We start from the raw sequence: 46774 nt of genomic DNA on the forward strand, positions 1-46774 counted from the left end.
CTGGAGGGGCAGGCGGGCAGCGGAGCGGGCCCCCTGTCATCCAGGGACAGGTGCCTAGCTTTGTCGGCATGAGCGAGCCCAAGGCCCAGGCGAAGAAGACGGACGAAATCGTCCCTGGCGTGCACCACTGGACCGTCTCCGACGACCGGCTCGGCGGTGGCCGCAGTGACGCCTACGCGGTGGTGGATGACGATGGCACCGTCACCCTCATCGACCCGCTGCCCATCGACGAGAAGGTCCTGCGCAAGCTGGGTGACATCAACGCCATCGTGCTCACCGCGGGCAACCACCAGCGCTCCGCGTGGCGTCTGCGCAAGGCGTTCGGCGTGCCCGTCTGGGCGCCGGAGGGCGCGCAGGGCCTGGAGGAGAAACCGGACTTCGAATACGTGAACGGCACCACGCTGCCGGGCGGCCTCAACACCTTCCAGACGCCGGGGCCCACGGAGGCCATGTACACGCTCTGGCTGCAGAAGAGCCCGCACGCGGTGGTCTTCATCTCCGACCTGCTGTCACACGAAGGCCGGCGCACGCCCACCTTCGTCCCCGGCGAGTATCAGGACGAACCGCTGCGCACGCGCTCCAGCATCCAGCGCATCCTGGACCACCTGCCCATCCAGACCGTCTGCTTCGCGCACGGCGCGCCCATCCTCAAGGACGGCGCCAGCGCCCTGCGCAAGGCCCTGGAACAGGACGACGAGTTCCCGCACGCCCCCGCGCCCTGAGTCTTCAGCCCGGGGGCAGCTCGCGCACCAGCACGTGGCCCGCGTCCTGGCCGGGAGGCACCAGCTCCAACCGTGCCCCCGCCTCCGCGCGGTCCAGCAGCGCGCCCAATGACACCAGGTCGGTGACGGGGATGCGCGTGGCGGGCGCGGGCGCGTCGCCCCGGAGCATCGCCTGGGCCACGCGGGCCTCGTCGCGCAGGTCCGTCTCGTAGACGAAGGTGCGCTCGTCGTAGTCGTGTCCGCCGGGGACGCGCCCCACCAGCCGCATGGGCCCCAGCCGCGAGTGCACGCGCACGGCGGGGTTGTCCCACTGGGTGACGCCGCGCAGCCGCTTCGCGCGCACCATGCCCAGCGTGAGCAGCTTCACCCACGCGGACGCGCCCCGCCCCGGCAGGAAGCTGAACAGCGACACGCCCACGAACAGGCCCGGCGTCAGCGACGGCGCCACGTAGCAGGCCGCGCCAATGGCCGACTCCTCGTCCGCCAGCAGCAGCCGCTCACGCGCGGGCGCCTTCAACAGCCGCGCGGGACAGCGCAACAGTCCAATCGCGCCGGGCAACAGGTACAGGTCCGACAGCACCCAACGCGGCACGCCGATGCCGCCGAACGCGAGCTGGTTGAGCGTGAGGTATTGCCGCGCGAGCTCCGCGTTGTGCTCGGCCAGCAGGTGCGTCACCGGGATGCCGTACGGCGCCAGGTCCAGCGACGGGACATGCACGCCGGAGCCCAGCGCCTGCAACGACAGCTCCGGCGCGGAGGCGAAGAACGCCTGGGCCAACGGCGCGAGCTCACCCGCCATCGGCTTCGATGTCCTTCGCCACGACGTCCAACCGGTACTCCGGCGGAAGCGAAACGCGCGAGGCGTCCACCGGCGCGCGCGACACGAGGCAGCGCGACGAACCGCCGCCCTTCTCCGTCAGCTCCGGCATCGGCATGGGCACCACGCGCATGCCCAGGCGCTCGAACGTCTCCACGATGTGCGCGGGCATCACCGTGGGCGCGAGCAGGTCCTTTCCCAAAGGCAGACCATTCGTCGCATAGCGGCGGATGTCCGCCTCCGTCACCCGCAACAACCGGTTCGCGCCGAAGCGCTGCTCCAGGAGCGCCACCGACTCCGGCGCCATCACGTCCGGGCACACCACCAGCCGGTCCACCGCCGGCAGGGGCAGCACCGCCATGTTCCCGTGGAACGCGGGCTCGCGCACCTGCAGGCGCAGCACCTCGCCGGGGAAGTACTTCTGGGCCGCCTCCAGCCCGTCGAGCGTGGTGCGCCCGCCCCAGAACAGCAGCGTCACGCCGTCGAACGTCGCCACGTCGCCGTGCGCTTCCCAGATGCCCACGCCCGGATCCACGACCTCCAGGCCCAGGCGCCGGGCCAGCGGCGTCCAGTGGTCGCGCTCCGTGAAGCGATGCGCGCTCATCATCTTGGGCAGGAGGAACAGGGGCGCCTGGCCCTCGCGCGCCACCACCTGGCCGCACTCGGCCGCGTAGGGCATGCCCGTCAGCGCGTCCGACGGCGAGGGCAACGCCACCACCGTGCCGCCTCGCGACTCGATGTGCCGGGCCAGCGTCAGCCACTCCCGCCGCGCGCCGCGCGCATCCGCCGGAGCGGCTTCACGGCTGCGGAAGTTCGAGCGGCCTCGCAGCGCCCAGCCCCGGCCCGGGGGCGACATCAGGAAGAGGTCCATCCCTCGCTTCTAGCCGCCGTCCGGAGGCGTCACAATGCATCCGGTCCGCCCCACCCGCCCGCCTGAAGCCCGGCCGTCCACCGCCCCACAGTGCGGAGGCCCGGGAACCAGGAACGGAGAGCCACCGCGTATCCAGGGGGCACGGGAGGATTCATGCGATTGATTCCACGATGGCGCACGGGCGGACGGCTGCTGCTTCTCACGGGATGGCTCACCGCCTGCTCGGATCCAGAGCCCACGCCGCCCGACGCGGGGACACAGGACGCAGGGACGCAGGACGCGGGCACGGGCGACGCGGGCCCCAGGGAAATCACCGACGCGTGCAACAGCCGCGAGGAAGCGCTCACCCTACCCGAGTGCGCGCTCCCGCTGGACAACACGCCGCGCCAGGCCTGGCTGGGCGCCACCTTCGACTCCGACTGGTACCGCGTGGAGGCCGTCGCTCCCGTGACCGCGCCATCCATCGTGCGGCTGCGCGCGGGCTACACCGTGCCCCAGACGCCCGTGAGCCTGTGGCTGGGGGCCTACGTCCCCTTCACGCCCTACCGCCCGACCTCGCGCGTCGACCGCCACGACCCGGCGAAGGCGCCCTCCACCCTGGAGCTGCTGATTCCCTACGCGGGGGAGGCGGCCTTCCGGCTCCTGACACTGCGGGATGACACGAGCGCCTTCGACACGCAGTCGCCGTACACCGTCCAGGCGGAGCTGATCCCCGACCCGGATGGCCACGAACCCAACAACCTCTCCCCCTCCGCCACCGCCATCCCCCTGACCGCGACGGCGGACGGCGCGAGCGGCACCACCACGGGCGTCCTCGCCACCGAGGGGGACGTGGACTGCTTCCGGTTCGACGTGCCCGCCTCCACGAAGCGCATCTCCCTCCACCTGACGACGGAGGCGTTCTCACCGGAGCTGCCCTTCCGCTTCTCCTATCTCCTCCTCACGCCGGAAGGGGGCATCCCCGCGCGCCAGACAGCCTTGGACCCCGCCGCCGCCACCGACCTGCGCAGCACGACCCCCGCGTCGTCCGCGGGCAGGTGGGTCATCTGGGTCCAGGCCTCCAAGGCCCTGGATCAGGACTTCGTCATGCCCGGCGACCTGCGCTCCCGGTACACGCTCCAGGTGAACCTCTCCGACACGGAAGCGCCCGGCGACTCGGGCACGCCGCCCATCCCCTGACGCGGATCCATCTCCAGACTTGAGAAACCAGTCTGGCAAAATGCCACGGTCGCCCGCCCCCTCTCATTTCTCCTCGAAAGGGGGTCCTCAACCTCCCCGCGCGCATGGCATCCTCGCGCCCTTTTTGAGCACAAACGGGGTTGGGGATTCATGCACTTCGAGCTGGCCTTCGTGCTGCTCTTCTCCATCGCGACGGCGGTGGCGATCGCGGCGCGCTACTTCAAGTTTCCGTACACGGTGGCGTTGGTATTGGCGGGCCTGGGCCTGGGCATCGTGCATGCCTTTGAACCGCCGCACCTGACGAAGGAGCTGCTGTTCGCGGTCATCCTGCCGGGCCTGCTGTTCGAGGCGGCCTTCCACGTGGACTTCCGCAAGTTCTGGAAGAACAAGCTGGCCATCACCTCCATGGCGATTCCGGGCGTGGTGGCGTCCATGGCGCTCACGGCGCTGCTGCTGTCCCCGGCCATGCGCGGGATGAACGCGCTGGAGGGCTTCGGCCTCATCCACGCGATGGTGTTCGCGTCGCTCATCGTGTCCACGGACCCCATCGCGGTGGTGGGCCTGTTCAAGGCGCTGGGCGCGCCCAAGCGGCTGGCCATCCTGGTGGAGGGCGAGAGCCTGCTCAACGACGGCACCTCCGTGGTGCTGTTCACGCTGGTGGTGGGCGTGGCCGGAGGCCAGGAGTTCACCGCGGGCAGCGCTGTGATGGACTTCATCAGGGTCGCCGGCATGGGCGGCGTCATTGGCGCGGCGGTGGGCTTCGCGGTGGGCAAGGTCATCCTGCGCGTGGAGGACGCCATGGTGGAGATCACCTGCACGGTCATCGCCGCGTACGGGTCCTTCGTGGTGGCGGAGCACTTCCACTACTCGGGCGTCATCGCCACGGTGGTGGCCGGCATGGTGTGCGGCAACTGGGCGGCCCAGGAGGGCATGGGCCCCACGGTGCGCATCGCGGTGGAGAGCTTCTGGGAGTACCTGGCGTTCGCGCTCAACTCGGTGGTGTTCCTGCTCATCGGCCTGGAGGTGCAGCTGTCGTCGCTGCTCGCGTCGTGGCTGCCCATCCTGCTGGCGTACGCGGCGGTGCTGCTGGGCCGCGCGGTGGTCGTCTATGGCGTGTCCGGCCTGCTGCGGTTCACGCCGGAGAAGCTGCCGTGGAAGTGGAGCGCGGTGCTCACCTGGAGCGGCCTGCGCGGCGCGGTGTCCATGGTGCTGGTGCTGGGCCTCCCGGACGACTTCGCCCACCGCGAGCTGCTGGTGAACATGACGTTCGGCGTGGTGGTGCTGTCCATCATCTTCCAGGGGCTCACCATGGCGCCGGTGCTCAAGGCGCTGGGCATCACCGGACTCAAGGACGTCTACCAGGAGCAGTACGAGCTGGCCCGGGGCCGGCTGGGCGCCATCCACGCGGCGCTCGCGTCGCTGGAGGCCATGCGCCGCGGCCGGGAGATTCCGGTGGACGTGCTGGAACCCCTGGAGCGCGACTACCAGCAGAAGGCCCAAGCGGTGGAGCAGGAGCTCACCACGCTCAAGCAGCAGTCCAACCGCTTCCAGGACGAGGAGCAGCAGGAGGCCATCCGCCGCGTCCTCATCGTGGAGAAGGACGCCCTCTTCAGCGCCTACCAGCAGGGCACGCTCAACAAGGAGGTCTTCGAGCACCTCACCGCGGAGCTGGACGAACGCATCGCGAAGGCGAAGGACGCGGAGGCCCATAACCCGTCGGAGGATGCGCACCCCCCTCCGCCGCGGGCCCTGGCCTCCTGAGCGCCAGGGGAGGGCGGCCGCCTCAGCTCGCGCCGCCCTCCACCCGCGACTGGAGCACCGCGCCCAGCACGTCCGCGGTGTCCTCGCGCAGCCGCGACAGGTGCGTGTAGAGCACGTCCTCCACCTGGGCCACCGCCTCCTTCGGCGCGCCCGCCTCGCGCAGCCCCGCCAGCACCGCGTAGGCCGCCACCGCCAGCGGCCCCACGTAGCCGCGCGACTCCTCCCAGAACTCCTCGAAGCAGGGCACCGCCTCCCCCGCCACCACGCGCGTGAGCCGCCCCAGGCACGCCTCCCAGTAGTCGCGGTGCGCGTCACGGGCCGCGTCGTCCGCGAACGGCCCCTGGCGCAATTCCAGCCGCGTACCCTCTTCAGTGGCGTGGAAGGTCAGCTCCGCCCGGGTGCGCCCCGCCGGCATGGGCCCGCCCTCCCAGTCCATCTCCAGCGCCAGGAACCGCCCCGGCTCCACCTCCACGATGCAGCCCACCTGCGAGAACGCACGACCCGCCGCGTCCCTCAAGCCCACCCGGTAGGGCTGGCCCAGCGCGCCTGGATCCGGCGCGTGCGTGCGGTGGCAACCCGGCGGCGCGCCGAACCAACGGCGGATGAGCGCGGGCTGCCCGAAGGCGGGGAACACCGCGTCCGGCGGCGCGGGCAGCTTCCACTCCAGCTTCAGGTCGCTCACGCCCGGGCCCCCGAGCGCGTGCGCAGTTCGAAGCGGGGCACGTTCGCCAGCAGCTCCTCCGGCGCGCGGTACTGCTCCACCACCAGGCTGATCCGCGAGTCCTCCAGCGCCTGCCCACCGGAGGTGATGGCCTCCACCTCATGCAGCAGGTCACCCCGGAACATCACCAGCGCGTTCTGCTGGGGCTTGAGCTCCGCCACCTGACCTCCCCGGTGGTACAGCCGCAGCGCCCCGCCCCGGAGTTCCTTCGGAACCTGGACATAGAGCACGCTCACCGCCACCGGGCAGCCGATACTCGGGCCGTAGAATTCAAGACTCCGGTCGATGTGTGCCGCGACGCTCCGGCCCTGCCCCACCAGCAGCGGGTTGAGCAGGAAGGCGTTGCACTCCGGCAGCAGCGTCTTCGCCAGGTACGGCGCGAAGGCCGGGAAGCGCCGGTGCACGTCCGGCAGCGCATCCCGGCGGAACGTCAGTGAGAAGCCGTACGTCCCGGAGAACTGCCCGGACAGGTTCGACTCCCCCAGGAGCGACGAGCCCAGGATGGCCGAACGGATGGAGGCCGTCGTCTCCTCGGGGAGGGCGTCCGGGGTGCGGTGGAAGAAGGTGTCGAGCCGGAAGGCTCCACCCCATGGTGGCTGGAAGCGCATGGCCCGGCAGTCTACCCAGCCACGCCGCGCTGCCCCATCCCCCGCCGCCCCTCTCACGGAAGCCCCTCCAGGGCCCTTGCGCAACACAATGCGTCAATCCCTGACAACACGGCGCGTCAGGGATGATATCAATTTCGCTTATTTATCATTTATCACGCCTAAGTCGAATTCTCCGTCATCCCACCTTGCGGCTTCCGGCCGTTCCGACTTTCTTCGGACAAGCTACGAAGTCCCCTTCGCAGCGCTCGCCGTCCCACGCCCCATCCACCCCCACAGGAGTTCGCAACCATGAGCCGAAGCAGACTCACGGGAATCGCACTCGCATTCCTGGCCGTCAGTTGTCTGGCGGTGCAATCCGCAGAAGCCGCCACGTATGGCGTTACCCCCTCTGGCTCCTCCGCCCTCTTCTACGTCGACACGACGGACTGGGCGGACATCCACTACAAGCTCAACGACGGCCTGCAGCAGAACATCCGCATGACGGTGACGGGCGGCCGCAACCAGTACACCGTCACGGGCCTGAGCAACGGCAACTACATCGACTATTTCTTCACGTACTGGGACGTGTCCTGCGCCTGTGCGCGTGACACGGCCTGGACGCGCTACACGCATACCGGCACGGGCGGCGGCACCGACGCGGGCACCGGAACCCCCGACGCGGGCACGGGCACTCCCGACGCGGGTCCTCCGCCCAACGGCGACGCGGGCCCCGTGGTGCCGCTGTTCACCAGCGCCACCGCGCTGGAGCCGGCCACGGTGGAGACCACCTCCACGGCCATCATCACCCGCGTGGGCGACCGCGTTCGCGACCGCCACATGCGCGAGGACATGTACCAGGCGTACGACCACTACCTGAAGCTGTACTTCGAGAAGCGCACCCACTGGATTGAAATCGTGGACGAGGTCGCCAAGGGCGGCACCAACATCACGGTGAACCTCTACACCATCTATCCGTACGACTCGCCGGACTTCCGCGCGTTCTTCCGTGGCCTCAACACGGTGGCCGAGTACTTCCACAACGCGGACTTCGTGAAGGTGAACGACTACAAGTACACGTCGTCGGTGAACTTCAACGCCAAGGAAGGCCGCGCCATCCGCGTGGGTGACCGGATGGAGTTGGAGATTGGCGTGTTCCTCCAGGCGCCGGTGGAAGGCCGCTTCAACTACTACTCCACGGGCATGCTCTACATCGTGGGCCAGGGCGGCATCGTGCCCTTCGAGGGCCAGGGCGGCATCCGCGACTCCTTCCCCCTGCCGCAGAAGGCCTGGGCGGGCGGCATGGGAACGCTGCACACGCCGTTCTCCAACGAGCCGGACAACCGCTTCCTGCAGATGCCCACGAACCTGGCGCCGGTGAACGCGCAGACCTTCGTGGAAGGCCGCCGCCTGCACCACACGAACTTCCGCGACGGCAGCCACTCCGAGCCGGACAACCCGGTCCTCACCGCGCAGGCGAACAAGCTGGGCAACAACTACGTCAACGTGTCCTGTGTCTCCTGCCACAAGCAGAACGGCCGCGGCCTGCCGCCCACCACCACGAACACCACGTTGGACAACTACGTGGTGAAGGTGGGCAAGGTGAACGGCAGCACCGTGACGGTGGACCCCGCGCTGGGCTTCCGCCTGCAGCCGCGCGCGGTCACCGGCACGCCGGAGGCGGACGTGCGCATCGGCAGCTGGACGACGACGGCGAGCGGCACGCTGAACGGCGGTACGGCGTACAGCCTGCGCAAGCCCAACTACAGCTTCCTCAACGTGACGCCGACGAACTTCTCGCCGCGCATCACGCCGCAGCTGATTGGCATGGGCCTGCTGGAGGCGGTGCCGGAGTCGCAGATCGCGGGCATCGCGGACCCCAACGACGCGAACGGCGACGGCATCTCCGGGCGCATGCAGACGGTGAAGGACCCGGAGACGGGCGTCACCCGCATGGGCCGCTTCGGCTGGAAGGCGGCCTCGGCGCGCGTGAAGCACCAGGTGGCCGAGGCGCTCAACAGCGACATGGGCGTGACGTCCAACGTGTTCAAGACGCAGGACTGCGGCTCGTCGCAGCAGGGCTGCGCGGGCACGAGCGCGGAGCTGGCCGACAGCGACCTGGACAAGCTGACCCGCTACATCGCCCTCCTGGGCGTCCCGGCCCGCCGCGACTACGCGGACGCGACGGCGTTGCAGGGTGAGACGGTGTTCACCAACGCGGGCTGCGCGAAGTGCCACGCGCCCACGCTGACCACCAGCCAGTACGCCGCGATGAACGAGTTCCGCAGCCAGACCATCCGTCCGTACACGGACCTGCTCCTGCACGACATGGGCGCGGGGCTGGCGGACAACCTGCCGGAAGGCCAGGCGTCCGGCGCCGAGTGGCGCACGGCTCCGCTCTGGGGCATTGGCCTGACGGCGGGCGTGTCCGGCGGTGAGGCGTACCTGCACGACGGCCGCGCGCGCAACGTCACCGAGGCCATCCTCTGGCACGGTGGCGAGGGCGAGGCCTCCAAGCAGGCCTTCGTGAACCTCAGCGCCGCGGACCGCAACGCGCTGCTGAAGTTCGTCAACTCGCTGTAAGGCAACAGCCGGCTGCAAACCCAGACGCCGGGCGGGAGGGGCCACCGTGCCCCTCGCGTCCGGCGTCGTGTCGTTTCAGCGGGGTGGGAGCCGGCCAACGCGGAGGTTGAAGTAGAACGTGTACCGCACGTCCACGAACGCGCCGTCGAGCTTCGCGGGGGCGTAGCGGCTGCCCCAGAGCGCCTCGAGGGCGGGCTGGACCATGAACGGCAGTGGCTTCAGGGTGTGGCAGTGGGTGAGGCTCCCCTGGCGGGTGATGACGCAGCGGATGGCCATCATCCCCTGGACGCCCTTCTCCAGGGCCTCCCGCGTGTAGGCAAGGTCGGCGCCCGACAGCTTCAAGGGGCGGTGCAGGGCCTCGGAGAAGAGGGGGATGTTCGCGCCGCTCGCCTGGGCCGGCAGCGCCGCCTCCTCCGGCAGCCAGTAGACGAGCCGCCAGCCCGCGGGCGTCTCCTGGAAGGCCACCAGGATGTCGCCAGGGGGCGCGTCCGCCTCCGCCTCCGGCGAGGGCCGGAGCTTCACGGACACGGTGGCGAAGTCGCCATGGACGGATGGGGACAGGACCTCGCAGAGTCCAGGCTGAGCCGGCGGCGGCGTGACGGGAGGCGGCACCTCCGGATGCGCCTGGAGCCAGGCCAGGTCCTCGGGCCGGACGTAGTCCTGGGGAGACATGTCCGCCGGGAAGCGGCCCAGGTCGGGCCAGGCCAACAGGTTGTGCTGGCACAGCCGCCGCGCCTTGTCGGTGATTTCCCCCGGCCCCCGAAAGCCCCGGGAGAGCGAGGCGCAGCCGGTTCCCAGCCACGGGAGCAGCAGACACAACGACAGACACAGCTCACGGAATGACAGTCCAAGCATGGTCGTCAGCGCGAAGGAGGCCGGAAGAGGTACATGATGGGAAGCATCGCATCCACGGGCTGCCCATCGAGCATCGCGGGTTGGAAGCGGCTGGCACGGACGGCCGCCACCGCCTCCTCGGTCAAGCCATAGGGCATGGCCTTGATGATCTCGCAGTTGCCGGCCGTCCCCTGCCGGGTCACGAGGCACATCATGTACAGGAGCCCCTGTGCTTGGACCTTCTCGGCCGCATGCGTGTACGGGAAGCCGGGACCCGACACCTTCTTCGGGGGTGTCACTCCGCTTCGAAGCAGTTCGATGTTCTGTTGCGCGGCTCGAAACCCGATCTCCGTCATCTCCGGGACGAAGGCGGAGTGGCGCCACCCCGCGGGTGTGCCGAAGAAAGGCACACCGGTATCCTGGGACACCCCTTTCTCAAGGTGCGTCCGGCGAAGGAGCACGATGGCGCTGTCGCCAGCCACATGCGTCGACGTGACCTCGCACTGGACCGGTCCAGGGGGGAACTCCGCGTCGAATCTCTTTGCCAACCCCTCATCCACTTCGGGGTGCGCCCGCAGGTATGCCACGTCTTCGGCCCGGACGTAGTCCTCGGGGCGACCGCCTTCGGGGAACCGGGAGAGCGTGGTGAAGGGAACCATCCCGTGGAGGCAGAGGAACTTCGCCTTTTCGGCCATTTCGTCCTTGGCCATCGACATGGGCGTGACCGGAAGACTCACACATGCGGACAGCCATGAAGAAACCAGCAACGGCAATCCCAGACGTAGCAACCTGATAGGCATAAGCAAGGTCATGTCGGTGCGCACCGTACCATGGCGCCGGATTCCCCCCGGGAGCCTTCGCGTCTTCATCCGACTTCCGTGCCAGGAGACCGCGCACGGGAGCACGGTCGCCGGCCGCGATGCGCAATGGCAGACAGGCGTGGGGGAGTCCCCACTCCCGGCCTCCTGAAGCGTTCCGACATTCCCATCCGTCCCTTTCCGGAGAACGCCCATGGCGCACCGTCCTGCCCCTCCGCCGCCGCTTTCCGACAGCCAGATTCAAGCGGAGGCCGTGGCCTTCCTGGATGCCCGGGGACACTGGCTGACCGCCGTCGCGGCGCGCAGGGTGGCGGCGGTGCGCGAGTTCTTCCGGCAGCACGCCCACCTGCGGCGCGACCTCCTCCGCGAGCGCGCCGAGGAGGAGCGCCGCGAAGGACGGCTGGCGCTGGAGCTGTTCTCCCGCGCGGCCCAGCGCGTCCGGTGGCTGCTCACCGCCGGTGACGGCCCCAATACGCGCATCCATGGCGCGGAGGCTGGACGCGACCTGGGCCTGCTGTTCGCGGGCACGGACTCCGGATTGGATGGCCTGACGTTGGAGCGGGAGCAGCGCTGGAACCTCAACCACCCGCACCCGCTTCCGCCCACCGGCTTTCGCGCGAGTCGTCCCATCAGCGACCGCGAGCAGGAAGAGGACCAGACCCACCACCTGGCCTTCTACGCGATGTTCGGCGCCACCAACGACACCAGCCCCGGGGAGCAGTTTGGCAAGCTGATGGGCATGCTCAGCGACCTGAGCCCTCCGGAGGATCAGCACCTGGCCTGGGATGGCATCGACCTGGGACGCAAGCTGGGTGACCCGCGCTTCGACGTGAACGCCTGGCTCTGGAAGACCGTCGGGGATTTGGGCCAGCTCCCGCCAGCCGCCGAAGCCGTCGCGAGCTGAAGGCGATTGCACGCTGGCGCACCGTCGCCGCGCATCTTCGTAGCCAGCGCGCGTCCAGCACGCCACGCTGGCCCTTCCGTGGACGACACCCGCCTTCCCGACCCCGAAGCCCTCCGCCCGCTGCTCACCGACGCCCTGTCGCTGCCCGCGCTCCAGCCGCATGGCCCGCGCCTGGAGCGGCTGCTGGAGGACTACGCGCGAGGCGTGGCCCGGAAGGACGCGCCGCTCGTCGTCGCGCTCGTGGGCGCCACCGGCGCGGGCAAGTCCACCCTGCTCAACGCCCTCTCCGGACAGGCCCTGTCCCGCGAAGGCGTGGACCGCCCCACCAGCACCGTCTCCACCCTCTTCGCGCCGGAAGGCACGCCCACGGACGAGTTGGCCCGCACCGGCGCGCGCGTCGTGCGCTACACGCCCGGCCCGCAGGGGCTGTGGAGCGGCCAGGTCTTCATCGACACGCCGGACCTGAACAGCGTGGCCACGCAGCACCGGGACGTCGCGCGCGCCGCGCTGGACAAGGCGGACGTCGCGCTCGTCGTCATGCACCGGGGCAGCGTCGCGGAGGCCACCCAGGTGGAGTTCCTCACCGAGTTCGCCCGCCGCCGCGCGCTCGTCTTCATCCTCAACTTCGCCGACGAGCTGTCCGCCGACTCGCGCGACGCGCTGAAGTCTCAAATCCGCCGCGTCGCCACCCAACATTACGGCCTGGCCGCCGAGGACGTCCCCGTCTTCGCCATCAGCGCGCGCGCCGCGAAGGACGGTCAGGACGTCTCCGGCGAGTTCGGCCCGCTCCTCTTCCACCTGCGCGGACTGGCCACCCAGGCCGTCGCCGCGCGCGTGCGCCACACCAACGCCCTGGGAGCACTGGAGGAGCTCGCCTCCACCGTCCAGACGGCGCTCAACGACACGGACGCGCTGCTGGCGAAGACGCGCACCGCGCTGGACGCGGGGCTCGCTCGCGCGGCGGAGGCGCTCCAGGGCGACTTCGACGCGCGGCTGTCCCTGGCCCACGGGCACCTGGCGTCGGAGGTGCGCCGGCAGGCCGCGGGCCGCTTCTGGGGCCCCGCCGCGTGGGGACTGCGGCTGTCCTTGTGGGGGGCGTCCGGCATGGGCGCCGGCGCGCTGGTGGCCCGCCGCAGCCTGCCCGCGGGGCTGGCGGTGGCGGCGGCCTCCACCGTGGTGGACGCGGTGAGGGACCGCACCCGCGCCCGCGCCGCGGAGGTGGCCGTGGTGGAGCCCTTCGAGGACGACTTCCTGGCGGAGTCCGCCGCGCGCACCGCCCTGGCGGAGGCGCGCAGCGTGGCGCGCACGCAGGGCCTGGAGGCGGAGACCCTGGGCGTGCCGGACGTGGAGGCGATGCTGGCGGAGCTGCGCGTGGCCCGGGCGGGCGCCTGGCGCTACACGGCGTCCACCGCCGTCGCGGAGGCCGTGGCCCGCTGGTGGCGCACGGCCCGGTGGCTGGTGTTGCCGCTCATCAACCTGCCCCTGCTCGCGCTCCTGGGGCACGTGGGCTACCGCGTGGTGCGAGGCTACGTCGAAGGCCCCCTGTTGCCGTTGGAGTACTTCCTCAACGCGGGGGCCTTCTTCGGGCTGCTCGCGGGCGCCGGAGCGCTGCTCGCGTCAGCGAGTCTCGTCGGAGCCGCTCGCCATGCGGGGCGCGCGGGCCGGAGCCGTTTTGTCGAGGCCCTCGCCGCCCTGGGCAGGAGGCTGGGAGAGGCCGTCGATGATGGCCTTGGCACCGGGCGGCAGGCCGCGCGACGCATCCTGGAGCGGATTCGCGCTGTCGGGTGACATGGACATCACGGCCTGGCCCGGCATGTGGACGCCGCCATTGGAGGCCATCATCGGCTGCGCGGGGTCCTTGCACAGCGGCGCCGACACCAGCGTGTCACGCACCGGGTCCCCATAGCCCACGATGCGCGCGGGCACGGAGGGGTTGTTCCAGCCGGAGCCCTGCTCCTTGGCGACCTTGAAGTGCAGGTGCGCGCCGCACGCCCAGCCCGTCGCGCCGGAGAAGCCGATGAGCTGGCCTTCCTTCACGCGCTCACCGGCCTTCACCACCACGGCGCTGAAGTGCAGGTACTGCGTCTCCAGCCCGTCGCCGTGCGAGATGACGACGTAGTTGGCCAGCGGCGCGAACTGCTCGCCGCAGCCACCCTGACGGCTGTCGCCACGCGCCATGCGCACGACGCCGTCATGGGACGCCACGATGGGCGTGCCTTCCGGCATCCGGAAGTCCCACGCGAACGTGTCGTTGTGCTGGTGGCTGCCCGTCTCATGACCCTGGCTCACCGTGTAGATGCGACCACAAGCGAACGGTACGCCCACCTCAGGCATGTTCGCAGCCGCCTGAGCGGGAGGAGGGACAGCAGGAGCCGAAGCAAGGAGGGAGCCGACGAGAAGAGCGGAGATGTTCATATCGGGGCGGGCGGACAACCGGTGCAAGGGCTTGCGCTATTTCCCAGGGATTTTCGCTCAGTCCCGAACGGATCACTAGCAGGCGAGCCACGCCCCGCCCTGTCTCAAGGGGGCGACCCTTGACCACACTCCAGAGGAGAAACGGCCCTGAAGCACAGGAGCGCCTGTCTCCTCGCCTGTCCAGTTGGCGGGCCTTGCGCCTCTAAAGCCTATCCGCTCCAATCCCTGCCACCTGAGCGGAGGCAAAGACAGACGCCCGTCTGCTCGTCAGCCCTCCGGGCAGGCCTGGAACGGCCTCCACGGCGGGATCAGCCGGCGGCTTCCGGACAGCCAGGATGCCCCCTCAACAAAGTGACTGGTCACTTTTTAAGTGACCGATTATCCTCCCCGCATGTCCCCGAAGTCCGCCCCCAGGAAGGCCGCGGTCCCGGTGCGCCGCACGCAGGCGGAGCGCCGTGAAACGACGCGCCGCAAGCTGCTGGACGCGACCATCGAGGCGCTGGTGGAGCAGGGCTACGCGCGGCTGACGACGGTGGAGGTGGCGAAGCGGGCGGGGGTGTCGCAGGGGGCGCTCTTCACGCACTTCGAAACGAAGGAGGAGCTGCTCGCGGTGGCGGTGGAGCACCTCTTCCCGCGCATCATCCAGGACTTCCTCGCGGGCGTGGGCGCGCGCCCGTCCGGCAAGGACCGGGTGGGGGCGGCGGTGGACATGCTGTGGGCCGCCTACCAGCGGCCGGAGTTGCAGGCCGCCATCGAGCTGTACGTCGCGGCGCGCACCGTGCCGGAATTGCAGAAGGCGCTGGCGGCGGTGGACGGCCCGCACCGCCAGAACCTGCACCGCGTGGCGCGCGAGCTGTTCCCGGACGTGGCCGCCACGCACGCGGATTTCGACGACGTGGTGGAGCTGGCGCTGGACGCGGTGCAGGGCGCGGCGGTGGGCGGCTCGGCCCGTCCGGAAGACCCCGCGCACCGCCGCATGCTGGACACCCTGGCGCGCTTCATGCGCGTCGCCTTCGCACCCAGGAACTGATTCGCAGGAGGTCCGCCATGGACATGTCGCACATCCCCGACCTCATCACCCCGGCCATCCCGGTGTTCGTCATCACCGTCATCGCCGAGGCCTTCTGGGTGAAGAAGCTGCGGCAGGAGCGCGGCGAAACCATCAAGGGCCACACGTGGAAGGACACGTTCGCCAGCCTCTCCATGGGCCTGGGCAACGTGGCGGTGAGCGTGTTCTGGAAGGGCGTGGCGTTCGCGGGCTACGCGGCGCTCTACCACCTGACGCCGCTGCGCATGGGCCACGGGCTGGTGGCCTGGGTGCTGCTCTTCTTCGTGGAAGACCTCTGCTACTACGCCTTCCACCGCGTCCACCACGAGAGCCGCTTCTTCTGGGCGTCACACGTGGTGCACCACTCCAGCCAGCACTACAACCTGTCCACGGCGCTGCGGCAGACGTGGACGCCGATGACGGGCTGGGTGTTCTGGGCGCCGCTGGCGCTCCTGGGCTTCTCCCCGGAGATGATCGTCACGCAGCAGGCGGTGAGCCTGCTGTACCAGTACTGGATCCACACGGAGGCCATCAACAGGCTGCCGCGCCCCGTGGAGTGGCTGTTCAACACGCCCTCGCACCACCGCGCGCACCACGCCTCCAACGCGGCCTACATCGACATCAACTACGCGGGCATCCTCATCATCTGGGACCGGCTCTTCGGCACGTTCGTCCCGGAGACCGAGCGCCCCATCTACGGGCTGACGAAGAACCTCACCACGCACAACCCGGTGCGCATCGCGTTCCACGAGTTCGCCGCCATCGCCAGGGACGCGGCCCGCCCGGGACCTTTGAGCCAGCGGCTGGGCTACATCTTCCGCAACCCCGCGTGGAAGCCGAAGCCCAAGGGGGCGCTGCCGCCGGAAGGCCCGCCGCCCATGGAGGCCGCGCACCCGGCCCCGTGAGGCCCGCCCCTTCCGGGTGGAGGACAGCCGGGGGTGGGAACCGACGTCCAGGCAACGCGGCGCGCGACATCGTTGCGACCGCGCCGTGCGGGCCTTGCTACGGTGCGCCGCGACGGTTCTGGCGGGCGCCGCGCATGAGGTCGGCGCCCCTTGCAAGGGAGTCGGGTCATGACGGAGCGCGAGTTGTGGGAGCGGTACCAGCGGCACCTGTGCGTCGTCCCCTCGGTGGGGCTCACGCTGGACATCTCCCGCATGAACTTCGGCGCGGACTTCCTGGACGGGATGCGCTCGCGCATGGACGCGGCGTTCCAGGCCATGGACGCGCTGGAGAAGGGCGCCATCGCCAACCCGGATGAGAAGCGCCGCGTGGGCCACTACTGGCTGCGCGCCCCGGAGCTGGCGCCAGAGGCGGAGCTGAAGACGGCCGTCACCAGCATGCAGGCCCAGGTGGCCGCGTTCGCGAAGGACGTGCACGCGGGCAAGGTGAAGCCCGCGAAGGCGGCGAAGTTCACGCAGGTCCTCATCGTGGGCATTGGTGGCTCCGCGCTGGGTCCGCAGCTGGTCGCGGACGCGCTGGGCAGCGGCCGGGACGCGATGCAGGTGCACTTCCTGGACAACACGGACCCGGACGGGATGGACCGGGTGCTGAACGGCCTGGGCGAGCGGCTGGCGGAGACGCTCGCCGTGGTCATCAGCAAGTCCGGCGGCACCAAGGAGACGCGCAACGGCATGCTGGAGGCGGAGGCCGCCTGGCGGCAGCGCGGCCTGGACTTCGGCGCGCACGCGGTGGCGGTGACGGGCGACGGCAGCGAGCTGGACACCTACGCCAAGGGCCACAAGTGGCTGCGCACCTTCCCCATGTGGGACTGGGTTGGTGGCCGCACGTCGGTGATGTCGGCGGTGGGGCTCTTGCCGGCGCAGTTGCAGGGGCTGGACGTGGAGGGCTTCCTCGCGGGCGCGAAGGACATGGACGCGGCGACGCGCGTGCATGACGTGGCGGCGAACCCGGCGGCGCTGCTCGCGCTGATGTGGTTCCACGCGGGCGGTGGCAAGGGCCAGAAGGACATGGTCATCCTGCCGTACAAGGACCGGCTGATGCTGATGTCCAAGTACCTCCAGCAGCTGGTGATGGAGTCGCTGGGCAAGGAGCTGTCGCTGGACGGCAAGGTGGTGAACCAGGGCATCGCCGTCTACGGCAACAAGGGCTCCACGGATCAGCACGCGTACGTGCAGCAGCTGCGCGAGGGCGTGAACAACTTCTTCGTCACCTTCGTGGAGGTGCTGAAGGACCGCGACGGGAAGTCCCTGGCGGTGGAGGGCGACAACACCAGCGGCGACTACCTGCTGGGGTTCCTCCTGGGCACGCGCCGGGCGCTGTTCGAGAAGGGCCGCGAGTCGATGACGCTCACCGTGCCGGACGTGAGCGCGCGCACGGTGGGGGCGCTGGTGGCCTTGCACGAGCGCGCGGTGGGCCTCTACGCGAGCCTCGTGAACATCAATGCCTATCACCAGCCGGGCGTGGAGGCGGGCAAGAAGGCCGCGGGCCGCGTGCTGGAGTTGCAGGGCAAGCTGCTGGCGAAGCTGAAGTCCGCGAAGGCAGAGGCGCGCTCGGCGGATCAACTGGCGCAGGACATCGGCGCGGCGGACGAGGCGGAGACGGTGTTCAAGCTGTTGCAGCACTTGTCCGCGAACGGAGACCACGGCGTGAAGCGCACGGGTGGCGCGCGCCCGGCGGAGGCCCGCTTCCAGGCCGGGTGACAATGCATTGCCCGCCGGGGCAATGCCTGACGGTTCCAGGCCACGGCTAGCCTGGACCGTCATGGGCCGAGCACACGCGGTGGGGCTGTGGCTGTGCGTCCTGGGCGGGCTGGCGGCATGTCCGGACGCGCACCGTCCGGGCGGCAAGCTGGACCGGGCGGCGCACCAGGATGCGCTGGAGCAGATGCCGGAGTCGCGTTGCAGCGCGCGCGACTACAAGCGCCTTTGTCCCGATGACACCGAGCCGAGCGAAGAGTGCATCGAGCTGTGTGGTGGACCATGACGCGGCCCTGGCACGTGTCCCTGAGCCTGGTGGCCTGCCTCATACTCCTGACTCCCGCACTCTTCGTCCTCCAGCAGGTGCGGGAAGCCGGTGCCGCCCCCATGCCGGAGCCAGCGGGCCTGGTCCCCATGCTGACCTACGACGAGCGGATGCGGCGGGTGACCTACCAGCACGTCTGTTCGAAGCAGACCGACTGTGAGGCCCCTCTCGTCTGTTACCGCGACGTCCGCTTCCGGCGCTATTGCACGGACAGCGCCTGCACGACCGACAGCCAGTGCCCCGAAGGGCAACGATGCACGACACTGGCCGTCCCCAGCGCAGGAGCACTGGTCAGACTCTGCGCGCTCGTGGGCATTCGCCAGGAGGGAGAGCCCTGCTTGGAGACCGCTTTCGATGCCACCTCCGCATGCAGGGCGGAGTTCGAGTGCATGGGGAGGGATGGCTACTGCGCCCGCTCCTGCACCCCCGGCCAACCCGGAGCATGTTCCGAAGGCTTCTTCTGCGCGGACGTGAAGCCGAAACCCTCGTGCCTCCCCACGTGTGAGAGGCGCGGCTGTACCCAGGGAGAGCACTGCATCCCGTTCGAGGAAGGCACCTCCATCTGCGCATCCATCTACGGCCCTAACTGCCTGGACACCCCCTGTCCCGATGGCCGCAAATGCCAGGTGTTCTCGCAATCGGACTTCCCCGGGAAGGTCTGGGCGGAATGCGTCCACCGCTGCTCCGCCACGGACCCGACGTGTGGCGAAGGCCAGGTCTGCGATGGCTTTCACTGCCTCCAGGCCTGCGACCCGAACGAACCCAACCCCTGCGCCGAAGGCTTCCACTGCGACCGGCGCGGCGAGAAGCTCCCGTGGTCCTGTCAGCCGGACTACTGGCACGGCGGCTGATCACCTCCCGACGCTCCGACTGCCCCAGGGCCGACACCTTCACGGCCCCGGGCGGCCAGGATGTGGCGGGCTTGGGAGGTTCCCATCCTGAGGGTTCGTGTTCCCCCAGGAGCCCTCCCGATGAAGCCGTCATCCGCCCTCCTGCTGACCCCTCCTCCGCCGCCACCCGAAGCCGAGGATCCGTGGCACTCCGACGCGCTGGGCTGTGTGCGCAGCCGAGACGACGTCACGATGGCCTCGCTCCCGCGCGCGCGTTACCGCTCCGCCCTGGAGATTGGCGGCGCCATCGGCCTGCTCACGGAGAAGCTCCAGGCCCGCTGTGACGCCCTGCTCTCCCTGGAGGATTCAAGGTCCGCCCAGGCCCGCGCCATCCACCGCTGCCGCCACCTGCCACACGTGCGCTTCCAGCGGATGAGCGTGCTGGAGAGCTACCCCGAACAGACCTTCGACCTCACCCTCGTGTGCGAGCGCGCCACGTCCTGGAGCCTCCACGAGCTGTCCCTCGCGCAGCAGCGCATCCTCGAGCACCTGGAGCCCGGCGGGCACCTGGTCCTCGTGCACTGGACCGGCCAGACGCGCGACATGCGCCTCAATGGCCACGAGGTCCACGACGCCTTCCGCCAGCTCACCCCCAAGCACCTGCGCCACCTGCGCGGCGAGATGGAGGGCACCTACCGGCTGGACGTCTTCGAACGCCTTTGAACGCCCCGGTGAATCCCGTCCCCACCCGGCCCGGGCCGGCGGTAGAAGGGGCGGCATGGAACTCGGAATCACGGGGAAGACGGCGCTCGTCACCGGCAGCAGCCGGGGCATCGGGAAGGCCATCGCCATGGTGCTGTCGCGCGAGGGGGCCCGGGTGTCCATATGCGCGCGCCACCTGGAGCCGCTGGAGGCCCTGGCGAAGGAGCTGCGCTCCGAGGGCGCCCAGGTGGCCACGGTGGTCGCGGACGTGGCCACCCAGGAGGGTGCGTACTCGGCGGTGGACTCCGCGGTGCGCGCCTTCGGTTCGCTGGACATCCTGGTGAACAACGTGGGCGGCAGCGGCGGCGCGGGCGCCTTCGACGCGGCCAGCACCCAGCAGTGGAATGACGTCATCCAGCGCAACCTGATGACCGCCGTGTGGTGCAGCCAGCGCGCGGTGACCGTGATGCGCCAGCGCGGCGGCGGCAGCATCGTGAACATGAGCTCCATCTTCGGCCGCGAGTACGCCACCAGCGCGCCCTACAGCGCCGCCAAGGCGGGCCTCATCGCGCTCACCAAGGAGATGGCCGTGGACCTGGCATCCCACCGCGTCCGCGTCAACGCCGTGGCCCCGGGCGCCATCTTCTTCCCCGGCGGCAGCTGGGACCGGCGCCAGCAGCACGACCCGGAGGCGGTGGCCAAGGTGGTGCGCGAGCAGATCCCCTGGGGCCGCTTCGGCACGGCCGAGGAGGTGGCGGACGTGGTCGCCTTCCTGTGCTCGGAGCGGGCGAAGTGGGTCACCGGCGCCACGCTCCCCGTGGACGGCGGACAGGGCCGTGCGTTCTGAACCGCGTTGCGGCATAGAGTCCGCGCGAATGAGGCCAACGCATTGCTGAAGCTCTACAAGAAGGACGGCGACACCCTGCGCTACTGGGAGGCGTGGGAGCACGAGGGCGTCGTCACCGTGCACTGGGGCACCGTGGGTGACGGAGGCGAGCAGAAGGTCGTCCCCGTCCCCCCGGACGAGGACCCCGACATGGTCATCGCCATGGAGGCCGAGTCCCTGGTGGACGCCGGCTACGACGAGCCCGAACCGGACGCCATGGCCGTGCTGCTCGTCGAGTACGCCGTGCAGGGCAAGGGCACCGGCCATGACTTCGAGCAGCGCAACGCCGTGGAGGAGGCCCTCACGGACGCGCTCGGCTGGACGGGCAACGGCGAGGTGGAGGGCGGCGAGACGGAAGCGGGCGTCATGCGCGTGCACTGCCGCGTGATGGACCCCGACACGGCCGCGCGCACCGTGGTGGAGGCCCTGGACGCGGAGGACCTGCTTGAAGGGGCCCGCGTGCTGGTGGCGCGGGGCGACGAGAAGCCCCGCGTCGTGCACCCGCCCCTGTTCCCCGTGCTCAAGTCGTAGGCTGCTCCGGAGCTTGGGGAACCTGGGGCGCCTGGCCCCGGGGCCCGAAGACGCGGAACAGCAGCACCAGCGACGGCACCACCGTCACCAACCCCACCCCCAGCGCCACCAGCAGCAGCCGCTGCACCACCGGCTGCGCCGCGGCGCTCTGGAGCGTCAGGTGCGGGTAGACCAGGTACGGCGCCTGCGACACCGCCCACCCCAGAACAATGAGTCCGCCCTGCGTGGCCGCCGCCACTCGCGCGGCCCGGAAGCGGCGCTTCCACAAGAGCGCGAACGCCGTCACCGCCGCCACCGCGGTGCCCACGTGCAGTGCCAGCGCGAACGAAGATTGCGACAGGCCCGTCCACACGCGCGGCGCGCCCTCGCGCGACAGCAACAGGACGGCCAGGGCCAGCGGGAACAGCAGCCCGCCCGTCACCAGCGCCCGGCGCCGGAAGTCCTCCGCCAGTTCGGGAGTCCGCGCCTCATGCGTGAGGTACACGGCCGCCAGGAACACGAACAGCCCCAGCGTCAGCGCGCCCACCGACAGCGCGAAGGGCGACAGCCACGACGCGAAGAAGCCGCTCACCACCGCGTGCCCCTGCATGCGGATGGCGTCGCTGGCCACCGCCCCCACGCACATGCCCAAGAGCAGCGGCGCCACCACGCTCGCGACGCTGAACACCACGCCCCAGCGGCGCTCCACCGCGTCGCCGCGCGTGTCGTAGGCGCGGAAGGTGAACGCCGTGCCCCGGAACACGATGCCCAGCACCAGCAGCGTCAGGGGCACGTGCAGCGCCACGCTCAGCGCCGCGAAGGCGCGCGGGAAGCCGCTGAACAGCAACACCAGCCCGACGATGAGCCAGACGTGGTTCACCTCCCACACCGGGCCAATGGCGTGGGCGATGAGCGCGCGCTGCTCCGCCTTGCGAGGCCCTCGCGCCAGCAGGTCCCACACGCCGCCGCCGAAGTCCGCTCCGCCCAGCAGCGCGTACAGCACGAACGTGCCCGCCACCGCGAGCCCCAGCACCGTCGTCTCAGTGGACATGGGCCACCTCGGCTTCCACGACCGCGCCAGGGCCCTTCGGCAGCGTGCCCGCCACCTGCCGCCAGAGCACGAAGAGCACCGTCACCCCGAGGAACAGGTACACCGCCGTGAAGGTGAAGAACGGCGCGGCCAGGTGCGGCACCGGCGTCACCGCCTCGCCCGTGCGCATCACGCCCCGGACGATCCAGGGCTGCCGGCCCCACTCCGTGACGAGCCACCCCGCCTCCAGCGCCACCAGCCCCAGCGGCCCCGACAGCAGCCACGCGCGCATCATCCCCTTGCCGTGCGGCCACTCGCGGCCCCGCCACCGGCGCCACAGCGTCGCCAGCGCGAGCAGCGCCATCAGGCTGCCCGTGCCCACCATCACCTGGAAGGCCATGTGGACCTTGGCCACCGGCGGCCAGACGTCGCGCGGGAATTCGTTCAGCCCCTTCACCACCGCGTCCGGATCCGCGAACGCCAGGATGGAGAGCCCCTTCGGCAGGTCGATGGAACCCGACACCGTGCGCTTCTCCACGTCTGGCCATCCGCCCACCCGCAGGGGCGCGCCCGCCTCCGTGTCGAAGTGCGCCTCCATCGCGGCCAGCTTCACCGGCTGCGCCTTCGCCACGTGCTTCGCGGACAGGTCCCCCACCAGCGGCTGCGCGAGCGCGGTGATGCACGCGAGCGGCAGCGCGATGGACAGCGCCTTCTTGTGGAACGCGGCGCCCGGGTGCCTCAGCAGGATGAAGGCGTGGATGCCCGCCATGGCGAACGCGCTGGCCTGATAGCAGGACAGCAGCACGTGCGCCGTCTGGTACTGCCAGCCGGGGCTGAACATCGCCACCAGCGGCTGCACGTCCGTGGGCCCCTCCGGCGTGGGCGTGAAGCCGGACGGGTTGTTCATGAAGGTGTTCACCAGCGTGACGAAGAACGCGCTCGCCGCGCCGCTCACCGCCACCATCACGCCGCTGAACAGGTGCAGGCCCGGCGACACGCGCTCGCGGCCGTACAGGTAGATGCCCAGGAAGATGGCCTCGGTGAAGAAGGCCACGCCCTCCAGGCTGAAGGGCAGGCCAATCACTTCCCCGTAGCGGCCCATGAACTCCGGCCACAGCAGGCCCAGCTCGAACGAGAGCACCGTCCCGCTCACCGCGCCCACCGCGAAGAGGATGGCCGTGCCCTTGGCCAGCTTCGCGCTGAGCGTGCGATAGTCGGCGTCACCCGTGCGCCGGTGCTTCAGGTCGCTCAGCACCATCAGCACGGGCAACGCCACGCCAGCCGCCGCGAACACGATGTGGAACGCGAGCGACAGTCCCATCTGCGCGCGCGCAAAGAGCAGGTCCGTCATGGACATCAGTCTGCTTTATGCGAGCTTTTTGCGCATTCAGGATTTCTTATTATTCTCCACAGGCAGCTTGGTGATGGCCCGCGAGGGGACCAGGGTCTTGATGGAGTTGCGGGCCACGGCGGTGGCGAGCGAGGTGACGAAGATCATCACCACCTTGCGGCCCAGTTCCGCGCCCAGCGGCTTGTCCTCGATGCTGGTGGCCACGCGGTCCGGGTGCGCCCAGGCGCGCTCCAGGGCCTGCCGGCGCTGGCGGCGCACGCGCTCGTCGTGGTGGCGGGCGCGGTAGATGGCGATGCCCACGCCCAGGCCCACCGCCACCAGGGCGGCCGCGCCCACGGTGACGAGCAGGTCCTTGTTCTGATTGACGTGGTAGCGCACGTCCGTGGCGCGGGTGCGCCGGCGGTCCAGCTCCTCCAGGGTGAGGAGCAGCTCGTCGCGGATGCGGTCCGCGGTCTGCTCCACCTGCTCACGGTCGCCCATGCGCTTGGTGATGGCGTGGTCGACGTGCGCTCCGGTCTCGGGTGCCTGGCTCATTGCAGCGTCTCCCGGGTCAGCTGAAGGTCCGTCTTCAAGCGTTCCTGCGTGTGGACCAGCGGCTTCTTGGGAATCCGCTTGGTACCCAGGAACAGGAGGAGGCCGGCCACGGCCAGCAGCACCGCGCCCACGATGAGCACGCCCACCGCGGCCCCCAGGGGCAGCGCCAGGCCCAGCGCGACGAAGAGCACCGCCAGCGAGGTGAGGGCGAGGACGGCCCCCGCGCCCAGGAAGATGCCCGCCAGCCTGGCCGCCTGCAGCTCCTGCTTCAGCTCCTTCTTGGCGTGCATCACCTCCGCCTTCACCAGCAGGCGGGTCTCCGACAGTGCGTGCCGGATGAGTTCCGGGGTGGAGAGCGTCTCCAGCTGGGTGCGCTCCAGGCGTTCTGATTCGAGGTCCACGACCGTGCCTCCGACAGGATGACTTCCAGGGCATCACCGACGGACGCCTGCCTGGCGTCCCGGCTGTCCCCGGTCTGTTCCTGAAGGTGGTCAGGAAGGGTGTGTGGGAGAAGTCCCGCCGCACACCCCATCCGCGTCCGTCTGCCTGCCTGGTACCCCGGCCCCGTGGGGAGGCCAGGGGTCCATGCCTAGCGGCGGGACTTCTGGTGGGCGATCGCGGTGGCCAGCGTCTCGCGCACCTGGCGGGCCCGGAACAGGCGGTCCGCGGTGTCCAGCAGGTTCTCCGCGTACAGCACCTGCTTGCGCAGGCGGGCCGGGATGGCGCGGGTGCCCAGGTGCGCGCCCAGCAGGGCACCCGTGAGCGCGGCGGCCACGTCCGCCTCGCCGCCACAGCGCAGCGTGAGGACGACGGCCTCGCGGAAGTCGTGCGGCACCTTCAGCGTCGCGTACAGCGACGTGAGCAGCACCGGCACCACGTGGCACGGCAGGCCGTCCACGCCCTTCAGTTCGCTGGGGGGCACGCCCACCTTGCGCAGCTGGTTGAGCGCGCGCTGGGTGTCCCAGGTGAGCAGGCGCGGCAGGTGGCGGATCTCCTCCGCCAGGTTCTTGTCGTGCACGGCGGCGGACAGCGCCAGGGCCTCGCAGAAGGCCGCGGGCGTGAGGGCCTCCTGCTCCATGCCCAGCGCCACCGCCTGCGCGAACGCGGCCGCGGCGGCGGCGCAGACGGGGTCCTTGTGCGTGATGACGGTGAGCACGCCCGCGTCGTGCGGCAGGCGCGCGCGCTGACCGCTTTCGAAGAGGCCCACCACCAGCGCGCGGCTGAGCACCGACGGGCACTTCGTGCCCAGGGGCGCGCCCGCGCTCATCCACGGCGTGCCGCCCACCAGCCGCTGCAGCGCTTCGGAGAGGCTGCGCGGCGGCTGCAGGATGATGCCCTCCTGCCACAGCCACGCCAGGTGCAGCGCCGCGCTGCGGCCGTCCACCTTGCCCTCGCGGATGACGCTCTCCGCGGCCGCGAGCAGGAGCTGCGTGTCGTCGCTGAACTGGCCCTTGGCGAACTTGCCGCGCGGCCGGGGCGCGAAGTCCTCCGCCAGCCCGGGCAGCCGCGCCAGGCTCGCCGGGGGAATGCCCCTCAGCGGAAAGCCGAGCGCATCCCCGATGGCGAGCCCGAGAAATGCCGCGTGGAACCTGTCCTGGCGGTCTGCGGGAGTCAGCGGCATCGAAGGAGCGGAGATTACCCGAGCCTCAGCCAAGGACGAGCACCGAGATGAACGCAGCGAGGGCGCGCGACGCGACGGCGGATCGATCATGGGGCCTTGACGTGCACGAAGCGTGTGCGGTGGAGCGCCGGACAGGAAAGGTCCCGCTGGATTGCACCGCGCGCGTCGCCACTGTCTGCCTCCTTCGCCGTGACCACGGCGCAACCGGGGGCGCGGTAGCTATCGCATCCCGCCGCGTTTCAGCAAGCAGGCGGGCCCGATGAAGCGCGCGAGCACGCGTCCATGTCCAACTTCGAATGCTGCGCATGGACCGAAAGGGACGCACGGGTGGCCGCGCGTGGGTGCGCAAGGCGCCGTGCGCGTGCACTGCCCACGGGCTCAGGTGTTCACCTTGACGTCAGCGACTTCACTCCGTCCACGCACCGCGCACGCGGCGCACGCGCTGATCACGAATCGTCGCGGCCCAGGTTGACCACCGCGAGCAGCCGCGCCACCACCGCCTCCGCGCCCTGGTACAGCCGCGCGCCGTCCCACAGCGCGGGGGACGTGTGGCCGCCGCGCTCCAGCCAGTCCTTCTCCACCTCCGCGTAGGTGAGGTTGCGGAAGCGCACGCGGTCCTCCAGCGCGTGGTCCGTGACGAAGCGGCGCGCGGTGGCGGACGGCGGATCCGCGATGCGGTGGAACAGTTCCAGGACGGGGGACTCAGGAGCGCTCATGACAGCGCCGCATCATGCGCCGTCCGGGCCCTGGAACGCGAAAAGGGTGGAGCGCCGGCCCCCGTGCCGCGGGGCTTCGGAACTCCACCCTTCCGGTGCTTCACGCGCGCCCGGGAAGGACGCGCGAAAGGAGACGTCAGCGGGTCTCGGAGGCGCGGATGCGCGCGGCCTCGCGGCGCACCGCGGCCTGCTCCAGCGCGTAGCGCGCGTCCGCGGTGTTCAGGTCCTTGAGGCGCGCCTGGGCCTCGTCCATGCGGCGGCGGGCACCCGCGACGTCGATGCCGGTGACGTGCTCGGCGGCGTCCGCCAGCACCAGCACCTTGTCGTTGCTCACCTCCACGAAGCCGCCGGCCACGAAGTAGCGGTCCTGGCGGCCCGCCTCGATGAGGGTGAGCGTGCCCGGCTCCACCAGCGACAGGAACGGCGTGTGGCCGGGACGCACGCCGAACAGGCCCTCTCCGCCCGGCACGATGGCCTCGTCGGCCTGCACGGACAGGATGCGCTTCTCGGGGGTGACGATCTCGACAGTCAGCTTGGCCATGAAGGTCCTCGTGCTACCGCACTACCGCATCAGAAAGTCAGCCGCTGGGTCTGCACGCCCACCGGCTCGAACTCCAACACCCCGGCGTCCGTCAGGCGGGGGCCCTTGCCCGGAATGCCCAGCGTGCCCTCCAGCCACTTGAGGTGGTGGGCCAACTGCCGCACTTCCAGGAGCTGCTTCGTCGTCATCAGCTCCGTCAGCCGCCGCTCCTGGAGCTTCTGCCCGGTGCGGTCGAACTGGGCCGCCACCATCACCCGCGCCCACGCCAGGTTGCTGCCCTTCGTCTTCTTCTTGCCGGGGAGCGGCTTGCCCTTCTCCACCAGCGGGTAGAGCACCCAGACCTTCTCCCCGTCATTGGAGGCGAAGTACAGGTCGTCCACCGTCCCCACGCACACGTCCGCCGACCAGAGGGGCCCGCTCTCCTTGAGCATCTCCAGCCGGCACTTCCCCACGCCCACGTCCACGGTGCGGACGCTGTAGAGCCCGTTCGCGCTCACCCGTGCCCGGCTGCCGCGCTCCTCCGCCAGGGCGGAAGGCGCGGCACCACACAGCAGCAGGGCGAGCGCGACGGTCAGGCGCATGGGCTTACGCCGCCGCCAGCTTGCGGGCCTTCTCCTGCGCCTCTTCGATGGCGCCCACCATGTAGAAGGCGGACTCCGGCAGGTCGTCGTGCTTGCCTTCCGCGATCTCCTTGAAGCTGCGGATGGTGTCCTTCAGCGCCACGTAGCGGCCGTCCAGGCCGGTGAAGACCTTGGCCACGAAGAACGGCTGGGACAGGAAGCGCTGGATCTTGCGGGCGCGCGCCACGGACAGCTTGTCCTCTTCGGACAGCTCGTCCATGCCGAGGATGGCGATGATGTCCTGGAGCTCCTTGTAGCGCTGCAGGATGCCCTGGATGCGGCGGGCCACGGCGTAGTGCTCGGCGCCCAGCACGTCCGCGGACAGGATGCGGCTGGTGGAGTCCAGCGGGTCCACGGCGGGGAAGATGGCGAGCTCCGCGATGGAGCGGTTGAGCACCGTGGTCGCGTCCAGGTGGGCGAACGCGGTGGCGGGCGCGGGGTCCGTCAGGTCGTCCGCGGGCACGTAGATGGCCTGCACGGAGGTGATGGAGCCCTTGGTGGTGGAGGTGATGCGCTCCTGCAGGCCGCCCATCTCCGTGGCGAGCGTGGGCTGGTAACCCACCGCGCTGGGGATGCGGCCCAGGAGGGCGGACACTTCCGAGCCGGCCTGGGTGAAGCGGAAGATGTTGTCCACGAAGAGGAGCACGTCACGGCCCTCCACGTCGCGGAAGTACTCCGCCATGGTCAGCGCGGACAGGGCCACGCGGGCGCGGGCGCCGGGCGGCTCGTTCATCTGGCCGTACACGAGGACCGCCTGGCTCTTCTCCAGGTTGTCGGTCTGGATGACCTTGGTCTCCTGCATCTCGTGGTACAGGTCGTTGCCTTCACGGGTGCGCTCACCGACGCCGGCGAACACGGAGAAGCCGCCGCGCTCCACGGCCACGTTGCGGATGAGCTCCTGGAGGAGCACCGTCTTGCCCACGCCGGCGCCGCCGAACAGGCCGATCTTGCCGCCACGGGTGTAGGGGGCGAGCAGGTCGATGACCTTGATGCCGGTCTCGAACATCTGCACGCGCACGTCCTGCTCCGTGAACGGCGGGGGCGCGCGGTGGATGGGCCAGTACTCGGTGGCGTTCACGGGGCCCATCTCGTCCACCGGCTCGCCGGTGACGTTCATGATGCGGCCCAGGGTGGCCTTGCCCACCGGCACCTGGATGGGGGCGCCCGTGCTGCGCACCGGCATCCCGCGGCCCAGGCCCTCCGTGGAGTCCATGGCGATGCAGCGCACGGTGTTCTCGCCCAGGTGCTGCGCCACCTCGATGGTGAGGTTGTCCTTCTCAGCGCCCAGGTTGGGGTTGGTCAGCTTGAGGGCGGCGTACACCTCAGGGAGCCCGCCGGGCGGGAACTCCACGTCGACCACGGGGCCGAGAACCTGCGTGATCTTGCCAGTCGTCGGGACTTGAGCGCTCATGGGACTCCTCTGCCTTGTCTCGTGTGGCGAGCGGCCGGGGCGCCGCCGCCCGTCAGGAAATCGAACCCCGAAGAGGGGTGTGGGCGGGCCCCCTTTACCGGGGGGTGCCCGGCAGGGTCAAGCCTCCCGGGTCCGCGCACGTAAGTCCCGCTTAGCGGAGTGGTGTCCCGGGCGCCAGTCCCTTGCGGTTCCCTCTGGGGCGCCTGCCCGGTAGGGGGCCCTGGAACGACGAAGGGCCCGCGCCCCGGCGCTCGTGTGAGCGCGAAGCAACGGGCCCTGCTGTGTCTGGAGCCTCGGGAACGGCCGGCCGGGAGGCGGACTACTTGAGGGCCTCGGCGCCGGAGACGATCTCCATGAGCTCCTTGGTGATGACCGCCTGGCGGGTGCGGTTGTAGAGCAGGGTGTAGCTGGAGATCATGTCCGTGGCGTTGTTGGTGGCGTTCTCCATGGCGCTCATGCGCGCGCCCTGCTCGCTGGCCACGCTCTCCAGCAGCGCCCGGTACAGCTTGATGTTGACCGCCTGGGGCACCAGCCGGTCCAGCACGGCCTGGCGGGACGGCTCGTACTTGAAGTCCACCAGGGCGGGCGCGGCGGCCACGGTCTCCGGGGTGGGCGTGGCGGCGGCCTTGGCCGTGGCGGGCTGCAGCGGGAGCAGCTGCGACACGACGACGTTCTGGGTGATGGCGGAGACGAACTCGTTGTAGACGACGTAGACCGCGTCGACCTCGTCGTTGAGGAAGGCGGCGGCCAGCTCTTCCGCGACGTTGGCGGCGGAGCGGTAGTTCAGCGTCGCGTACAGGCCAGCGAAGTCCTTGCGGATGGAGTGGCCGCGGTTGCGGAAGAAGTCGTTGCCCTTGCGGCCCACCGTGGAGACGCGCACCTGGAGGTTGCTGTTCTCGTACAGGTAGCGGTTGGCGCGGCGGATGACGTTGGAGTTGAAGCCGCCGGCGAGGCCGCGGTCGGACGTGAGGAGCAGCAGCTCCACGCGGCGGATGGGGCGGGTGGCGAGCAGCGGGTGCGCCAGCTCCTGGTCCGCGGAGCGCACGGCCAGCTCGGAGATGATCTGCTCCAGCGTCTGCGCGTACGGACGGGCGGCGAGGATGGCGTCCTGCGCCTTCCGGAGCTTCGCGGCGGAGACCATCTTCATGGCCTTGGTGATCTGCCGCGTGTTCTTCACCGAGCGGATGCGCTTGCGGATGTCGCGAAGGGACGCCATGGACCGGAAACTCCTCTGGGACGACGTGCGGCGCGCGCCCCGTGACAGCCCGGGCTGGCCTTGAGGGACGGCGGGCCCCCTATATAGGCGGGGCGGGGGCCGGTCAACGGCGGGGTGCCCGGAGCGGGCCCGGCCCCGGCCCATCTCCACAGCCGTCCGGGGGCCGGGCGGGCGTGAACAGTTCCGGGCTCCGGGCCCACCGTGGCGCTTTCCCCAGCAGGGGGCGCCGGAAGAGAATGGCCCCTTCCGACTGTTGCGCGGGGTCCATGAAGGTTGGCGGCACGACCAGGGTGTGGGTGCGCAGGGGCCTGGGGCTGCTCGGGCTGGCCGTGGCCGTGCTGCTGGGCCTGTCCCACTTCGTGCGCCTGCGCTACCAGGGCCGCATCGTGCCGCTGGCGGGCGCTCCAGAGGCCCCCATGGCCCTGGTGTTCGGGGCGGGGCTGGCGCCGGGCGCGGTGCCGTCGCCGGTGCTGGCGCAGCGGCTGGACACGGCCATCGCGCTGTGGCGGCAGGGCAAGGTGCGGTCGCTGCTGGTGAGTGGGGACAACTCGGCGCCCTTCCACAACGAGACGCGGGCCATGCGGCGCTACCTGCTGGAGCGCGGCGTGCCGGAGGAAGCGGTGCTGGGCGACGAGGCGGGGCTGTCCACCTACGACAGCTGCCTGAGGGCCCACTCGGTGTTCGGCGCGAACCGGGCGGTGCTCGTCACGCAGCGCTTCCACCTGTCGCGGGCGCTCTTCATCGCCAACTCGGTGGGCATCGACGCGTGGGGCGTGGCGGCGGACGAGGGACGGGCGACCCCCTGGCGCTACACGGTGCGCGAGACGCTCTCCCGGGTGCTGGCCCTGGCCATGGTGCTGCTGGAGGTGAAGCCCGGCAGCCCTGACAGCCAGCCACCGACGGCTCCCCGCTGACAGGGGCGGGCCCGGCAGGCAGGCGGGCGGAGTCCATTGCCGCTCCCATCCGGGGGGCACATTTTCGTAGGGACACGGAAGCTTTCTCAACCGTCCCTGTCGAGGAGACCCCATGCGGTTCAACAAGCTCGGAGATGAGGACGTGGGCGAGTCCACCTCGCTGCGCCACCGGAACCCGGACACCGGAGAGGACGAGATCAACATCACGGACCAGGACCTGGCCCTGTCGCCCCCGATGGAAGAAGAGGCGGATGCGCGGGACATCCTGCCGGATCAGATCCAGCGCTTCGGCCGGGGAGACGAGGAGGAAGAGGACCGCGAGCTGACCGCGCAGCCCGATGAGCCCGGCCCGCGCGCGCAGTCGCCGGACCTGCTGCCCGAGGGGTAGCCGGGTCCGAGAGCCTGGCGCGGCGTCAAACAGGGCGCGTCCCCGTGCGTGGGACGCGCCCTTTGTTTTCAGGTGGGCCCCCGAGGAGGTCCCCTCCCGTGCCCCGTGCGGCTCAGGACCGGCGGCGCGAGGGCTTCTTCGCCGCGGACTTGCGGGCCGGGGCCTTCTTCGCGGCGGCCTTGGCCGGGGCCTTCTTCGTGGCGGCCTTCTTCGTGGTGGCCCCACGCTTCTGGACAGCACCCTTCTTCGCGGCAGCGCTCTTCTTCGCTGTGGTGGCGCCACGCTTCTGGGCGGCACCCTTCTTCGCGACGGCAGCGCCACGCTTTTGAGCGGCCCCCTTCTTCGCGGCGGCCTTGCCCGTGGCCTTCTTCGCGGCTCCACGCGCGGGCGCGGCCTTCTTCGCGGTGGCCTTGCCCACGGCCTTCTTCGCAGCGCCACGCGGAGGCGCGGCCTTCTTCGCGGCTCCACGCGGAGGCGCGGCCTTCTTCGCGGCGGTCTTCTTGCCAGCCGCCTTGCGCGCTCCCGCCCCTGTGGGGCCGGCTTCGCTCGGCGCTTCCGCTTCGGGGGCAGCAGCCTTCTTCGCGGCACCCTTCCGCGGGCTCTTCCGGGCGGGCTCGGGCGGCGTCTCCCTGGCGACCGGGGTGGCCTCCTCGCCGCGGGCCTTCTTCGCGGCGGGGCGCTTCGGCTCGGGCTTCTCGAACAGCTCTCCCTGCTCGTCGCCTTCGGCCTCCTCCTCGCCGGTGTCCTCGGCCAGCTCCTCCTCCAGTTCCTCCTCGCCGGACACCTCCGCCTCCTCGTCCTCCTCGCCCGCTTCACGGGCCAGGGCGGCCAGGTCGCTCGAGTAGTCGCGGCCACGGCCGACGGGAGCCCCCTCGTCGTCCTCCGCCTGCGCCGCGGCGCCGGACAGCGCGCCCTGGAGCACGGCGTTCATGGCGCGCGCGAAGGTCCGCTCCCCGAAGCTCTCCACCTCTTCCACCGGCGGAACCAGCACCTCGAGCATGTCCTTGAGCGCGCGGTACAGCCGCATCTCCTTCTTCTCGCCGTCCCAGGTGCCGAAGACCCAGTCGTCCCCGTCCAGCGCGTCCACCCAGCCGGGCAGCGGCCCGCCGCCGTCCCCCTGCTCCTCCATCGCGGACTTGCGCGCGACGAACAGGTGCCGGTGCGCCCCCTTCAACCCGAAGCGCCACACGCCCGCGGCGGGCAGGCCCACCACCATCAACCGGCTCTTCTCCAGGACGCTGGGCGCACCCTCACCGCCACGCAGCGGGTACAGCCGAACCTCGCCCTGGAACTCACCGCCGTTGAGCGCCTGGTACAGGTCCGCCAGATCCTCGGGGAACGGGACGCCGCACTCCGTCTCCGCGCGGCGGACCTCCTCCGACTGCACACCCTCCGAGGTCGCCTTCGCCGACTTGCGCAGTGCCTCCAACCACTCGTGCATGACCCCTCCACGACATCGACAGCCACCGAGGCCTGCACCTTACGGCGCCTGGGCCCCCGTGAGCAGTGTGCATGTCGGGTTTCGTCCACCCGACGCCTGTAGACATATCTGGAGAACCTGACACGGCCGCCCCCTCCATCCCCCCCGGCCGCCTGCCCCGGGGGCTGGCAGCCCGGATGGAAGCCCGCCTCCCCGGGCGTTAGGAAGGGCGCCATGGCGCATCCCGTAAGCATCGAGGCGACGACCGAGACCTTCGACTCGCTCGTCATGGAACCCCGCGACGAGCTGGTGGTGGTGGACTTCTGGGGCCCCGGCTGCCCGAACTGCGACATCTACGCGGCCGCCGAACCCGAGCTCCTCCAGGAGCTGGACGGCGCCCCCATGCGCGTCGTCAAGGTCAACGCCTACGAGCACGAGGCCCTGGCCACCCGCTTCGGCCTGTTCGGCATCCCCACCTTCCTCCTGTTCCGCAACGGGAAGCTCCTGGGGAAGATGAGCCAGTACTACGGCAAGCCGTACTTCCTGGGCGTCATCCGCGACCACCTGCCCGGCGGCGCCAAGGCCCAGGCCTGACCGGCCGGGCCTTGAAGCCTCAGTCCCGGTAGCCGCGCGCCTGCAGCCGGAACAGGTGCGCGTACCGCCCGTCGAGCGCCATCAGCTCGTCGTGGCTGCCCAGCTCCTGCACCGTCCCGTTGTGGAGCACGGCGATCTGATCCGCCATGCGCACCGTGGAGAAGCGGTGCGAAATCACGATGGCGATGCGGTCCGCGGCCAGCGCCTGGAAGCGCTCGAAGAGGGCGTGCTCGGCCTCCGCGTCGATGCTCGCCGTGGGCTCGTCCAGGATGAGCACCTCCGCGTCGTCGCGCATGAAGGCGCGCGACACCGCCAGCTTCTGCCACTGGCCGCTGGACAGCTCCTGGCCCTTCTCGAACCAGCCGCCCAGCATCGTGTCGTACTGGCCCGGCAGCGCCGCGATGACGGAGTTGGCCCCGCCCTGCTCCGCCGCCCGTTCGATGCGCGGCCGGTCCTCCAGCGCGGGCACATGCCCCAGGCCGATGTTCTCCGACACACTGAACTGGTAGCGCACGAAGTCCTGGAACACCGCCCCGAAGCGGCCGCGCAGGTCGTCCGCGTCCATCCGGGCCGTGTCCACGCCGCCGTAGAGGATGGTCCCCTCCGTGGGCTCGTACATGCGCAGGAGCAGCTTCACCAGCGTGCTCTTCCCCGCGCCGTTCTCCCCCACCAGCGCCAGCTTCTGGCCGGGCTTGAGCGTGAGCGACACGTTGCGCAGCGCCCATGCGTCCTTGCCCGCGTAGCGGAAGGACACGTCGCGCAGCTCGATGGCGTTGTTGCTTCCGCGCGGCGGTGAGCTGGCGGGCAGTGCCCGGGGCGCGCTCGCCACGGTGGGGATGTCCAGGTAGGCGAAGAGGTTGCTCATGAAGAGCGCGTCCTCGTACATGGAGCCCACGCTGGAGAGGATGCCCTGGAACGCGGCCTGCCCCTGCCGGAACACGGCCAGGTACAGCACCATGTCGCCCACGGAGATGCCGCCGGCCGCCGCGCGGCTGGCCACGAAGAGGTAGCAGCCGTAGAAGGCCGCCAGCGACAGGAGGCCCAGCCCCAGGCCCCACACCATCCGCTTGCGCGCGAGCGCCCGGTCCTCCGCGAAGAACTTCTGGAACAGCGTGCGGTAGCGGCCCAGCACCAGCGGCCCCAACCCGAAGAGCTTCACCTCCTTCACGGTGCTGTCGCGCGTGAGGATCCACTCCAGGTAGTTGAGCTTGCGGCCCTCCGGCGCGCGCCACGAGTACAGCCGGAAGCCCTCCGCCGCCAGGCGCGCCTCCGCGATGAACGCGGGGACGGACGCGAGCAGCAGCACCGCCACGCTCCACGGCGACAGCGCCACCAGCAGCACCGCGTAGGTGGACAGGGTGATGACGTTGCGCACGATGCTGAACGCCTGCATCACCAGCGACAGCGGGCGGGCGTTGGCCTCGCGCCGCGCGTTCTGCATCTTGTCGTAGGTCTCCGAGTCCTCGAAGTGCTGCAGCTCCAGCTCCAGCGCCTTCTGGAGGATGCGCTCGTTGAGCAGGTTGCCCAGGTGCGCGCGCAAGAGGTCCTTCGTGAGCGTGAGCCCCCGGTCCACCACCGCGGAGGCCACCATCAGCGCGAACTCCGTGGCGACGAGCCCCAGCACGCGCGAGTGCGCCGCGGCATCCCCCTTCGCCGCGGCCACCACCGTGTCCACGATGAGCTTGCCCACCCACGCGATGCTCGCCGGCAGCACCGCCGCCACCAGCGTGAGCACGCCCAGCACCACCGCGCTCCGGGGGCTCGCCCGCCAGAAGAGGCGGAAGGTGCCCGGCAGCTGCTTGAAGAGGACGCCCGCGTTCTTCAGACGGGCCCGGAGCGAAGGCGGTGTCGACGGCGTGGGAGGTGCCAAGGTGCCGCCCCTCATAACGCCCCGGCGCCCGCCGCGCTGGACTTCCCTGCTTTCAGGAAGCCGGGACGCCGTCGCCGTCTGGCAGGGCGGCGGGCGGGGCGACGTGCCGGGAAATCAGCACGTCGCAGTGCGAGTGCCGCAGCACGCCCTCGGTCAGCTCGGACGGTGGATTCGCGGAGGACATGCCCAGCGTCAGCAGGTCCGACTCACGCTCCAGGGCCTCCGCGAGGATGCACTCGCGAGGGTGCCCGAAGCGCAGGCGGCTCTCCAACACGCGGCCCGTCTCCCGGTACGGCGCCAGGAAGCGCCCGAGCGCCTTGCGCGCCGCGTCCTCGCGCTCCTGCCGCAGCCGCAGCTGCTGCGCCATGGGGGCGTCCTGGCGGCGCAGGGCCGCCTCCTCCTCGCCCAGGTCCACCACGTGCAGCACCTCGATGGGGGTCGAGGCCGGACACAGGCGCATCGTCAGCTCCAGCGCACGGCGGGACTCGCGCGAGAAGTTCACCGCGACGAGGGGCCGGTGGTAGACGCGGCCCGGGTGCGGCACCACCACCAGCACGGACGCGTCCACCTCCCGCACCAGCCGCATCACCATGGAGCTCTCAGGCAGCGGCGTCACCGGATAGGCCGGTTGGGGCCGGCCCACGACCAGCACCTCCACGCCCTGGTCCTTCGCCAGCTCCGCCGCCACGTGCGGCGCGTCACCGGTGCGCAGCTCCTCGCGCACGTCCACGTCCGGACGCTGGCGCAGGCGCTTCGCGGCGGACGTCACCGACCGGCGCAGGCACCGCTCACCCGCCACCGTCCCGTCCGGCCCGTCGTGGCCGTCCAGCGATGGGCTGACATGCAGGACGCTGAAGGCCGCGCCGTGCGCGAGCGGAAGCCGCAGCGCGCGGGCCAGCGCGAACTCGGACTGCAGGGAGAAGTCCAACCCCACCGCCACCCGACGCAGTCCCCGCTGGGCACGGAAGACCCCGTCGGGAAGCAGGGGCAGGCTCTTTCTGGAAGACACGATCGGTCTCATCTCGACTCCCTTCCTTCCACCTCACCGCTTTGGACGCACCGTGCGGCTCTCCAGGGCGTGGCGGCACGGCGGCTCACGCAACCCGGGCTTGAGACATCCCACGCACGGCATCACGGGCTTGCCGCCTCACGCGGGCCCTCATTGACATACATTCAGCCCGGTCGGTGGATGTGCCACTCGTCCTGCGGGGACGCCTCGTCCGCAGCCAGGCAGCGGAGCACGCGAGCGGTGTGGCCCGGCAGGACGCCGCGACCAGGGCATGCGAGCAGGCTGCCCATCCTCCGGCCGACGCCCTCACGCTGTAACGTTTTCAGGGCGCCGCACCGCTTCGTTCAACGACTCCGGGGCAGGCGGGCGTTCAGGGTCGTCGTTCCAAGGATTTGAGACGTTCAGCGCTGGACCTTGGGGAACGGGAGCGCTTTTCGAGGCTCGGCCAGCCCTTTGCAAAGACCTCTGCACGGCCCCTCACAGGGCCATGGGCGGCGGGTCGGACGGCAGGAAGCAAGGGAGCGGGACATGCGCGGGGTCATCACCGGACGTGAGGTGGTTGCCAACCTGGGACTCATCTACCGGGAGTTCGGAACAGCCTGTGTGTTGCGCTGCCTGTGGGTGATGGTCAGCGGCAAGTCCACCACCTTCCTCGAAGTGGCGTGTCCCTGCGAAAAGATGCGGCAGTGAGCACGCGCCGCTGAAGACAGCTCGGGCCGCGGGAAGCAGAGGCTTCCGCGGCCCGAACGGTTTCAAGGCGATGCGGTGCCGCTAGCGCTGAGAGGGATCGTCGCCGCGACGCACTTCCTCGCGCTCTTCCTTCTTGTCCTTGATGGCGTGCTTCACGTCCTCGATCACGCCCTTGACCTTGCCCTTGAGCGTGTCCGCCTTGCCTTCGGCTTCCAGCGAACGGTCGCCCGTCGCAACGCCCACGGTTTCCTTCACCTTCCCCTTGGCCTTGTCAGTCCACTCGCCCATGGCGTCCTCCTGACGTCGATGTGAATCGTTGTGGAGGACAACGTGCGCACGTCGCAGGCGCGCGGCAGGCGGCGGTGGCCCGTCCGCACGGCCGCTCTGCTTGGGCCGGGGCTGATCATGACAGCCTGGAATGTCATGCAATGGACATTCGGCGGCGCGCGCGGAAACGACACGCGCCCTGCCCGCCCTACCCGCTGCGTCCCCGTTATCCACGGAGACCCGGGAGTCTTCGTCACAAGACGCAGACGTTGCATTGACGCATCCCCACTTCCCCCTCAGGCTTGAGCAATCCCCCGGATCCGTCTCCGATGAACCAGCCTTCGCCCCACTCGACCCAGGCGCTGCTCTTCAAGCTGCTCTTGCTGCGCACCCTGGTCGTCACGGTGGCGGTGGCGCCGGCCATCTACGTCGACATGCAGCTGTTGGACGTGGACGCGAGCAGCGCGGGGTTCGTGCTGGGCGTCGTCACGCCCATCGTCATTGGCGGGCTGGCGCTGGTGGTGCCCATTGGCGCGGTGGGGGCGCTGCTGCGGTACGCGCTGGAGGCGAAGGCGAGCCCCGCGGAGCGGCTCGGGCGGCTGTTGCGGTTGCCGGGCGTGCTCACGTTCGTGGAGGCGCAGTCGGGCTGGTTCCTGGGCGGCATCTTCTTCAACGGCGCCATTGGTCTGGCGCTGGACCGGCCGCCGCGCGTCATCCTGGTGGGCGTGGCGGTGGCGATGAGCGCGGGCCTCTTCAGCGCGCCCATCATGTACATGCTCTACGAGAAGGCGCTGGCCGCGGTGACGCTGGAGGCGTTCCGCCGGGCGCCGCACGAGCGCCCCGCCGGAGAGGGCCTGTTCCTGCCCCGGCAGAGCTGGTTCCTGCCGGCCATCGTCGTCTCCGCGCTGCTCATCACGTGCATCACGAGCATCGCCACGTTGCAGCTGCGCCTGGAGAAGAACCTGTCGTCGCTGGCGGACGACCTGGAGCTGTCGGGCGAGTACCGGGGCGCGGCGCGGGTGCGCTCGCGCATCCAGCCCTTGCAGCGAGACCTGACGCTGCCGGTGGCGTTCCTGGGCGGGTTCGCAGCGCTGGGGGCCATCTTCACGGCGGCGTGGGCGGCGCGCCGGTTGGCGCAGGGCGCGAAGGCGGTGGGAGCGTCGCTGGACGCGCTGGTGGAGGGCCGCGCGGCGCCGCCGCAGTGGGTGTCCACGGACGAGCTGGGTGATTTGTCCGCGCGCACGTGGCTGCTCTACGAGCAGTTGCAGGAGTTGCCCCGGGCGCTGAGCTCGTCGGCGGGGCACCTGGCGCAGGCGGGCAACCGGCTGACGGAGGCGAGCGACCAGCAGAACCGCACGCTGTCGCGGCAGGCGTCCGCCATCCACCAGGCGCGTACGACGGCGCAGGAAATCCAGCAGATGTCGAAGCTGGCGGCGAGCCGCGCGGGGAGCGTCCTGCAGGTGGCGGAGCGCGCCGCGGCGATGGGCAGGCTGGGCGAGGAGTCGCTGGCGGGCACGGAGCAGGGGCTCGCGGACATCCGGGGCCTGACGCACGGCTTGAACCAGCAGGTGGTGGACCTGGGCACGCGCGCCCGCGAGGTGGGCCGGGTGTCGGAGGTGGTGAAGTCGCTGGCGGATCAGTCGCACATGCTGGCCATCAACGCGGCCATCGAGGCGAGCCGCGCGGGCGAGCAGGGCCGGGGCTTCGCGGTGGTGGCGCGGCAGATGCGCGAGCTGGCGGACCAGTCCATCAAGGCGACGGGGCAGGTGCGCGGGCTGCTGGAGGGCATGGAGGCCGCCACGGGTGATGCGGTGGTCACCGCGGACAAGAGCTCGCAGGGCGTGGCGGCGGCGCTGGTGCCGCTGCGCAAGAGCGGCGAGCGGCTGCGCGAGTTGATCAAGCTGACGCACGAGTCCGCGTCGGCGGTGCGGCAGATCGCCGAAGCCGTGGCGCAGCAGCACGCGGGCGTGGATCAGCTGTTCGGCGCGGTGAGCGAGATGGACGAGCTGATGGCCGCGACGCTGCGGCAGTTGGGCACCACGCAGGAAGCGGCGACCGCGGTGGCCCAGGCGACGGGGCAGGTGTCGGAGCTGGCGGAACGGTACGTGTCGTAGCGGTACGTCTGTCATTGACGGGGTCTGTGCTTGCACCGCGCCCCTGTCTGCCGTTAGCCTCCCCACCGGTCGAAAAACGGCGGACCGGTTCGGTGAGCCCCGGTCACTTCCATGGTGGAAGCACTTGTCCGTCTCCTTCGGGATTCAGGACCCCCGGCCCTTCGAAGGCACACGTGTGTCTTCGCGAGGCCCACCATGAAGCTGAACCATCTTGATCTGCAGGTCCCCGACGTCCAGGCCACCGCCCGCTTCTTCACGCGCTACTTCGGCTTCACGTCGCACGCGAAGAACCATGACTCGCCCGCCATCGCCATCCTCGGCGGGACGGATGGCTTCGTGCTCGTCATCCAGCGCCGCAAGCGCGACTCCGACGTCTTCCCCGAGGACTTCCACGTCGGCTTCCTCCAGGACTCCGAAGCCCCCGTGCTCGCCTTCCATGAGCGCGTGAAGGCCGACGGCCTGGAGGTGTCCGACGTCATCCGCAACAACCGGGGCACCCTCGTCTACTGCCGTGCCCCGGGCGGCATCCTCGTGGAGGTGAGCTGCCGCCCCGGCGCTGTCTGACGCGCGTCCCTCAGCCGCTCCGGGCCATTCGCGGCCGGGGCGGCGCCTGTTCTGCGTCGTCCTCCATGGGCGGCACGTACGGCCAGCCCTTCAGCGGACCCTTGCCCGCCTCGCGCGTGAGGTAGTCCGCCGCGATGTTCGCACTCTCCATGATGGTCAAGAGCCCGCTGCCCGGGTGCGTCCCACCGCCCACGAAGTACAGCCCCTCCACCTGCGCGTTCTTCACTCGCGGCCTCAGGGGGCCCAACTGAAGCCAGGTGTGCGACAGGTTGAACACCGCGCCCCGGAACACGTTGAAGTCGTCCCGCCACGTCTCCGCCGTGAAGTAGCGCTCCGCCTTCACGTGCTCGCGCAGCCCCTTGATGCCCACCTTCTCCAGCATCTTCGGGATGCGCTCGCGCAGCGTGGCCTCCGTCTTCGCCCAGTCCACCGGACGCGCCGTGTTGGGCGTGGGCACCAGCACGTACAGCGTGGAGTGCCCCTTCGGCGCACCCGAGCCGTCCGTCACGCCGGGGTTGCACACGTAGAAGGGCGGGTCGTCCACGTCCACCGAGCGGTCCTCCAGCGCGTCCCGGTCCGTGCGCCGGGCGCTCTCCGACAGGTAGATGAGGTGGTGCGGCAGGTCCGCGTACGTCGTGTCCAGGCCGTAGTACGCCATGAACGTGCTGCACGAATACTTCGCCCGCTCCAGCGCCGCGTCCGTCAGCCGGCTGCCCTCGCGCACCTCCGGCGCCAGCAGCTTCTGCGCCGCGTACGCGAGGTCCGCGTTCACCACCACCGCGTCCGCGTCCAACACCTCGCCGTTCGCGAGCTTCACGCCCACCGCGCGCCCGGCCTCCGTGCGCACGCGCTCCACCGCCGTGCCCATGCGGAACGTCGCGCCCAGGTCCTCGGCGCACTTCTTCATCCCGCGCGCCAGCTCCCGGAAGCCTCCCTGCACGTGCCACACGCCGAAGTTCAGCTCGATGAACGGAATCACGCTGAACACCGATGAGCATGTCGTCGGGTGCAGCCCCAGGTACTTCGACGGGTACGCCAGCGCGTACGTCATCCGGTCGTCGTGGAAGAACGAATCCAGCTGCTTGTAGAGCGTCTGCCACGGCTTGAAGCGCAGCGTGGGCGCCAGGCGCCAGGGCGCGTAGTAGTCCAGGCTGCCCGCGTTGGTGCAGATGAACTTCTCGTACGCGAGCGCGTACTTCTTCCGCCCATCCTCCATCCACTCCTGCATCGCCCGGCCCTTGCCCGCGCCGAACTTCTCCAGGTCCTGGCCCATCCGCTCCAGGTCGCGCCGCGTGTCCAGGTGCGTGCCGTCCCAGAAGTGCACGCGCGTGTTCGGGTCCACCGGTACCAGCGTCACGTAGTCCCGCAGCTGCTTCCCCGCGCGCCAGAAGATCTGCTTCAGGATGCCGGGCAGCTGGAGGATGGACGGGCCCGTGTCCACCGCGTACTCGCCGTCCTGTCCCAGCGTGAGCCCCTTCATCCGCCCGCCGGGCACCGCGTCCTTCTCCACCACGGTGACCCGGAAGCCCTGCCCCGCGAGGTTGATGGCGGCCGTCAGGCCTCCCGGGCCCGCGCCCACGACGATGACGTGCTGAACCATGTGCCTCACGATGCCCGGCCCCATGCCGGCTGGCGACTGTCCCTTGAGGACGGCCCGGGCGAAAAAGCGTTTCCTACCGGGACTCCTGGCGTTCCGCCGAGCGTTGGCTCCTGGTGGGAGCGCTCCATTCGCCATGGATCGTTTCCTGGAAGACGGGTCCACATCCTGAATCCCCAGGGTGTCTTGCCTCCTGTAGCCTGCGACGCGCATCCATGAATCCCCCCTCGGAGGCCCACCCACAGGAAGTCCTGCTGTTCACCCTGGAGCGGCAGCGCTATGGCCTGCCCGTGGAGGACGTGCGCGAGCTGGTACGCGCCGCGCGCCTCACGCCCCTGCCCCAGGCACCTGACGTGGTGGAGGGCCTGCTCAACCTGCGCGGCGAGCTCCTGCCCGTGCTGGACCTGCGCCGCCGCTTCCGCCACCCCGCTCGCGCCATGTCCCCCATGGACCACTTCATCGTCGCCTCCGCCGGTGGCCGGCGGGTGGGGCTGCGCGTGGACCGGGCCGAAGGGCTGCACGTCGTCACCCCCGGGGAGTGGGACCCGTCACCCCGGGAGCTGCCGGGCGTGGGATACGTGGCCGGAGCCGCGAAGCTTCCGGACGGGCTGGTGCTCGTGCACGACCTGCGCTCCTTCCTCTCCGAAGCGGAAGCCCTGCAACTCGACACCGCGCTCGGAGCCCTTCCGGAGCCTGCTTGATAGGTGGTGTCCTTCCCCCAGGCTTCAAGGAAGTGCTCGCCCTGGTGGAGGAGCGCGCGGGACTCGCCGCGCCCAGCTGTCTGGCCGCCGCGCTGGAGGGCATCCAGCGCGCCATGTCCCGCGCGAACCAGGACGACGTCACGCGCTACCTGCGCGAGGTGGGGCTGAACAACGCCCTCTTCGATGACCTGCTCACCGAGCTGACCATCGGGGAGACGTACTTCTTCCGCACCCACGAGCACTTCGACCACCTGCGCCGCGTGGTGCTGCCGGAGCTGCGCGAGCGCCGGGGACAGGAGCACCTGGTGCGCGCGTGGAGCGCGGCGTGCTCCTCCGGAGAGGAGCCCTACTCCATCGCCGCGCTGCTGATGGCCGAGGGCTGGGAAGAGCGCATGTCGGTGCGCGCGACGGACGTGTCGCGCACGGCGCTCAGCCGCGCCCACCAGGCCCGCTACACGGACTGGTCCCTGCGCGGCCCTTCCGCGGACCGCATGCGGCCCCACCTCAAGCAGGAGGGCCGCTTCTACCAGCTGTCCCAGGACGTGAAGCGCCGCGTGCAGTTGGGCTACCTCAACCTGGCGCTGGAGACGTGGCCTTCGGCGGAGAGCGGCATCTGGCAGCTGGACGTCATCTTCTGCCGCAACGTCCTCATCTACTTCAACCGCGCCACCATCGAAGGCGTGGCGCGCAGACTCCACGCTTCGCTGGATGACGGCGGGTACCTGTTCACCGGTCCGTCGGATCCACCGCTGGGGGACTACGCCCCGTTCGAGCCCGTCCTCACGGAGTGGGGCGTGCTGTACCGCAAGCCCCTGGCCGGTTCGCACGCCGGGCACTTCGTTCCGCTCCAGCCCCTGCCGCCGCTGCGCGCGGATGGCACGCCCTTCACCGCCGCCAGTGCGTCTCCCGCGGTGTCCGAGCCTCGCGCCCCCGCGTCTCCAGGAGGCTGGCCGTCCGCCACGGGGGCCGTCCCCCGGGCACCCGCGCCGGACATGGGAACCCCGGCACCGGGGATGCTCCCGGCGTTCGGGCGTGGCCATCCCGGACCGATGGGGACCGAGAGCTCCGTCCCCGCGGTCTCCGCCGCGTGGGGAGCCGGGCTCACCCCGGTGGGCACTCCCGCATCCGGGCCACTGCCCTCCGGCGGCACCTCCGCTTCGGGGGCTCCCGGCGCTCGCGCCGGCGACGCATCCACGTCCGGGACCCGGACCCGCTTCACGCTCAGCGTGGAAGCGCTGGAGGCCGTGCGGCAGGCGCTGGCCCGGGGCGACTGGCGCGAGGCCGCACGGCGGGCGGGGGCTCAATCGGCCGACCCGGAAGGCGCCCTGGCCGCGGTTCGTGCACTGGCCAACCTGGAGCCCCGCGCGGCGGCATTCGCCTGCGGAGAGGCGGCTGTTCGTCACCCACTGGTCGCCGGTCTGCGGTATCTGGAGGCCCTGCTGCTCCTGGGACAGGCGCGGCTGGCCGACGCGGAGAAATCCGCCCGGCAGGCGCTCTACCTGGAGCCGGGGCTCGCGGTGGGTCACCTGCTCCTGGGCCACGTGCTGCGCCGGCAGGAACAGGCCGCCGCCGCCGCCCGGGCCTACCGCGAAGCGGAAGGGCTGTGCCGGAAGCTTCCGCCAGAGGCGCTGGTGCCCCTGGCGGAAGGAGAACGGGCCGGAGCGCTGGCGGACGTGGCCCGCGCGGAGTGGCGGCGCCTGGAGCGGACTGAAGGCGGAGACGCAAGCTGATGCCGAAGCGCGAAGGAATCATCGACTGGGACAAGGCCCGGGCCCGGCTGGAAGTGCTGGAGCGCGCCACCGAAGCGCGCGAGGCCTTCACGGACGAAGCGGCCCGCGCCGCGCTCGACGCGCGCGCCCTGTCCCTGGCCCGCCCGCCGGAAATCCCCGTGCTGCCCGGCAGTCAGCGCGAAGTGGTGCGCTTCAAGGCCGCGGGCCAGATGTACGCGCTGGAGTCGCGCTTCATCCTGGAGGTCATGCGCGCGCCGGAGCTGACCCCGCTGCCGGGCGCGCCGCCGCTCTTGCGCGGCCTGACGCTGCTGCGCGGCGAGGTGCTGCCCGTGGTGGAGCTGGCGCCGCTGTTCGGCCGGCCCGCGTCGCAGGGCACCGGCCCCGTGCTGGTGGTGGGCACGGCCCGCGCGGAGCTGGGCCTGCGCACGGATGAGGTCACGGAGGTGGCGGTGCTGACGGGCACGGAGCTGTTGCCCGCGCCCCCCTCCCTGGAAGAGGAAGCGGGCGCGCTGGTGTCCGGCGTCAGCCCCGACGGCACGCTCGTCCTGGAGGGAGAGGCCCTCCTCGGCGACGAGCGTCTCGTGTTCGAGTTGTCCGAAGAAGGAGTCGCATGAGCATCGGGAATCGCATCGCGCTGGGCTTCGGGCTGTCCCTGCTGGTCCTGCTGGTCATCGCCGGCGTGGCCTTCCAGGGCGCCCAGCAGCTCACCGTCACCACCGAAGGCCTGCTGGAGTCGCACAACAACTACAAGCTCCTGCGCGAGGTGCGCGCGCTGCTCGTGGACGCGGAGACGGGCCAGCGCGGCTATGTGCTGACCGGCGAGGAGGTCTACCTGCGGCCATACCAGGCCGCCCTCACCGAGCTGCGCGCGGACCTGGACAACCTGCGCGCCGCGCTGTCGAAGTACCCGGATCAGCGCGCCCGCATGAACAAGCTGGAGCCGCTCATCTCCGCCAAGCTGGACGAGCTGTCGGAGACCATCCGCCTGCGCCGCGAACAGGGCTTCGACGCGGCCGTGGCCGTGGTGCGGACCAACCGCGGCCAGAAGGACATGGATACCATCCGGGAGATCATCTACGAGATGCGCGACACCGAGGACGAGCGCTGGAAGCAATACTCCGACGCCGCCGTCCAGGCCGCGCAGCGCAGCGTCTGGGTGCTGGCGCTGGGCACGCTGCTGGGCCTGGCCATCGTGGCCGTGGGCAGCTTCGTCATCACCCGGGGCATCACCGGCCCCCTGCGCAAGCTCACCTACGGCGCGGAGCAGTTGGGCAGGGGCGAGCTCGCCCACCGCATCGACGTGCGCGGCAAGGACGAGATGGCCGACCTGGCGGGCGCCTTCAACGCCATGGCGGAGCGCCGCCAGCAGGCGGAGGTGCAGCTGGCGAAGCAGTCCGAGCAGCGCGAGCACACGCTCAAGACCGTGGCGGAGTTCGTCAACCAGCTGGCCGGCGCGTCCTCCGAAATCCTCGCCAGCACCACCGAACAGGTGGCCGGCGCCCAGGAGCAGGGCACCGCCGTCACGGAGACGGTGAGCACCATCGAGGAGATCACCAAGACGTCCGAAGAGGCCGCCGGCCGCGCCCGCGCGGTGAGCGAGTCCGCCCGGCACTCCGAAGAGGTGGGCCGCTCCGGCCGCCGCGCCGTGGAAGAGGCCGTGTCCTCCATGGGCGCCGTGCGCGACCAGGTGGAGTCCATCGCGTCGCGCATCCTCGCCCTGGCCGAGCAGGCCCAGGCCATTGGCGACATCATCACCACCGTCAATGACATCTCCGAGCAGACGCACATGCTCGCGCTCAACGCCTCCATCGAGGCGAGCCGCGCGGGCGAGCACGGCCGCGGCTTCGCCGTCGTCGCCTCCGAGGTGAAGGCCCTGGCGGATCAGTCCAAGAAGGCCACCGCGCAGGTGCGCCAGATCCTGGGCCAGATTCAAAAGGCCACCCACGGCGCGGTGATGACCACGGAGGAGGGCACCAAGAGCGTGTCCACCGCCACCCGCGTCGTCACGGAAGCCGGCACCACCATCCAGCAGCTGGCGGACCTGCTCACGCAGGCGTCGCTCACGGCCGCTCAGATCGCCGCGTCCGCCAACCAGCAGGCCACCGGCATCGGGCAGATCCGCCAGGCGATGCACGACGTGAACCAGGCCACGCAGCAGGGCCTCATCTCGTCGCGGCAGACGGAGCGCGCGATGCAGGACATCAACGCCATGGGCCAGAAGTTGAAGGGGCTGCTCGGGGAGTTCGGGCGCTAACCCATGGATCGCGACAGGCTGGCGCAGGCACTGCTGGACTCGTTCCTGGAGGAGCTGGAGGGGCACGTCGTGTCCCTCAACCGGGACCTGCTCGCGCTGGAGCAGGCCCCGGCGCGCGCGAAGGAGCTCATCCCCGGCCTGCTGCGCACGCTGCACAGCGTGAAGGGCGCGTCGCGCGCGGCCAGCGCCAGCATGGTGGAGAACGCCTGCCACCGCATGGAGGAGGTGCTGGAGCCGCTCATCCACGGGCGCTCGGCCACGCCGGACCTCTTCGAGCTGTGCTTCGCCACGGTGGACGCGCTGGACGACGCGGGCCGCCGGTTGGCGGCGCGCCACGAGCTGGCCGGCTCGCCGCTGGAGGCGCTGCTGCCGCAGCTGGAGCAGGCCGCGCACGGCCTGTCCGCGCAGCGCGTGGAGCCGGCGCCCACCCCGAAGCCCTCGCCGCCCCAGGC

At 70.6% G+C, this 46774-nt stretch carries 46 protein-coding genes and 1 pseudogene; 25 read left to right on the plus strand and 22 right to left on the minus strand.

Features of this window, described 5'->3' with window-relative positions; translation table 11 throughout:
- Positions 1–68 precede the first annotated feature (68 nt).
- Positions 69–722: an MBL fold metallo-hydrolase gene (locus D7X32_RS18080; protein ID WP_216619025.1), complete on the plus strand. Its 654-nt coding sequence runs from the start codon at positions 69–71 to the stop codon at positions 720–722.
- A 4-nt stretch (positions 723–726) separates the two neighbouring features.
- Here D7X32_RS18080 and D7X32_RS18085 read toward each other — a convergent pair whose 3' ends face one another.
- Together D7X32_RS18085 and D7X32_RS18090 are read right to left on the minus strand one after the other, a co-directional pair.
- Positions 727–1521, minus strand: a complete 795-nt coding sequence (locus D7X32_RS18085) for a hypothetical protein (protein ID WP_120603804.1) — start codon at positions 1519–1521, stop codon at positions 727–729.
- Entirely contained in the window at positions 1511–2410 is a 900-nt protein-coding gene (locus D7X32_RS18090; protein ID WP_120603805.1) for a dimethylarginine dimethylaminohydrolase family protein, read from the minus strand. The genes D7X32_RS18085 and D7X32_RS18090 overlap by 11 nt, the downstream gene beginning before the upstream one ends.
- A 153-nt stretch (positions 2411–2563) precedes the next feature.
- On the opposite strand from D7X32_RS18090, the gene D7X32_RS18095 reads away from it, so the two are divergent.
- Entirely contained in the window at positions 2564–3589 is a 1026-nt protein-coding gene (locus tag D7X32_RS18095; protein ID WP_147450185.1) for a hypothetical protein, read from the plus strand.
- A gap of 150 nt (positions 3590–3739) precedes the next feature.
- Positions 3740–5350, plus strand: coding sequence for a cation:proton antiporter (locus D7X32_RS18100; protein ID WP_120603807.1), 1611 nt, complete (start codon positions 3740–3742; stop codon positions 5348–5350).
- 22 nt (positions 5351–5372) lie between these two features.
- On the opposite strand, the gene D7X32_RS18105 is transcribed toward D7X32_RS18100, so the two are convergent.
- Together D7X32_RS18105 and D7X32_RS18110 are read right to left on the minus strand one after the other, a co-directional pair.
- A complete protein-coding gene (locus tag D7X32_RS18105; protein WP_120603808.1) occupies positions 5373–6032 on the minus strand; it encodes an SRPBCC family protein in 660 nt (219 codons plus the stop codon).
- Entirely contained in the window at positions 6029–6679 is a 651-nt protein-coding gene (locus D7X32_RS18110) for a 2OG-Fe(II) oxygenase (protein WP_120603809.1), read from the minus strand. Before D7X32_RS18110 ends, D7X32_RS18105 begins: the two co-directional genes overlap by 4 nt.
- Positions 6680–6967: 288 nt before the next feature.
- On the opposite strand from D7X32_RS18110, the gene D7X32_RS18115 reads away from it, so the two are divergent.
- Positions 6968–9238, plus strand: coding sequence for a di-heme oxidoreductase family protein (locus D7X32_RS18115; RefSeq protein ID WP_120603810.1), 2271 nt, complete (start codon positions 6968–6970; stop codon positions 9236–9238).
- 75 nt (positions 9239–9313) lie between these two features.
- Here the strand turns inward: D7X32_RS18115 and D7X32_RS18120 are convergent, their stop codons facing one another.
- Together D7X32_RS18120 and D7X32_RS18125 are read right to left on the minus strand one after the other, a co-directional pair.
- The gene (locus tag D7X32_RS18120) at positions 9314–10093 is read right to left on the minus strand and encodes an energy transducer TonB (RefSeq protein ID WP_147450186.1); all 780 of its coding nucleotides are present in this window, start codon (positions 10091–10093) and stop codon (positions 9314–9316) included.
- A gap of 5 nt (positions 10094–10098) precedes the next feature.
- On the minus strand, positions 10099–10788 hold the full coding sequence (locus D7X32_RS18125) for an energy transducer TonB (RefSeq protein WP_158625707.1): 690 nt from the start codon (positions 10786–10788) through the stop codon (positions 10099–10101).
- A 295-nt stretch (positions 10789–11083) separates the two neighbouring features.
- Here D7X32_RS18125 and D7X32_RS18130 point away from each other — a divergent pair, with 295 nt between their 5' ends.
- Together D7X32_RS18130 and D7X32_RS18135 are read left to right on the plus strand one after the other, a co-directional pair.
- Positions 11084–11794 carry a hypothetical protein gene (locus tag D7X32_RS18130; RefSeq protein ID WP_120603813.1) on the plus strand — a complete coding sequence of 237 codons (711 nt, stop codon included), beginning with the start codon at positions 11084–11086 and terminating at the stop codon, positions 11792–11794.
- Positions 11795–11872: 78 nt separating this feature from the next.
- Positions 11873–13582, plus strand: a complete 1710-nt coding sequence (locus D7X32_RS18135) for a GTPase (RefSeq protein ID WP_120603814.1) — start codon at positions 11873–11875, stop codon at positions 13580–13582.
- A gap of 225 nt (positions 13583–13807) precedes the next feature.
- Here the strand turns inward: D7X32_RS18135 and D7X32_RS47550 are convergent.
- Positions 13808–14209 (minus strand): annotated as a pseudogene (locus D7X32_RS47550) (M23 family metallopeptidase); the annotation flags it as partial.
- Positions 14210–14600: 391 nt separating this feature from the next.
- On the opposite strand from D7X32_RS47550, the gene D7X32_RS18145 reads away from it, so the two are divergent.
- From D7X32_RS18145 to D7X32_RS18180, 8 genes are all read left to right on the plus strand, one after another.
- Positions 14601–15239, plus strand: a complete 639-nt coding sequence (locus tag D7X32_RS18145) for a TetR/AcrR family transcriptional regulator (protein ID WP_120603815.1) — start codon at positions 14601–14603, stop codon at positions 15237–15239.
- 17 nt (positions 15240–15256) lie between these two features.
- Complete coding sequence (locus D7X32_RS18150) at positions 15257–16162, plus strand: sterol desaturase family protein (protein WP_120603816.1); 906 nt, start codon at positions 15257–15259, stop codon at positions 16160–16162.
- A 168-nt stretch (positions 16163–16330) separates the two neighbouring features.
- Positions 16331–17920, plus strand: a complete 1590-nt coding sequence (locus tag D7X32_RS18155; RefSeq protein ID WP_120603817.1) for a glucose-6-phosphate isomerase — start codon at positions 16331–16333, stop codon at positions 17918–17920.
- 61 nt (positions 17921–17981) lie between these two features.
- On the plus strand, positions 17982–18203 hold the full coding sequence (locus D7X32_RS18160) for a hypothetical protein (RefSeq protein ID WP_120603818.1): 222 nt from the start codon (positions 17982–17984) through the stop codon (positions 18201–18203).
- Entirely contained in the window at positions 18200–19093 is an 894-nt protein-coding gene (locus D7X32_RS46795) for a hypothetical protein (protein ID WP_244239061.1), read from the plus strand. The genes D7X32_RS18160 and D7X32_RS46795 overlap by 4 nt, the downstream gene beginning before the upstream one ends.
- Positions 19094–19213: 120 nt before the next feature.
- On the plus strand, positions 19214–19795 hold the full coding sequence (locus D7X32_RS18170) for an SAM-dependent methyltransferase (protein ID WP_120603819.1): 582 nt from the start codon (positions 19214–19216) through the stop codon (positions 19793–19795).
- 55 nt (positions 19796–19850) lie between these two features.
- Positions 19851–20621, plus strand: a complete 771-nt coding sequence (locus tag D7X32_RS18175) for an SDR family NAD(P)-dependent oxidoreductase (RefSeq protein ID WP_120603820.1) — start codon at positions 19851–19853, stop codon at positions 20619–20621.
- Positions 20622–20663: 42 nt separating this feature from the next.
- On the plus strand, positions 20664–21191 hold the full coding sequence (locus D7X32_RS18180) for a hypothetical protein (RefSeq protein WP_120603821.1): 528 nt from the start codon (positions 20664–20666) through the stop codon (positions 21189–21191).
- On the opposite strand, the gene D7X32_RS18185 is transcribed toward D7X32_RS18180, so the two are convergent.
- The 10 genes from D7X32_RS18185 to atpG form a co-directional block, all read right to left on the minus strand.
- On the minus strand, positions 21181–22221 hold the full coding sequence (locus D7X32_RS18185) for a cytochrome d ubiquinol oxidase subunit II (RefSeq protein ID WP_120603822.1): 1041 nt from the start codon (positions 22219–22221) through the stop codon (positions 21181–21183). The two genes, D7X32_RS18180 and D7X32_RS18185, sit on opposite strands and share 11 nt — an antisense overlap.
- On the minus strand, positions 22211–23551 hold the full coding sequence (locus D7X32_RS18190) for a cytochrome ubiquinol oxidase subunit I (RefSeq protein WP_244239062.1): 1341 nt from the start codon (positions 23549–23551) through the stop codon (positions 22211–22213). Before D7X32_RS18190 ends, D7X32_RS18185 begins: the two co-directional genes overlap by 11 nt.
- Positions 23552–23587: 36 nt before the next feature.
- Positions 23588–24085: a hypothetical protein gene (locus D7X32_RS18195; protein WP_120603824.1), complete on the minus strand. Its 498-nt coding sequence runs from the start codon at positions 24083–24085 to the stop codon at positions 23588–23590.
- Positions 24082–24486, minus strand: coding sequence for a phage holin family protein (locus D7X32_RS18200; protein ID WP_120603825.1), 405 nt, complete (start codon positions 24484–24486; stop codon positions 24082–24084). The genes D7X32_RS18195 and D7X32_RS18200 overlap by 4 nt, the downstream gene beginning before the upstream one ends.
- 188 nt (positions 24487–24674) lie before the next feature.
- Positions 24675–25706 carry an ADP-ribosylglycohydrolase family protein gene (locus tag D7X32_RS18205; protein ID WP_120603826.1) on the minus strand — a complete coding sequence of 344 codons (1032 nt, stop codon included), beginning with the start codon at positions 25704–25706 and terminating at the stop codon, positions 24675–24677.
- Positions 25707–26152: 446 nt separating this feature from the next.
- Positions 26153–26422, minus strand: a complete 270-nt coding sequence (locus tag D7X32_RS18210; RefSeq protein WP_120603827.1) for a hypothetical protein — start codon at positions 26420–26422, stop codon at positions 26153–26155.
- Between the two features lie 136 nt (positions 26423–26558).
- Positions 26559–26963 carry a F0F1 ATP synthase subunit epsilon gene (locus D7X32_RS18215; RefSeq protein ID WP_120603828.1) on the minus strand — a complete coding sequence of 135 codons (405 nt, stop codon included), beginning with the start codon at positions 26961–26963 and terminating at the stop codon, positions 26559–26561.
- A 29-nt stretch (positions 26964–26992) separates the two neighbouring features.
- On the minus strand, positions 26993–27544 hold the full coding sequence (locus D7X32_RS18220; protein ID WP_120603829.1) for a hypothetical protein: 552 nt from the start codon (positions 27542–27544) through the stop codon (positions 26993–26995).
- 4 nt (positions 27545–27548) lie between these two features.
- Positions 27549–28994, minus strand: coding sequence for a F0F1 ATP synthase subunit beta (gene atpD, locus D7X32_RS18225; protein ID WP_120603830.1), 1446 nt, complete (start codon positions 28992–28994; stop codon positions 27549–27551).
- 319 nt (positions 28995–29313) lie between these two features.
- A complete protein-coding gene (atpG, locus tag D7X32_RS18230; RefSeq protein WP_120603831.1) occupies positions 29314–30210 on the minus strand; it encodes an ATP synthase F1 subunit gamma in 897 nt (298 codons plus the stop codon).
- 266 nt (positions 30211–30476) lie between these two features.
- Between atpG and D7X32_RS18235 the strand changes: the two genes are divergently transcribed.
- Complete coding sequence (locus D7X32_RS18235) at positions 30477–31124, plus strand: SanA/YdcF family protein (protein WP_208752464.1); 648 nt, start codon at positions 30477–30479, stop codon at positions 31122–31124.
- A gap of 112 nt (positions 31125–31236) precedes the next feature.
- On the plus strand, positions 31237–31512 hold the full coding sequence (locus tag D7X32_RS18240) for a hypothetical protein (RefSeq protein WP_120603833.1): 276 nt from the start codon (positions 31237–31239) through the stop codon (positions 31510–31512).
- Positions 31513–31624: 112 nt separating this feature from the next.
- On the opposite strand, the gene D7X32_RS18245 is transcribed toward D7X32_RS18240, so the two are convergent.
- On the minus strand, positions 31625–32953 hold the full coding sequence (locus tag D7X32_RS18245) for an SMI1/KNR4 family protein (RefSeq protein ID WP_120603834.1): 1329 nt from the start codon (positions 32951–32953) through the stop codon (positions 31625–31627).
- A gap of 213 nt (positions 32954–33166) precedes the next feature.
- Between D7X32_RS18245 and D7X32_RS18250 the strand changes: the two genes are divergently transcribed.
- A complete protein-coding gene (locus D7X32_RS18250) occupies positions 33167–33526 on the plus strand; it encodes a thioredoxin family protein (RefSeq protein ID WP_120603835.1) in 360 nt (119 codons plus the stop codon).
- Between the two features lie 19 nt (positions 33527–33545).
- Here the strand turns inward: D7X32_RS18250 and D7X32_RS18255 are convergent, their stop codons facing one another.
- Both D7X32_RS18255 and D7X32_RS18260 read right to left on the minus strand, forming a co-directional pair.
- Entirely contained in the window at positions 33546–35411 is a 1866-nt protein-coding gene (locus tag D7X32_RS18255; RefSeq protein WP_120603836.1) for an ABC transporter ATP-binding protein, read from the minus strand.
- 37 nt (positions 35412–35448) lie between these two features.
- Positions 35449–36405 carry a universal stress protein gene (locus tag D7X32_RS18260; protein WP_244239063.1) on the minus strand — a complete coding sequence of 319 codons (957 nt, stop codon included), beginning with the start codon at positions 36403–36405 and terminating at the stop codon, positions 35449–35451.
- Between the two features lie 528 nt (positions 36406–36933).
- Here D7X32_RS18260 and D7X32_RS45975 point away from each other — a divergent pair.
- Positions 36934–37095, plus strand: a complete 162-nt coding sequence (locus D7X32_RS45975) for a hypothetical protein (RefSeq protein WP_167506485.1) — start codon at positions 36934–36936, stop codon at positions 37093–37095.
- A gap of 81 nt (positions 37096–37176) precedes the next feature.
- Here D7X32_RS45975 and D7X32_RS18265 read toward each other — a convergent pair whose 3' ends face one another.
- Entirely contained in the window at positions 37177–37383 is a 207-nt protein-coding gene (locus tag D7X32_RS18265) for a CsbD family protein (RefSeq protein ID WP_120603838.1), read from the minus strand.
- A 308-nt stretch (positions 37384–37691) separates the two neighbouring features.
- Between D7X32_RS18265 and D7X32_RS18270 the strand changes: the two genes are divergently transcribed.
- Both D7X32_RS18270 and D7X32_RS18275 read left to right on the plus strand, forming a co-directional pair.
- On the plus strand, positions 37692–39476 hold the full coding sequence (locus tag D7X32_RS18270; protein WP_120603839.1) for a methyl-accepting chemotaxis protein: 1785 nt from the start codon (positions 37692–37694) through the stop codon (positions 39474–39476).
- Between the two features lie 195 nt (positions 39477–39671).
- Positions 39672–40040: a VOC family protein gene (locus tag D7X32_RS18275; protein WP_120603840.1), complete on the plus strand. Its 369-nt coding sequence runs from the start codon at positions 39672–39674 to the stop codon at positions 40038–40040.
- Positions 40041–40050: 10 nt separating this feature from the next.
- On the opposite strand, the gene D7X32_RS18280 is transcribed toward D7X32_RS18275, so the two are convergent.
- Positions 40051–41640 carry a phytoene desaturase family protein gene (locus D7X32_RS18280; protein ID WP_120603841.1) on the minus strand — a complete coding sequence of 530 codons (1590 nt, stop codon included), beginning with the start codon at positions 41638–41640 and terminating at the stop codon, positions 40051–40053.
- A 212-nt stretch (positions 41641–41852) separates the two neighbouring features.
- Between D7X32_RS18280 and D7X32_RS18285 the strand changes: the two genes are divergently transcribed.
- From D7X32_RS18285 to D7X32_RS18305, 5 genes are all read left to right on the plus strand, one after another.
- On the plus strand, positions 41853–42338 hold the full coding sequence (locus tag D7X32_RS18285) for a chemotaxis protein CheW (RefSeq protein WP_120603842.1): 486 nt from the start codon (positions 41853–41855) through the stop codon (positions 42336–42338).
- 32 nt (positions 42339–42370) lie between these two features.
- Positions 42371–44068, plus strand: coding sequence for a CheR family methyltransferase (locus D7X32_RS18290; protein ID WP_244239064.1), 1698 nt, complete (start codon positions 42371–42373; stop codon positions 44066–44068).
- Positions 44068–44682, plus strand: coding sequence for a chemotaxis protein CheW (locus D7X32_RS18295; protein ID WP_120603844.1), 615 nt, complete (start codon positions 44068–44070; stop codon positions 44680–44682). The genes D7X32_RS18290 and D7X32_RS18295 overlap by 1 nt, the downstream gene beginning before the upstream one ends.
- The gene (locus tag D7X32_RS18300) at positions 44679–46322 is read left to right on the plus strand and encodes a methyl-accepting chemotaxis protein (protein WP_120603845.1); all 1644 of its coding nucleotides are present in this window, start codon (positions 44679–44681) and stop codon (positions 46320–46322) included. Before D7X32_RS18295 ends, D7X32_RS18300 begins: the two co-directional genes overlap by 4 nt.
- A 3-nt stretch (positions 46323–46325) precedes the next feature.
- On the plus strand, positions 46326–46774 hold a 449-nt coding region (locus D7X32_RS18305), incomplete at its 3' end, for an Hpt domain-containing protein (RefSeq protein ID WP_244239065.1).

The organism is Corallococcus carmarthensis (assembly GCF_003611695.1).
Taxonomy (GTDB): domain Bacteria; phylum Myxococcota; class Myxococcia; order Myxococcales; family Myxococcaceae; genus Corallococcus; species Corallococcus carmarthensis.

What these genes read in the sequence shown, in the direction of transcription:
- D7X32_RS18215 (WP_120603828.1), bottom strand. Translation starts at nt 26,963, where the DNA reads ATGGCCAAGCTGACTGTCGAGATCGTCACCCCCGAGAAGCGCATCCTG.
- atpG (WP_120603831.1), bottom strand. Translation starts at nt 30,210, where the DNA reads ATGGCGTCCCTTCGCGACATCCGCAAGCGCATCCGCTCGGTGAAGAAC.
- D7X32_RS18270 (WP_120603839.1), top strand. Translation starts at nt 37,692, where the DNA reads ATGAACCAGCCTTCGCCCCACTCGACCCAGGCGCTGCTCTTCAAGCTG.
- D7X32_RS18120 (WP_147450186.1), bottom strand. Translation starts at nt 10,093, where the DNA reads ATGCTTGGACTGTCATTCCGTGAGCTGTGTCTGTCGTTGTGTCTGCTG.
- D7X32_RS18210 (WP_120603827.1), bottom strand. Translation starts at nt 26,422, where the DNA reads ATGAGCGCTCCTGAGTCCCCCGTCCTGGAACTGTTCCACCGCATCGCG.
- D7X32_RS18280 (WP_120603841.1), bottom strand. Translation starts at nt 41,640, where the DNA reads ATGGTTCAGCACGTCATCGTCGTGGGCGCGGGCCCGGGAGGCCTGACG.
- D7X32_RS18265 (WP_120603838.1), bottom strand. Translation starts at nt 37,383, where the DNA reads ATGGGCGAGTGGACTGACAAGGCCAAGGGGAAGGTGAAGGAAACCGTG.
- D7X32_RS18170 (WP_120603819.1), top strand. Translation starts at nt 19,214, where the DNA reads ATGAAGCCGTCATCCGCCCTCCTGCTGACCCCTCCTCCGCCGCCACCC.
- D7X32_RS18185 (WP_120603822.1), bottom strand. Translation starts at nt 22,221, where the DNA reads ATGTCCACTGAGACGACGGTGCTGGGGCTCGCGGTGGCGGGCACGTTC.
- D7X32_RS18095 (WP_147450185.1), top strand. Translation starts at nt 2,564, where the DNA reads ATGCGATTGATTCCACGATGGCGCACGGGCGGACGGCTGCTGCTTCTC.
- D7X32_RS45975 (WP_167506485.1), top strand. Translation starts at nt 36,934, where the DNA reads ATGCGCGGGGTCATCACCGGACGTGAGGTGGTTGCCAACCTGGGACTC.
- D7X32_RS18110 (WP_120603809.1), bottom strand. Translation starts at nt 6,679, where the DNA reads ATGCGCTTCCAGCCACCATGGGGTGGAGCCTTCCGGCTCGACACCTTC.
- D7X32_RS46795 (WP_244239061.1), top strand. Translation starts at nt 18,200, where the DNA reads ATGACGCGGCCCTGGCACGTGTCCCTGAGCCTGGTGGCCTGCCTCATA.
- D7X32_RS18275 (WP_120603840.1), top strand. Translation starts at nt 39,672, where the DNA reads ATGAAGCTGAACCATCTTGATCTGCAGGTCCCCGACGTCCAGGCCACC.
- D7X32_RS18130 (WP_120603813.1), top strand. Translation starts at nt 11,084, where the DNA reads ATGGCGCACCGTCCTGCCCCTCCGCCGCCGCTTTCCGACAGCCAGATT.
- D7X32_RS18090 (WP_120603805.1), bottom strand. Translation starts at nt 2,410, where the DNA reads ATGGACCTCTTCCTGATGTCGCCCCCGGGCCGGGGCTGGGCGCTGCGA.
- D7X32_RS18245 (WP_120603834.1), bottom strand. Translation starts at nt 32,953, where the DNA reads ATGCACGAGTGGTTGGAGGCACTGCGCAAGTCGGCGAAGGCGACCTCG.
- D7X32_RS18115 (WP_120603810.1), top strand. Translation starts at nt 6,968, where the DNA reads ATGAGCCGAAGCAGACTCACGGGAATCGCACTCGCATTCCTGGCCGTC.
- D7X32_RS18255 (WP_120603836.1), bottom strand. Translation starts at nt 35,411, where the DNA reads ATGAGGGGCGGCACCTTGGCACCTCCCACGCCGTCGACACCGCCTTCG.
- D7X32_RS18295 (WP_120603844.1), top strand. Translation starts at nt 44,068, where the DNA reads ATGCCGAAGCGCGAAGGAATCATCGACTGGGACAAGGCCCGGGCCCGG.
- D7X32_RS18175 (WP_120603820.1), top strand. Translation starts at nt 19,851, where the DNA reads ATGGAACTCGGAATCACGGGGAAGACGGCGCTCGTCACCGGCAGCAGC.
- D7X32_RS18160 (WP_120603818.1), top strand. Translation starts at nt 17,982, where the DNA reads ATGGGCCGAGCACACGCGGTGGGGCTGTGGCTGTGCGTCCTGGGCGGG.
- D7X32_RS18195 (WP_120603824.1), bottom strand. Translation starts at nt 24,085, where the DNA reads ATGAGCCAGGCACCCGAGACCGGAGCGCACGTCGACCACGCCATCACC.
- D7X32_RS18085 (WP_120603804.1), bottom strand. Translation starts at nt 1,521, where the DNA reads ATGGCGGGTGAGCTCGCGCCGTTGGCCCAGGCGTTCTTCGCCTCCGCG.
- D7X32_RS18190 (WP_244239062.1), bottom strand. Translation starts at nt 23,551, where the DNA reads ATGACGGACCTGCTCTTTGCGCGCGCGCAGATGGGACTGTCGCTCGCG.
- D7X32_RS18100 (WP_120603807.1), top strand. Translation starts at nt 3,740, where the DNA reads ATGCACTTCGAGCTGGCCTTCGTGCTGCTCTTCTCCATCGCGACGGCG.
- D7X32_RS18250 (WP_120603835.1), top strand. Translation starts at nt 33,167, where the DNA reads ATGGCGCATCCCGTAAGCATCGAGGCGACGACCGAGACCTTCGACTCG.
- D7X32_RS18125 (WP_158625707.1), bottom strand. Translation starts at nt 10,788, where the DNA reads ATGTCGATGGCCAAGGACGAAATGGCCGAAAAGGCGAAGTTCCTCTGC.
- D7X32_RS18150 (WP_120603816.1), top strand. Translation starts at nt 15,257, where the DNA reads ATGGACATGTCGCACATCCCCGACCTCATCACCCCGGCCATCCCGGTG.
- D7X32_RS18285 (WP_120603842.1), top strand. Translation starts at nt 41,853, where the DNA reads ATGAATCCCCCCTCGGAGGCCCACCCACAGGAAGTCCTGCTGTTCACC.
- D7X32_RS18300 (WP_120603845.1), top strand. Translation starts at nt 44,679, where the DNA reads ATGAGCATCGGGAATCGCATCGCGCTGGGCTTCGGGCTGTCCCTGCTG.
- D7X32_RS18145 (WP_120603815.1), top strand. Translation starts at nt 14,601, where the DNA reads ATGTCCCCGAAGTCCGCCCCCAGGAAGGCCGCGGTCCCGGTGCGCCGC.
- D7X32_RS18235 (WP_208752464.1), top strand. Translation starts at nt 30,477, where the DNA reads ATGAAGGTTGGCGGCACGACCAGGGTGTGGGTGCGCAGGGGCCTGGGG.
- D7X32_RS18155 (WP_120603817.1), top strand. Translation starts at nt 16,331, where the DNA reads ATGACGGAGCGCGAGTTGTGGGAGCGGTACCAGCGGCACCTGTGCGTC.
- atpD (WP_120603830.1), bottom strand. Translation starts at nt 28,994, where the DNA reads ATGAGCGCTCAAGTCCCGACGACTGGCAAGATCACGCAGGTTCTCGGC.
- D7X32_RS18240 (WP_120603833.1), top strand. Translation starts at nt 31,237, where the DNA reads ATGCGGTTCAACAAGCTCGGAGATGAGGACGTGGGCGAGTCCACCTCG.
- D7X32_RS18220 (WP_120603829.1), bottom strand. Translation starts at nt 27,544, where the DNA reads ATGCGCCTGACCGTCGCGCTCGCCCTGCTGCTGTGTGGTGCCGCGCCT.
- D7X32_RS18205 (WP_120603826.1), bottom strand. Translation starts at nt 25,706, where the DNA reads ATGCCGCTGACTCCCGCAGACCGCCAGGACAGGTTCCACGCGGCATTT.
- D7X32_RS18080 (WP_216619025.1), top strand. Translation starts at nt 69, where the DNA reads ATGAGCGAGCCCAAGGCCCAGGCGAAGAAGACGGACGAAATCGTCCCT.